This is a genomic window from Streptomyces sp. NPDC037301 (assembly GCF_055602785.1).
In genome coordinates this window covers 7,735-64,059 of the sequence record NZ_JBVJWD010000018.1, presented here as the reverse complement: position 1 = coordinate 64,059, position 56,325 = coordinate 7,735, and the positions used below count along the sequence as shown (strand labels likewise).

Sequence of the window (56,325 nt, the reverse complement as noted above, 5' to 3'; positions counted from 1 at the left end):
GGCTGCGCGATCGGCGCGGCCACTGCGGGGCGCATCGCCGACCGCATCGGCCGAATCCGCTGCATGCAGATCGCCTCCGTGCTCTTCACCATCAGCGCCGTCGGTTCCGCGCTCCCGTTCGCGCTCTGGGACCTGGCGATGTGGCGCATCATCGGCGGCTTCGCCATCGGTATGGCCTCCGTGATCGGCCCGGCGTACATCGCCGAGGTCTCGCCGCCCGCCTACCGCGGCCGGCTCGGCTCCTTCCAGCAGGCGGCGATCGTCATCGGCATCGCCATCTCCCAGCTGGTCAACTACGGCATTCTGCAGCTCGCCGACGGAGATCAGCGCGGCAAGATCGGCGGCATCGAGGCCTGGCAGTGGATGCTCGGCGTGATGGTCGTTCCCGCCCTCCTGTACGGACTCCTGTCGTTCGCGATCCCCGAGTCGCCGCGGTTCCTGATCTCGGTCGGCAAGAAGGACCGGGCCCGGCAGATCCTCGAGGAGGTCGAGGGCAAGAACGTCGACTTCGACGCCCGGGTGGCCGAGATCGAGACCGCCATGCACCGTGAGCACAAGTCCAGGTTCAAGGACCTGCTCGGCGGCCGCTTCGGATTCCTGCCGATCGTCTGGGTCGGTATCGGCCTGTCGGTCTTCCAGCAACTCGTCGGCATCAACGTGGCGTTCTACTACTCGGCGACGCTGTGGCAGTCCGTCGGCATCGACCCCTCGGACTCGTTCCTCTACTCGTTCACCACGTCGATCATCAACATCGTCGGTACCGTGATCGCGATGGTGCTGGTGGACAGGGTGGGCCGCAAGCCGCTCGCGCTGGTCGGCTCCACCGGTATGGCCATCGCCCTCGCCTTCGAGGCCTGGGCCTTCTCCGCCCACCTGGTCGACGGCAGACTGCCACACACCCAGGGCATCGTGGCGCTCGTCGCGGCCCATGTGTTCGTGCTCTTCTTCGCCCTGTCGTGGGGTGTCGTGGTCTGGGTCTTCCTCGGTGAGATGTTCCCGAACAAGATCCGCGCCGCCGCGCTCGGCGTCGCCGCGTCCGCGCAGTGGATCGCCAACTGGGCGATCACCGCGAGCTTCCCGAGCCTGTCCGACTGGAACCTGTCGGGCACATACATCATCTACGCATGCTTCGCCACGCTCTCGATCCCCTTCGTGCTCAAGTTCGTGAAGGAGACCAAGGGCAAGGCGTTGGAGGAGATGGGTTAATCCCCGCTGCCCCTCTCCTCGACCACGGAATGCCCCGGCCCGCACCTGCGCGCCGGGGCAGTTCCGGTGGCCCGGCTCAGCGCGCGACCGCCTCGCAGAACAGCCGCAGACTGCGCCACCCCTCCTCGACGGGCATCCCGCCGCACAGCGGATGCAGCACCAGGCTGTCCAGTTCCCCGGCCGCCCCGGCGCACTCGTCCGGCGTGATGACCCGGTAGACCCCCTCGTCCCGCAGCTCCGCAACCGTCGTCGCCGCCGAGCGCACGGCCGAGCGGATGTCCTTGGACTGCCAGGAGGTGTACGTACGAGCCTCGTGCAGGAAGTGCTCGCCGTACTCCGCCCAGGTCCGGTCCGGGTTCTCGGACACATGCAGCAGCGGCGTCTCGGCGGACGGCATCATGCAGAAGCCGTCCGTCCCGAATTCCGCGCGCTGCTCGTGGTAGTACGCCTCCAGTTCCGGCAGATGCGCGCTCGGGAAGAACGGCAGCCCGAACCGGGCCGCCCGTCGCGCCGCCGCCCGCGAGCTGCCGCCCACCAGCAGCAGCGGATGCGGCTGGGTGTACGGGCGTGGCGTGATCCGGACCGTACGGCCCCGGTACGGGAACGGTTCCCCGGTCCACGCCTGCAACAACGTCTCCAAGAGCTCGTCCTGGAGCCCGCCGCGCCTGCCCCATTCGACACCCGCCTGTTCGTACTCCTCGGGCCGGTAGCCGATCCCCGCCACCGTGACCAGCCTGCCCGCGCTCAGCAGGTCCAGGACCGCGATGTCCTCGGCCAGCCGCAGCGGGTCGTGCAGGGGGCCGATGATCGCCGAGACGGTGACCGCGATCCGGCGGGTGGCACCGAAGACCGAACCCGCTAAGACGAAGGGGGAGGGCAGCCAGGAGTTGGCGGCGCCGTGGTGCTCCTCGGTCTGTACGGTGTCGACGCCGTGCTCGTCGGCGTACGCGGCCATCTCCAGCGCGGCGCGGTACCGGGCCGAGAGCGACTCGGGGGTGGCATCGGGATCGACGAGATTGAACCGGACCACTGTGAAGGCCATGACACTTGTCCCCTGCGTCGGGCGGACTCGGCGAGGCGGGACATTAGCTGACGCGGCGTCAGAAGTGTAGAGGTGCGACGTCTCCGGGGCGTTCCCGACCGGCGGGACGTGGCAGGATCGCGTACAGCGCGGCGGACACGGCGATCGTGGCCGCCCAGCCCAGTCCGTGGCGCCCGATCCAGGTGGCGGCGAGCGGGCCGGAGAACCACTCCACGCCGGTGAAGAGCAGGCCCACCACCAGGCCCACGGTCCACGCGGTCACGGCGGTCACGGCGAAACCTCCGGTGTACCAGTAGGCGCTGGCCGGTGTGGTGTCCAGGAGCGCCGCGGGATCGTACGTACGCCCCCGCAGCTGATCCACACCGAAGACGCCGATCCATGCCGAGAACGTCACCGCGAGCAGCGTCAGAAAAGAGACGAAGGAATCCAGGAAACCCGCCGCCGTCATCATCAGCAACGAGCCCAGAAACAGACTGATGGCGGCATTCACCCCGACCGCCCACGCGCGGGGGATCATGAATCCCAGTGTCTGTGCGGTGAATCCGGCCGAATACATCGACATCGCATTGATCAGCGCCATGCCGACCACGGCGATCAGCAGATACGGCACCGAGAGCCAGTCCGGCAGCAGGGGGCCGATGAACGAGACCGGATCCTGGGTGACGGCCAGGCCCGGCGTGGCGACCGCCATCACGGAGCCCATCAGCACCATCGGCAGAAACACGATACCGGCGCCCCCCACGGTCGCCATGATCATCGCCCGGCCGGATGCGGTGCGCGGCAGATAGCGGGCGAAGTCGGGGCCGGTCGGAACCCAGCTGATCCCACCGGCCGCCAGTGTGCCGACTCCGGCGATCACCATCGCCGTGGGGCCGGCGGGCCTGTCCAGGACATCCCGCCATTCGGTCCGGCCGATGAGGTGGATCAGTACGAGGATGCTGAAGCCCCCGAAGAGATACGCCGACCAGGTGCAGCACACCCGCAGGGCGCGTACGCCCAGCCCCGACACCAGGAAGCTGCTCCCCACGAAGGCGAGCAGGGTCGCCATGATCAGGGTGTTGCTGCTCTCGATGGAGAAGAGCAGATTCAGTACGGCCAGCAGGGCGTAGGCGCCGGTTACCGCGTTCACCGTTTCCCAGCCCCAGCGGGCGACCCAGATCAGCGCACCGGGCAGCAGATTGCCGCGCTGGCCGAAGACGGCTCGGGAGAGTGCCATGCCGGGCGCCCCGCCTTGCTTGCCCGCGATCGAGACCAGGCCGACCAGGCCGAAACTGACGACCGGCGCCGCGATCGCGACGGCCAGCACCTGCCAGAAGTTCAGCCCGTTGAAGACGACGAGCCCTGCACCCATGGTGAGCAGCAGCACGGTCAGGTTCGCGCCGGCCCAGGTGGGGAAGAGGGTCCGGACCCGGCCGGTGCGCTCGCTGTCGGGGACGGGTTCCAGGCCACGGGTCTCCACGGGCGGGATCGTACCCTTACCGCCAAAAGGTGCATAGCACCCAAAGGGATTCGGGGGTGATCCTTCAGGGCGGCCCCCCGTGGCGGACGTGACTGATACTGGGTGGGTTATGGAATTCGTCATCCTTGCTGTAGTCATCGCCCTGGTCGCGGTCGGCGTGATCAGCGGGCTCGTGGTCAGCAGCCGCAAGAAGAAGCAGCTGCCCCCGGCACCGTCGAGCACGCCGACCATCACTCCTCCCGCCGAGCCCCATGTCGGCGAGGAAGCCGAGACGCCGCGCGAGGAACCGCGCCGCACCATCGAGGAGATCGGTCCCCCTTCGGCCGAGGCTCCCGCCGAGGAAGCCCCCGAGGCCGTCGAGCCGGAGGCGCCCGCCGCCCCCGCCCTTGAGGTGCCCGAGCCCACTGCGGGCCGTCTGGTACGGCTGCGTGCCCGGCTCGCCCGCTCGCAGAACTCCCTCGGCAAGGGGCTGCTCACGCTCCTGTCCCGTGACAACCTCGATGAGGACACCTGGGAGGAGATCGAGGACACCCTCCTCACCGCCGATGTCGGCGTCGCACCCACGCAGGAGCTGGTGGAGCGGCTCCGTGAACGCGTCCGCGTTCTCGGCACCCGTACCCCCGAAGGGCTGCGCTCGCTGCTGCGCGAGGAGCTCCTCACGCTGCTCGGCACCGACTTCGACCGTGCGGTCAAGACGGAGAGCGGTGTCGACACCCCCGGTGTCGTGATGGTCGTCGGCGTCAACGGAACCGGCAAGACCACCACCACCGGCAAGCTGGCCCGGGTGCTCGTCGCCGACGGCCGCAGCGTCGTGCTCGGCGCCGCCGACACCTTCCGGGCCGCCGCCGCCGACCAGCTCCAGACCTGGGGCGAGCGCGTCGGCGCCCGCACCGTGCGAGGACCCGAGGGCGGCGACCCGGCGTCGATCGCCTTCGACGCGGTGAAGGAAGGGATCGCCGAGGGCGCCGATGTCGTCCTCATCGACACCGCGGGACGGCTGCACACCAAGACCGGACTCATGGACGAGCTCGGCAAGGTCAAGCGCGTCGTCGAGAAGCACGGACCGCTCGACGAGATCCTGCTCGTCCTCGACGCCACGACCGGACAGAACGGTCTGGTGCAGGCCCGGGTGTTCGCCGAGGTCGTCGACATCACCGGCATCGCGCTGACCAAGCTGGACGGCACCGCCAAGGGCGGCATCGTCATCGCCGTCCAGCGTGAACTGGGCGTGCCGGTGAAGCTGGTCGGTCTCGGCGAGGGGCCGGACGACCTGGCTCCGTTCGAGCCGGAGGCGTTCGTGGACGCCCTGATCGGAGACTGACGCCTCGCGCGCCGACAACAGAGCCCGACCGCATGATGCAACTGCGGTCGGGCTCTTCGTCTTGTCGGGCTCTGCGCCTGGAACTGTCGGGCTCTGCGTCTGAGAGCGACCACCGATTGAGCAACCCCGGCGGCGGGACCCCGCCTCCGCGAAAGCGGCGGCGGTTCAGCCGCAAAGGGGCGCGCGATGGCAGCTGTACGCCAGCGTGCCCAGCAGCAGTCGCGCCTGCGGCGGCGCGGCCGCCGTGTCCAGCACCGGCGGGCGCAGCCACCGGACCGGGCCCAGACCGCCCTCGTCGGACGGCGGGGCGGTGATGTGGCAGCCGGGCCCCAGCGCCCGCAGGTCCAGACCCGCGTCGTCCCAGCCCATCCGGTACAGCAGCTGCGGGAGCTCGGTGGCGGCACCCGGGGCCACGAAGAACTGCGCGCGCCCGGCCGGTGTCACCGCGACCGGGCCGAGTGGCAGCCCCATCCGCTCCATGCGGACCAGGGCCCGGCGCCCGGCCGCTTCGGCGACGTCGAGGATGTCGAAGGTGCGGCCCACCGGAAGCAGCATCGAGGCGCCCGGCACCTGGGCCCAGGCGTCCGCCGCCGCGTCGAGCGTGGCACCTGCGGGGACCTCGCGGGCGAAGTCCAGTGGATGGGCGCCGGGGGAGGGGCACTCCGCCTCCCCGCACGAGCAGCGGCCGGCCGCTGTCCGCGCTCCCGGCGCGACGGCCCAGCCCCACAGCCCTGTGTACTCGGCCACTGCCGTGCACTCGGCCGCACGGCCGCGGCGCCGTGAGCCGGTGCGCATCTCGCGGATGCCGCCGATCGTGAAGCCCATGCCCCCTCCAACGTGTCCGACTCGCCAGTGGTTACGACGCGGAGTCCAATCGTGACGCTCCGTCGTCACTGTCGATCCGTGGCGCGCCGGTGCGCTCGGAGTCCTGCGACATGTTCCATGCGCCCCGTCGTGCGTCACTGCGCCCACTGTTGATCGCCGTGTGTCAAGTGAATCGCGCCCGACGGTGGTGGCGTTCATTCGAAGGGGTGGCGAATGGTGGCGTTTCCGTAATCGCCCTCGCAGAGGCAGTGATCGTAGGATTACCGTCGGTACGCGAACCGTGGAAGTATGTGCGCCCATGGGTATGCCGGAGGCAATCCGATTTCCTGTTCGACCGTGCGCAACCTCCGTATGGGCAGCACCGGTTCAGGGCAATCAGATAGTGGTTCGCGCGACAGTATTCAGCGGATGGGGGCGTTCCAGTGAGTGGCAGCGGCGCAGGCGATACGAATGCCGGTAAGCGCCCCAACGGGCAATTGGGCTCATGGTTCGTGCGCAGCGGCTGGTCGAAGGGCGAACTGGCGCGGCAGGTGAACCGCCGGGCGCGCCAGATGGGCGCTCACCACATCAGCACCGACACCTCCCGGGTGCGGCGCTGGCTCGATGGTGAACAGCCGCGCGAGCCGATCCCGCGCATCCTCTCCGAGCTCTTCTCGGAGCGCTTCGGTTCCGTCGTCGCCATCGAGGACCTCGGACTGCGCGCGGCGCATCAGTCACCATCCGTGTCCGGCGTCGACCTGCCCTGGGCGGGCCCGCAGACCGTCGCCCTGCTCAGCGAGTTCTCCCGCAGCGATCTCATGCTCGCCCGCCGCGGATTCCTCGGCTCCTCGCTCGCGCTCGCCGCAGGACCCGCCCTGATCGAGCCCATGCAGCGCTGGCTGGTGCCCGTCGCCGCCACCGGACCCGCACAGCCGGAGTCGGCCGCCGCGGCCCGCCGACCCTCCCGGCTCTCCAGCCCCGAGCTCGACCTGCTGGAGTCGACCACCGCGATGTTCCGTCAGTGGGACGCGCAGTGTGGCGGCGGACTGCGCCGCAAGGCCGTCGTCGGCCAACTCCACGAGGTCACCGACCTGCTGCAGGAACCGCAGCCGGCGGCCACCGCCAAGCGGCTCTTCCGCTGCGCGGCCGAACTGGCGGAGCTGGCCGGCTGGATGAGCTACGACGTCGGCCTCCAGCCCACCGCCCAGAAGTACTTCGTCCTCGCGCTCCACGCCTCGAAAGAGGCCGGTGACAAACCGCTCGGTTCGTATGTTCTGTCCAGCATGAGCCGCCAGATGATCCACCTCGGACGGCCCGACGACGCCCTCGAACTGATCCATCTCGCGCAGTACGGCAGCCGGGACTGCGCCACTCCGCGCACCCAGGCCATGCTGTATGCGATGGAGGCTCGTGCCTACGCCAACATGGGCCAGCCCAGCAAGTGCAAACGAGCCGTCCGGATGGCCGAGGACACTTTCCTCGACGTCGGGATCGACGGCGAGCCCGAGCCCGACTGGATCCGCTTCTTCTCCGAGGCCGAGCTCAACGGCGAGAACTCCCACTCGTACCGCGACCTCGCCTATGTCGCGGGCCGCAGCCCCACGTACGCCACGCTCGCCGAACCCCTCATGAAGAAGGCCGTCCAGCTCTTCGGCGAGGACGACGAGCACCAGCGGTCGTACGCACTCAACCTGGTCGGCCTCGCCACCGTCCACCTCCTCCAGCGCGAGCCCGAGCAGTCCACGGTGCTGGCCGAGAAGGCGCTGCGCGTCGCCAAGAAGATCCGCTCCGAGCGCGTCAACACCCGGCTCCGCAAGACCGTCGACACCGCTGCCAGGGACTTCGGAGACATTCCCGAAGTCGCCAGGCTCACCGATCTCCTCACCGAGCAGCTGCCCGAGACCGCAGAAGCGGTCTGAGCCGCACCCCAGGCCCCGGCCACGGCGACCACCCCACACAGACCGACTTCGGCTCCCCCAATTGCCAGGTCAGCGGGTGGTCGGCGTGGCCGGTTCGCGTTGCCGTTCCCGTACGGGAGAGTCGTAACCGCACCGTATGCGGCCGCGGCCGCAGAGTAGGCCCCGCCCCGGATGCGCCACGGCCGGTTCATGGCGACGTAACACACCGGACCTCTTCGTCACTATCGCGAAACACCGTGCGGCATCGACGGAAACCGTGCTGGGCGAATCTCATGGCGCATAACCGGCCCGCACCTTTTCCCCAGTGGTCCCGCACGTGGTCCCGCTCTTATCGCCCGCACGCGGCCGCCCCGACGACGAGGAGACGCCGATGCCCCCAGGCATCACGACGCTAGCCGCAGACGCCCCGACGCTGTCTGCCGCCAACACAGGGTTCATGCTCATCTGCTCCGCCCTGGTGATGCTCATGACCCCGGGCCTGGCCTTCTTCTACGGAGGCATGGTCCGCGTCAAAAGCACCCTCAACATGCTGATGATGAGCTTCATCAGCCTCGGGATCGTCACGATCCTGTGGGTGCTCTACGGATTCAGCCTCGCCTTCGGCTCCGACATCGGCTCCGTCATCGGCTGGAGCTCGGACTACGTCGGCCTCAGCGGGATCGGTATCACCCAGCTCTGGGACGGTTACACGATCCCCGTCTACGTCTTCGCCGTCTTCCAGCTGATGTTCGCCGTCATCACTCCCGCACTGATCAGCGGCGCCCTCGCCGACCGGGTCAGGTTCACCTCCTGGGCCCTGTTCATCACGTTCTGGGTCACCGTCGTCTACTTCCCCGTCGCACACTGGGTCTGGGGCGCGGGCGGCTGGCTCTTCGAGCTCGGCGTCATCGACTTCGCCGGTGGCACGGCCGTCCACATCAACGCAGGTGCCGCGGCGCTCGGCGTGATCCTCGTCATCGGCAAGCGCGTCGGCTTCAAGAAGGACCCGATGCGGCCGCACAGCCTGCCGCTCGTCATGCTCGGTGCCGGACTGCTCTGGTTCGGCTGGTTCGGCTTCAACGCCGGCTCATGGCTCGGCAACGACGACGGCGTCGGCGCGGTCATGTTCGTCAACACCCAGGTCGCCACCGCTGCCGCGATGCTCGCCTGGCTCGGTTACGAGAAGCTCCGCCACGGCTCCTTCACCACCCTCGGTGCGGCCTCCGGCGCGGTAGCGGGCCTCGTCGCCATCACACCTTCCGGCGGCGCGGTCAGCCCGCTCGGCGCCATCGCGGTCGGCGCCATCGCCGGTGTCCTGTGCGCCATGGCCGTCGGCCTGAAGTACAAGTTCGGCTACGACGACTCCCTGGACGTCGTCGGCGTCCACCTCGTCGGCGGTGTCGCCGGTTCCCTCCTCGTCGGCTTCTTCGCCACCGGTGGTGTCCAGTCCGACGCCAAGGGCCTCTTCTACGGCGGCGGACTCGACCAGCTCGGCAAGCAGGCCGTCGGTGTCTTCGCCGTCCTCGCGTACTCTCTGGTCGTCTCCGCGGTCCTCGCCTTCCTCCTGGACAGGACGATCGGGATGCGGGTCGACGAGGACGACGAGATTTCCGGCATCGACCAGGTCGAACACGCCGAGACCGCGTACGACTTCAGCGGTGCGGGCGGCGGCGCGGCCCCGCGCACCACGGCCTCCGCAACGGCACCGGGCACGACGGCAGCACCGCAGACCAAGAAGGTGGACGCATGAAACTCATCACCGCAGTCGTGAAGCCACATCGGCTCGACGAGATCAAGGAGGCCCTCCAGGCCTTCGGCATCCAGGGCCTCACGGTCACGGAGGCCAGCGGATACGGGCGTCAGCGCGGCCACACCGAGGTCTACCGGGGCGCCGAGTACACCGTCGACCTCGTCCCCAAGATCCGTATCGAGGTCCTTGTCGAGGACGAGGACTCCGAACAGCTCATCGACGTTGTCGTGAAGGCCGCCCGAACCGGCAAGATCGGTGACGGCAAGGTCTGGAGTGTGCCGGTCGACACCGCGATCCGCGTACGAACGGGCGAACGCGGCCCGGACGCACTCTGACCCACGGTCCCGAAACGAAAGGCAGCCGGGTGACGAGCACCGAAGTGACCACCGAATCCGATGACTCGGAACCCAGCGGCTACGCGGCGGCCCGGCTGCGCCTCCTCCAGGAGAAGGCGCAGTCCGGGCCGCCGCGCCGTGCGGCCCTCGCATCGCTCACCGACGACTGGCTCACCGCGCTGTTCACCGCCGCGGCGGAACAGACCGGCGTCCGCGGCGCCGCCCTCGTCGCCGTCGGTGGCTACGGCCGCGGCGAACTCTCCCCGCGCAGCGACCTCGACCTCCTGCTCCTGCACGACGGCAACGCCGATGCCGGGGCCATCGCTTCCCTCGCCGACCGCATCTGGTACCCCGTCTGGGACCTCGGCCTCGCCCTCGACCACTCCGTACGCACCCCCGCCGAAGCCCGGAAAACAGCCGGCGAGGACCTCAAGGTCCAACTCGGACTGCTCGACGCCCGGCCCGTCGCCGGAGACCTCGGCCTCGTCGTCGGCCTGCGCACCGCGATCCTCGCCGACTGGCGCAACCAGGCTCCCAAACGCCTCCCCGCCCTCGACGAGCTCTGCCGCGAACGCGCCGAACGCCAGGGCGAGCTCCAGTTCCTCCTCGAACCCGACCTCAAGGAGGCCCGCGGCGGACTGCGCGACGCCACCGCCCTGCGCGCCGTCGCCGCCTCCTGGGTCGCCGACGCCCCCCGCGAAGGCCTCGCCGAAGCCCGCCGCGTCCTCCTCGACGCCCGCGACGCGCTCCACCTCACCACCGGCCGTGCCACCGACCGCCTCGCCCTTCAGGAACAGGACCAGGTCGCCACCCACCTCGGTCTCCTCGACGCGGACGCCCTGCTCCGCCAGGTGTACGAGGCCGCCCGCACCGTCTCCTACGCAACCGACGTCACCTGGCGCGAGGTCAACCGCGTCCTGCGCGCCCGCTCGGCGCGCCCCCGGCTCCGCGCGATTCTCGGTGGCGGCAAGACCGCCGCCACCGAACGCACCCCGCTCGCCGAGGGCGTCGTCGAGGCCGACGGCGAAGTCGTCCTCGCCCGCTCCGCCCGCCCCGAACGTGACCCCGTGCTCGTACTGCGCGCCGCCGCAGCGGCCGCCCAGTCCGAACTCCCGCTCTCCCGCCATGTCGTACGCCACCTCGCCACGGCCGCACGCCCGCTGCCGGTGCCCTGGCCCGCCGAGGCCCGTGAGGAACTCGTCACCCTCCTCGGCGCGGGCGAGGCCACCGTCCCCGTCTGGGAGGCACTCGAAGCCGAAGGACTGATCACCCGGCTGCTCCCCGACTGGGAACGCGTCCACTGCCGCCCCCAGCGCAACCCCGTCCACACCTGGACCGTCGACCGCCACCTCGTCGAAGCGGCCGTCCGTGCCTCCTCCCTCACCCGCCGCGTCGGCCGCCCCGACCTCCTCCTCGTCGCCGCACTCCTGCACGACATCGGCAAGGGCTGGCCCGGCGACCACTCCGTCGCCGGGGAGGTCATCGCCCGCGACATGGCGGCCCGGATCGGCTTCGACCAGCACGACGTGGGCGTCATCGCCACCCTCGTACGCCACCATCTGCTGCTCATCGAGACCGCCACCCGCCGCGACCTCGACGACCCGGCGACCGTGCGCTCCGTCGCCACCGCCGTCTCCACCACCTCCACCCTGGAGCTCCTGCACGCCCTCACCGAGGCCGACGCACTCGCCACCGGGCCCGCCGCCTGGTCCACCTGGCGCGCCTCCCTCGTCGCCGACCTCGTCAAACGCGTCGCCGCCGTGCTCGCCGGCCAGTCCCCGGAGGAACCGGAACCCGCCGCACCCAGTGCCGAACAGGAACGCCTCGCCATCGAGGCCCTGCGCACCGGCGAACCCGTCCTAGCCCTGCACGCCCAGGCCGAGACCCCGAACGAGGACGACGAACCGGAACCCGTCGGCGTCGAACTCCTCATCGCCCTGCCCGACCGCCCCGGCGTGCTGCCCGCGGCGGCGGGCGTCCTCGCCCTGCACCGCCTCACCGTGCGAGCAGCCGATCTGCGGGCCGTGGAACTCCCCGCCGAGCTCGGCGAGGGCGAATTTGCCGAACTGCTGCTGCTCAGCTGGCGGGTCGCGGCCGAGTACGGCTCCCTGCCGCAGGCCACCCGCCTCCGCGCCGACCTCGTACGCGCCCTGGACGGCTCCCTGGACATCCGGGCCCGCCTCGCCGAACGCGAGGCCGCCTACCCGAGGCGGCGCGGGGTGAAGGCCCCCCCGCCGAGGGTGACGGTCGCGGCGGCCGGCTCACAGCTGGCGACGGTGATCGAGGTACGGGCGCAGGACGCCCCGGGACTGCTGCACCGGATCGGCCGGGCGCTGGAGCAGTGCGAGGTACGGGTGCGCAGCGCGCATGTTTCGACGCTGGGGGCGAACGCGGTGGACGCGTTCTACGTCACGGATACGGACGGTGAGCCGTTGCCCGAGGTACGGGCCGCGGAGGTGGCCCGGGAGGTCGAGAAGGCGCTGGGCTGAGGCCCGCTGCCGCGCCCACAGGCCCTCGTCCGCCCATGAGAATCGGGCGAGGGCTTTGTGTTTCCCGGGGTCCGGATACCCTTGGGGACGACTGACCTGCCCCGCCCCCGACCCTGAGGACCGACGAGCGCCGTGTTCGATACTCTCTCCGACCGCCTTAGCGCGACTTTCAAGAACCTCCGGGGCAAGGGCCGCTTGTCCGAGGCGGACATCGACGCCACGGCCCGCGAGATCCGTATCGCCCTGCTCGAAGCGGATGTCGCGCTGGCCGTCGTCCGCGCTTTCATCGGCAACGTCAAGGAGCGGGCGCGCGGCGTCGAGGTCTCCCAGGCGCTGAATCCCGCCCAGCAGGTCGTCAAGATCGTCAACGAGGAGCTCGTCGGCATCCTCGGCGGCGAGACCCGGCGGCTGCGGTTCGCCAAGAATCCGCCCACCGTGATCATGCTCGCCGGTCTCCAGGGTGCCGGTAAGACCACCCTCGCCGGAAAGCTCGGCCTCTGGCTCAAGGGCCAGGGCCACTCCCCGCTGCTCGTCGCCTGTGACCTCCAGCGCCCCAACGCCGTGAACCAGCTCAGCGTCGTCGCCGACCGCGCCGGTGTCGCGGTGTACGCGCCGCAGCCGGGCAACGGCGTCGGTGACCCGGTCCAGGTCGCCAAGGACTCGATCGAGCACGCCCGCTCCAAGCAGTACGACGTCGTGATCGTCGACACCGCCGGCCGCCTCGGCATCGACCAGGAGCTGATGCAGCAGGCCGCGGACATCCGCGACGCCGTCAGCCCCGACGAGATCCTCTTCGTCGTCGACGCGATGATCGGCCAGGACGCGGTCAACACCGCCGAGGCCTTCCGCGACGGCGTCGGCTTCGACGGCGTGGTGCTCTCCAAGCTCGACGGCGACGCCCGCGGTGGTGCGGCCCTGTCGATCGCCCACGTCACGGGCAAGCAGATCATGTTCGCGTCGAACGGTGAGAAGCTCGAAGACTTCGACGCCTTCCACCCCGACCGTATGGCGTCCCGCATTCTCGACATGGGTGACCTGCTCACCCTGATCGAGCAGGCGGAGAAGACCTTCAGCCAGGAAGAGGCCGCCAAAATGGCCTCCAAGCTGGCGTCCAGCAAGGGCAAGGACTTCACGCTCGACGACTTCCTGGCCCAGATGGAGCAGGTCCGGAAGATGGGCTCCATCTCCAAGCTGCTCGGGATGCTGCCCGGCATGGGGCAGATCAAGGACCAGATCAACAACATCGACGAGCGCGACGTGGACCGTACCGCCGCGATCATCAAGTCGATGACCCCGAAGGAGCGCGCCGAGCCGACGATCATCAACGGCTCGCGCCGGGCCCGTATCGCCAAGGGCTCCGGTGTCGAGGTCAGCGCCGTGAAGAACCTGGTGGAGCGGTTCTTCGATGCGCGCAAGATGATGTCGAAGATGGCGCAGGGCGGCGGGATGCCGGGGATGCCCGGGATGCCGGGCATGGGTGGCGGTCCCGGCCGGCAGAAGAAGCAGGTCAAGCAGGCCAAGGGCAAGCGCAAGAGCGGCAACCCGATGAAGCGCAAGGCCGAGGAGCAGGCCGCGGCGGCCCGTCGCGAGCAGGCGGCGGCGCAGGGCGGTGCGTTTGGTCTGCCGGCGCAGGAGGACAAGAACTTCGAGCTGCCGGACGAGTTCAAGAAGTTCATGGGCTGATCGCCCGACGACATGCGCAAGGGGCGCCCACCGACGGTGGGCGCCCCTTGCGCATGTTCCTACGCGGCGTGCCGTCCCGGCCGCAGCGGGGTCCAGGGACAGTGATGCGGCGGCGGTGGCGCCCACATCCGCGAGGCTGTCCGCGTCCGGCAGCAGTTCCACGCCGTCCGTGCCGGGCCGGTGGATCAGCACCGGCACGTACTCGCGGGTGTGGTAGGCGCGCCCGATCGTGGGGTCGTTCCCGTGGTCAGCGTTGACGATCAGCCGGTCGCCGGGGCTTTTGAGCAGCGCCACGAGCCCGGCGAGCCCGGAGTCCACCTGCTCCAGGAGGTGTCCGTAGCGCTCGACGCCCCGCCAGGTCGGTCTCCTGGACGTTGGCGACGACGACGCGTCGCCGGGGGCGCGTACCGCTTCGAGGGTGTGGGAGAGCACGTCGGCCGTCTTCACGGCCGGGTGCCGCCTCGCAGGCCAGGATGTCGGCGGCCTTCCCCACCAGGGTGACCGGGATGCCGGCGCGGGCGGCCGGACCGGGGAGCCGGCGGGTGTGGTCGAGCTCGGCGCCCAGGTGCTGAACTTCCAGGCCGCCGTTGCGGTAGAAGCCGGTGGCGGGGGTTTCGAGTCCGACGGTTCCTGCATCGCCGGGGCGCACGAACTGCCTCAGCGGGCCGTCCGCGTGGCCGCCGACCGCGATGACCCGGGCGACGGGCGTGACCGCACGGACGGTACGGGCGACGGCGAGGACTCCGCCGGGGCCGTCGAAGGACAGGTCCTCCAGGCAGCCGGAGGCGTTCCAGTTGATCCCGGGGTCGGCCTCCAGGTTGTCGTGGACGAGGACCGTGCCGCCGACGGCGAGGAGCGGCTTGCCGTCCAGCGGTTCGACGTGGTGGCCGGCCGGTTCGAGGGCGGCGGCCGCCTCGGCCAGATGGTCGGCGAGCCGGGCCACGGTGACCCGGCTGAAGTCGGCGCCCGTCATCGTCTGGTGGCCCGCGAAGGTATCGGCGCCGGGATGGCCGGGCGCGGCGTGGCCCGCGGCGACGGGCAGATGGGTACGGCGGGCGAGGTCCTGGTGCGGGTGGACCAGGCGAGACCCAGCGCGCCGAGCGCCGGCAGACGCAGCGGCCGTCCGGCGTCGTCAAGGGTGTGGGCGATCTCGCTGACGTACACGTACGCGGGCTTCTCGGGCTGCTGCGGGTCGAGGGCGTGCAGCGGGGTGGTGCCGGTGAGAGCGTGGCCGGGTTCGCCGTGGGTGGCGCCGAGTTCGGCGAGCAGCGGGAGGGACGCCATCGAGGTGGCGCCGGGGGCGCTCAGCCTCAGGTGTTCGTGTCCCCGGGCGGCCAGGACTTCGCGGGCCTTGAGGGCGGGCGCGAAGTCGGGGGTGGCGCGGGGGATGCCGGTCGTCGGGTCGCACAGGACGCAGGGGGCGTCCCGCAAGATCTACGTCACCCGACCCGGCGGTCAGTACGAGGGCACGCGCTCGCCCCGCAGTACTTCGCTCTGCAGCCGGGTCGCCAGGGACAGATCGAGTGAGTCCCGGACCGCGGCGAGGGCCTTCGCCCCGTCGGTCCGGCCGATGACGGCGGCACGGGAGTTGCGCAGCGACAGCTCCCGGGTGACCTCGTCGCCGAGCGGGAGCACGTCGACGCCGAGCCCGAGCCGGTCCTGCACCTCGTCCAGGTTCCAGACGGTGGCGTCGACCTCGTTGCGGGCGAAGAGATCGCGCAGCTGCATGTACGAGACCTCCAGCCACTCGATGTCCTTCCGGCCGGCGAAGACCCGCTCCACGAGCGTCCGCAGATCCTCGGATGCGTGGTCGACGGCCACCCGCAGCCCGGGGGAGTCCAGGTCGACGCCGTGCCGCAGCAGCATGCCGTGCGCGCCGACGTAGGTGGCGGGGCCCAGGTCGGCGACCAGCTCCACCGGGTGCTCGGCGATCAGCTGGTCGGCCGCGAAGCGGGACAGGACGACGAGGTCGACCTTGCCCTCCAGCAGCGCGGCCGTACGGGCTCCGGCGCCCCGCATGAACGTGATCGCGAACGGGGTGCCCGCCTCCTCGAAGGCGCTGCGCAACCCGGTCGCCAGGCCTTCGTACCTGCGTGAGTACGGGAGCGGCATCGCGGCGAGCAGCGTGCCGAGTCCGGACAGCCGCCAGAGGATGGAGCGGTCCGAGCGGACGAGGAACGTGCCGAGATGGCCGCGGGCGGTCGTCTCGATCGCCCCGGAATCCTCCAGCAGTTGCAGGGCCGCCTGAACGGTCCCGTTTCCGCAGCCCAGCTCCTCGGCGAAGTCGCGTACGCGGGGCAGGCGGGTGTCCGGCTCATGGTTGAGCAGCAGGACGGCGAGCTGCCGGGCGGCGAGGCCGTTCCGAGTGAGGAAACGGTCATCGAAATCGTTCACGAATAAAACAGTAAACAGGATTCTGGATATTGACAGGGAGTTCGCGAGCGGTTCATCCGTCGGGCGGCGCTTTCCCCCTGTGGGCCCACTGAACGGCTCCACAGGGGGCTTTGGATCGGTTTCTCATCTAATGTCACATTCACTGGCTGTCGGCAGAGGAGCGCGCGTGACCACCCCCGTACCTCCCCGCGATCGAACCGATCAGCCGTGGCGCTCCGAGGGCGCACCGCCGCCCCCGCCGCCGGGCCGCAAGATGCCGGGAGGCTGGGGCGGGCTGCTGCTGACCGCGCTCGCCGTCTATCTGATCGCCAATCTGGTGCTGTCCTTCTTCAACGGGGCACAGGAGCGGACGATCGCGTACACGGAGTTCAGCAAACAGGTCACCTCGGGCAATGTCTCCAAGATCTACTCCAAGGGCGATGCCATCCAGGGACAGCTCAAGAAGGAGGCGAAGGTCCCCGGGAGCGACAAGAAATACACCAAGTTCGTCACTCAGCGGCCTGCCTTCGCGGACGACAACCTCTGGGCCGAACTGGTCAAGGAGGACGTCACGGTCACCGCCGAGCCGGTCGTCCAGCAGCGCAGCTTCCTCGCCAATCTGCTGATCTCGCTGGCCCCGATGCTGCTGCTCGTCCTGCTCTGGGTGTTCATCGCCCGGCGGATGTCCAGGGGCATGGGCGGTGGGATGGGCGGCTTCGGGCGCAAGGCGCCGCCCAAGCCCGTCGAGTTGGAGGGCGGCAAGCGCACCACCTTCCAGGACGTGGCCGGGATCGACGAGGTCGAGGGCGAGCTCAACGACGTCGTGGACTTCCTGAAGAACCCGCAGGCGTACCGGAAGATGGGTGCCCGGATGCCCGGGGGAGTGCTCCTCGCCGGACCGCCCGGCACCGGCAAGACACTGCTCGCACGGGCCGTCGCGGGTGAGGCCGGGGTGCCGTTCTTCTCGGTATCGGCCTCCGAATTCATCGAGATGATCGTCGGCGTCGGCGCGAGCCGGGTGCGGGAACTCTTCGCGGAGGCACGCAAGGTCGCCCCCGCCATCGTCTTCATCGACGAGATCGACACCATCGGCCGGGCCCGCGGCGGCGGTTCCGGCATGGGCGGTCACGACGAGCGCGAGCAGACGCTCAACCAGATCCTCACCGAGATGGACGGTTTCTCCGGTTCGGAGGGCGTCGTCGTCCTCGCCGCCACCAACCGTGCCGACGTCCTCGACCCCGCCCTCACCCGGCCCGGCCGCTTCGACCGGATCGTTCAGGTGAGCCCGCCGGACAGAGGCGGCCGAGAGGCGATCCTGGAGATCCACACCCGGCAGATCCCGCTTGCCGAGGATGTGAACCTGGCCCAGGTCGCCGGTACGACCCCCGGTATGACGGGCGCCGATCTCGCCAACCTGGCCAATGAGGCCGCGCTGCTCGCGGTCAAGCGCCGGCAGTCCGAGGTCAGCCAGTCCGATCTCTCGGACGCCCTGGAGAAGGTCCAGCTGGGGGCGGAGCGCTCACTGGTCATGTCGGACGAGGAACGCCGCAGGACCGCGTACCACGAGAGCGGGCACGCCCTGCTCGGCATGCTCCAGCCGGGCGCCGACCCGGTCCGCAAGGTCACCATCGTGCCGCGCGGCCGGGCCCTGGGCGTCACCATCTCGACGCCGGACGCCGACAAGTACGCCTACACCGAGGAGTATCTGCGTGGCCGCATCATCGGTGCGCTCGGCGGCATGGCCGCCGAGCAGGTGGTCTTCGGCATGGTCACCACAGGTGCGGAGAGCGACCTGGAACAGGTCACCAACCTGGCCCGCGGCATGGTCGGCCGCTGGGGCATGAGCCACAAGGTGGGCAGGCTGACGGCGATCCCGAGCGATGCCCAGCAGGCGTACGGACTCTCCGCAGCCCCGGCGACGCTCGACGCGGTGGACGGCGAGATGCGGCGCATCGTCGACGAGTGCTACGAGGTGGCGTGCCGGCTCCTGGGCGAGAACCGGGACAGGCTGGACTCGCTGGCCGCGGCGCTGCTGGAGAGCGAGACGCTGGACGAGGCCGCGGCCTACCGTGCGGCCGGCATCACCCGTCTGGGCAAGTAGCGGCCGGTGCACACGAGGTTCACGGAATGGCTCAGGTGGTGCACACGAGATAGCGGAAGACGTTCGGCATCCAGATCGTGCCGTCCCGGCGCCGGTGCGGGTGCAGCGCCTCCGCGACCTCTTTGGCCACCTGGTCCCGGTCCGTCGCCCGCACCGCCGTATCGAAGAGCCGCGTCGACAGCAGCCCCCGCACCGCACTGTCCATGTCCGCGTACCCGAACGGGCACGCGACCCGGCCGGAGCCGTCCGGATTCAGACCCGCCCGGCACGCCACTTCTTCCAGATCGTCCCGGCTCCACGGCCGCCAGCCGCCCGTGCGCGGAGCCCGCGACCCGTCGGAGAGTCGGCCCGCCACCCGCAGCACCGGCGCCGTCGCGCACCGCTCCGGCGGACCCCACCCGGTCAGTACGACCGTGCTGCCTCGGGCGGCCAGCGGTACGGCGGACCGCAGCGCGTCCACGAGCCCTTCCCCGTCGCCGGACGAGCAGCCGATCGGGGTGAACGCGGTGAGCAGGTTGTACGGCGTTCCGTCGGCGGGGGCGGCCGCGGACGGATCGCCGTCCAGGAGCCGCGGATGCCCGGCCGGCGCAACGGCGTCGCTCCCCGGACCGGGCAGCAGCCGGGCCCGGGCGAGTGCCAGTCGTTCGGGGTCGGTGTCGACGCCGGTGACGAGCGCCCCGCGCGCGGCCGCGATCAGCAGCGCGAGACCGGAGCCGCAGCCGAGGGAGAGCAGCCGGGTGCCGCTTCCCACTTCGAGCCGCTCGTACACCGCTTCGTACAGCGGTGCGAGCATCCGCTCCTGAATCTCGGCCCAGTCCCGGGCACGGTTACCGGAGTCCACCGGGGTGGCCGTGCGCGCGTAGCTGTGGTGCCGGACGAGCGTTGGTGTCATGGAAGCGCCCCAATCCGCCGAGAGGTCGGTCATGTCCGATCGGTCGTGCCCCGAGTGGATGTCCCCCTGTGCGTGTGCGCCCGCTCCCCCCCCCCGTATGTCAGAGAACTGCGCATCCGCGCCCGCGTCCAGGGGCCTGATGGCAATGCTTGTGTACTCCGGTGGTGCGCCCGTGGGGACGGCCCGTGGAAGCAGGGCCCGTCGCCCTGTGTGGTGGGCGGTATCGCCGTACGATGCGCGCCATGGCAAAGGCACCCGTTCTCACGCCCCAGGCCGAGGACTTTCCCCGCTGGTACCAGGATCTGATCAACAAGGCCGAACTCGCGGACAACGGTCCGGTGCGCGGCACCATGGTCATCCGGCCGTACGGATACGGCCTGTGGGAGCGGATGCAGCAGGAGATGGATGCCCGTATCAAACAGGCGGGCGCCCGGAACGCCTACTTCCCGCTCTTCATCCCCCAGTCTTACCTGACACGCGAAGCCGAGCACGTCGAGGGCTTCGAGCCGGAGCTCGCGGTCGTGACCCACGCCGGTGGAAAAGACCTCGAAGAGCCCGTGGTGGTGCGGCCGACGTCCGAAACGATCATCAACGAGTACTTCTCGAAATGGGTGCAGAGCTACCGGGATCTGCCACTGCTGATCAACCAGTGGGCGAATGTCGTGCGCTGGGAGATGCGCCCGCGGGTCTTTCTCCGTACGACGGAATTCCTCTGGCAGGAGGGCCACACCGCCCACGCCACCTACGAGGAGGCCCGGGAGTACGCGGCGTACATCCACCGGGACGTCTACGCGGACTTCATGGTCAACGTGCTGGGCATCGATGTGGTCCTCGGCCGCAAGACCCCCGCCGAGCGGTTCGCCGGGGCCATCAACACGCTGACGCTCGAAGGGATGATGCGGGACGGCAAGGCCCTGCAGATGGGTACGAGCCATGAGCTCGGCACCAACTTCGCCAAGGCCTTCCACACGAGCTACCTGTCCAGGGAAGGCAGGCAGGAACTGGTCTGGCAGACCTCGTGGGGCTCGTCGACCCGCATGGTCGGCGGGCTGATCATGGCGCACGGCGACGATCACGGCCTCCGGGTGCCGCCGCGGCTCGCGCCCGTCCAGGCGGTCGTCCTCGCGATCAAGGGGGACGAAGCGGTGCTGACCGCGGTCCGGTCCGTCGGGGAGCGGCTGCGCGCCGCGGGGATCAGGACCGAGGTCGACGACCGCACCGACACCCCGTTCGGCCGCCGCGCGGTCGACTGGGAGCTGAAGGGCGTGCCGGTACGGATCGAGATCGGCCCGCGAGATCTGGAGAACGGCACCGCGATGCTGGCCCGGCGCATTCCCGGCGGGAAGGAGCCGGTCGCGATCGAGGCCCTGGCCGCGCTGCTTCCGGCGGTCCTCGAGGAGGACCAGGCGACGCTGCTGAGGGAGTCCCGGAGCCGACGCGAGTCGTCCACCAGCGAGGTCGCGTCCGTCGACGAGGCCGTGGAGGCGGCGGCCGCGGGCGGCTGGGCGCGTATCGACTGGTCGGCCCTCGGTGCGGCGGGGGAGGCCCGGCTCGCGGAGCACGGGGTGTCCGTACGGTGCCTGGTCGCCGAGGACGGGTCGGTGCCGGACGCGGACGATGCCCCCGGTACTGTCGCCCTGGTGGCCCGCGCCTACTGACGCGGAGCCGCTCGGCACCCCGGCATACGGTTTCCGCCTACGCGTCCGGGCGTACAGGTCACTACGTACCACCTTGGTGTGAGCTGTGAGATTTCTCCGCAGATCTGCGCACCCGCCCTCGTCAGGACGCATCAACGGCAACTGACTGGTACGTGCAAATTATTTGGGATGGCCCGGAATCGGAACACCTGGGCACCCGCGCTCGTTGTCACGACGTGAGCACGACACCACCTGTACTTGCCGCAGAGCTGGCGCAGGCGTGGGCCGACATTCAGCGGTACCACCCCGAGCTGCCCGATCTAGCCGCGCCCGAGTCCCTGATCGGAGAGTCCTCGTCCGCCTGTGGCGCCGAGCTCTCCTTCGAACGACTGCTGCACGAGGCAGTCCATGGCATCGCCGCCGCGAGAGGTGTCCGCGACACCTCGCGAGCCGGCCGGTACCACAACCGCCGATTCCTCGCGATCGCCGAGGAGCTGGGCCTCGACCATGCCGAGGAGCCCCACCCCAGCAGTGGCTTCTCGCTGGTCACGCTCAACCCCGAGGCCAAGCGCAGGTACCGCCCGACGATCGAGCGGCTCCAGCGCGCCCTCAAGGCGCATACGGTCGCCACCGCCGCCGACACCAAGCGTTCCTTCCGTGGCCCGGCCGCCCGGCACGGCTCCTCCGGCGGAGGTGTCCGCGTCAAGGCCGTCTGCGACTGCGGACGCAATGTGCGAGTCGTCCCGTCGGTCCTGGCGCAGGCGCCGATCGTCTGCGGTGGCTGCGGAAAGCCGTTCCGTATCCCGGAAGCCGCGGTCGCGGTGGGGTGACCCGATGTGGTGTGGCACAATAGCTAGCTGTACTCGACAGTCGCATAGGACCCCTCTCTCCTCCGGCTGACGCGTCCATCGGGCACCCGAGTACCGCAACCCCACGTGGCATCTTCGTTGTGCCCAACCACGTCATAGACCAGGAGACACCACTTCCGTGGCAGTCAAGATCAAGCTGAAGCGTCTGGGCAAGATCCGTTCGCCTCACTACCGCATCGTCGTCGCCGACTCCCGTACCCGCCGTGACGGCCGGGCCATCGAGGAGATCGGCCTGTACCACCCGGTGCAGAACCCCTCGCGCATCGAGGTCAACTCGGAGCGTGCGCAGTACTGGCTGTCCGTCGGCGCCCAGCCGACCGAGCCGGTTCTCGCGATCCTGAAGCTCACCGGCGACTGGCAGGCCCACAAGGGTCTCCCGGCCCCCGCGCCGCTGCTGCAGCCGGAGCCCAAGGCCGACAAGCGCGCCCTGTTCGAGGCCCTGGCCAAGGACACCGGCGAGGAGTCCAAGGGCGAGGCCATCACGCAGAAGGCGAAGAAGGCCGACAAGAAGGCGGACGAGGCTGCTGACGCGGCTGCGCCCGCCGAGTCGACCGAGGCCTGATCATGCTCGAGGAGGCTCTCGAGCACCTCGTGAAGGGCATCGTCGACAACCCCGACGATGTGCAGGTCGCCTCGCGCAACCTGCGCCGTGGTCGCGTACTCGAGGTCCGGGTCCACCCCGACGACCTCGGTAAGGTGATCGGCCGCAACGGCCGCACCGCTCGCGCACTGCGTACCGTCGTGGGCGCCATCGGCGGCCGTGGCATCCGTGTCGACCTCGTCGATGTGGATCAGGTTCGCTGACAGAGTTGAACACCGGCACGGGCCGGGGAGGGCCATGCGCCCGCCCCGGCCCGTCGTCGTATGACAGGAGAGACACAAGGTGCAGTTGGTAGTCGCGCGGATCGGCCGTGCCCACGGCATCAAGGGCGAGGTCACCGTCGAGGTGCGTACGGACGAACCGGAGCTGCGGCTCGCGCCCGGGGCCGTACTCGCCACCGAACCGGCCGCCGCCGGACCGCTGACGATCGAGACCGGCCGGGTGCACAGCGGACGGCTGCTGCTCCGCTTCGAGGGCGTACGCGACCGTACGGCTGCCGAGGCCCTGCGTAACACGCTCCTGATCGCCGAGGTCGACCCGGCGGAACTCCCCGAGGACCCTGAGGAGTTCTACGATCATCAGCTCATGGACCTCGACGTGGTCCTCGCCGACGGCACCTCGATCGGCCGGATCACCGAGATCACGCATCTGCCGTCCCAGGATCTCTTCATCGTCGAGCGGCCGGACGGCAGCGAGGTGATGATCCCGTTCGTCGAGGAGATCGTCACCGAGATCGATCTGGAGGAGCAGCGCGCGGTGATCACCCCGCCGCCCGGTCTGATCGATGAGAGCCAGGCCGTGATCGCCTCATCGCGCGACGAAGAGGGCGACGAGGACGAGGCGCCCGAGTCCGGGAAGGACGCCTGATGCGCCTCGACGTCGTCACGATCTTCCCGGAGTACCTGGAACCGCTGAACGTCTCCCTCGTCGGCAAGGCCCGCGCGCGCGGCCGCCTCGATGTGCACGTGCACGACCTGCGGGACTGGACGTACGACCGGCACAACACGGTCGACGACACCCCGTACGGCGGCGGCCCCGGCATGGTCATGAAGACCGAGCCGTGGGGCGAGGCGCTGGACGACGCCCTGACGGGCGGGTACGAGGCCGGGGCGCACTCCCCGGTCCTCGTGGTGCCCACACCCAGCGGCCGTCCGTTCACCCAGGAGCTCGCCGTCGAGCTCTCCGAGCGGCCTTGGCTGATCTTCACGCCGGCCCGCTACGAGGGCATCGACCGGCGGGTGATGGACGAGTACGCGACCCGCATGCCGGTCGTCGAGGTGTCCATCGGGGACTATGTGCTGGCCGGCGGGGAAGCCGCGGTGCTGGTGATCACGGAGGCGGTGGCCCGACTGCTGCCCGGCGTGCTCGGCAACGCCGAATCGCACCGGGACGACTCCTTCGCCCCCGGCGAGATGGCCAATCTGCTGGAGGGGCCCGTCTACACCAAGCCGCCCGAGTGGCGCGGCAGGGGCATCCCGGACGTCCTGCTCAGCGGTCACCACGGGAAGATCGCACGCTGGCGGCGGGACGAGGCGTTCCGTCGTACCGCGCTCAACCGGCCCGATCTCATCGAGCGCTGCGAGGCGAGCGGCTTCGACAAGAAGGACCGCGAGATCCTCTCCATCCTCGGCTGGTCCCCGGAGCCCGGTGGCCGATTTTGGCGCAGGCCCGAGGCCGTGGAAGAATAGGCCGCTGCTGTACGTCCGGCGCGCGCCCCTGCCACAGGGGGAACGACGCCCGCCCGACGCGATCAGCACCCTCATCTCCTTACTATCTCCCGTCGATGACCTGTGGCATCGGCGAAGAAAGCAGACAACATGGCCTCCCTGCTCGATGGCGTCAACGCCGCATCGCTGCGTACCGACGTCCCGGCGTTCCGCCCCGGTGACACCGTCAACGTCCACGTCCGAGTGATCGAGGGCAACCGCTCCCGTATCCAGCAGTTCAAGGGCGTAGTCATCCGCCGCCAGGGTTCGGGCGTCAGCGAGACCTTCACGGTCCGCAAGGTCTCCTTCAGCGTCGGCGTCGAGCGCACCTTCCCGGTGCACAGCCCGATCTTCGAGAAGATCGAGCTCGTCACCCGCGGTGACGTCCGTCGCGCCAAGCTGTACTACCTCCGTGAGCTGCGCGGCAAGGCCGCGAAGATCAAGGAGAAGCGCGACAACTGAGCTAACTCCCAGGTCCACAGGACGGCCGGATAAGCTCTGGCCCCGATGGACACGGAAGCCAAGCCCTCGGAGCGCGACCGCTCCTCCGCACCCGCAGCAGGGTCGGAGGAGGGGTCGCGCTCCTCGCGTATCCCGGACCGGTTGACCGCCTCGATCTCGTGGCGGCGGACCGCCGCACTCGGAGCCGTCTGCTCGGTCTTCGTGCTGCTCCTCAGCGCCTTCGTGGTGCAGCCCTTCCTGATTCCCAGCGGCTCGATGGAGCCGACACTGCGAGTGGGGGACCGGGTGCTGGTCAATAAATTGGCGTACCGTTTCGGCTCCGTACCGCAGCGCGGCGATGTGGTGGTATTCGACGGCACCGGATCGTTCGTGCAGGAAGCTCCCCAGGAGAATCCCGTCACCGGGTTGCTGCACGGTGTGGCAGCGTCCTTGGGGCTGGCAGAGCCTGCCGAGACCGACTACGTGAAGCGGGTGGTGGGCGTGGGAGGCGACCGGGTGGTCTGCTGCGACAGGCGCGGAAGGGTCGAGGTGAACGGCCGGCCGGTCGATGAGGGCTACCTGTATCCGGGAGATGCGCCGTCGGGGGTGCGCTTCGACATCGTCGTGCCCGACGGCACGCTGTGGATGATGGGCGACCACCGCAGCAATTCCCGCGACTCACGTGACCACCTGGGAGAACCGGGCGGTGGCATGGTCCCGGTCGACATGGTGATCGGCAGGGTGGACTGGATCGGCTGGCCGTTGGGCCGGCTTGGCTCGCTGCCGGACAGTGCCGCCTTCGCCGGCGTACGGCCGACGGGCGGGGGCCATGGGTAACCGCGGGCGGCGGCAGGACGGGTCCGACCCCGAGATACCGCTGCCGACCGGCAGCCGGCCGACGGTCGCGCGCTCACTGCCGACCAGGGCGGAACGGCGCAAGCTGGCCCGCAAGGTCAAGCGGAGGCGGCGCAGGTCGGCCGTGCGGGAGATCCCCCTTCTCATCACCGTGGCGCTGGTGATCGCGCTCGTGCTCAAGACCTTCCTGGTGCAGGCCTTCGTGATCCCGTCGGGGTCGATGGAGCAGACCATCCGGATCGGCGACCGGGTGCTCGTGGACAAGCTGACGCCCTGGTTCGGATCCAGGCCTCAGCGCGGCGATGTCGTCGTCTTCAAGGACCCGGGCGACTGGCTGAAGCAGGAGAACGCCGGAAAGAAGGACTCGCCCGTCGTCGTCAAGCAGGTGAAGGAGGCACTGACCTTCATCGGGCTGCTGCCGTCCGACGACGAACAGGATCTGATCAAGCGGGTGGTCGCGGTCGGCGGCGACACGGTGAAGTGCTGCGACAAGGGCGGCCGGATCACCGTCAACGGCGTACCGCTGGACGAGCCCTATCTGTATCCCGGTAATCCGCCCTCCCTCATCAAATTCGAGGTAAAGGTTCCGGCCGGGCGGATCTTTGTGATGGGCGACCATCGGTCCAATTCGGCCGATTCGCGCTATCACCTGGACGAGCCGGAACACGGCACGGTTTCCGAGGACGAGGTCGTGGGACGGGCTGTGGTGATCGCCTGGCCCTTCGGGCACTGGCGAAAACTGGAGGAACCGGCGACATTCGACTCGGTCCCTGACGCGCGCGCCGGGACGGCTGCTGCGCCGAGCCCGTCGAATAGTGTGTTGTCCAAGGATCCCAATGGAATGATCCCTCTCCCGACCCCTGCGGAACTCCCGCTCGTTATGGGAGTGGTGGGCCTGCACCGGCTAGGGCGCAGGCGGTGGCACGGAGTAAGGAGTGGATGTGGGGGATTTGGCGGTCGGCGCACGATCCGGACACGACGAACCCGAGGACCGGCCGGACAATCCGGAGAACGTCGAGTCCGCCGGAGCGGCGGACAACACGGAGGGTGACGGCGACTCTCCGAACGGCGGTAGTACGTCCCAGAAGAAGCCACGCTCCTTCTGGAAGGAGCTGCCCCTGCTCATCGGCATCGCGCTGGTTCTCGCGCTGCTGATCAAGACGTTTCTGGTGCAGGCGTTCTCGATCCCCTCGGACTCGATGCAGGACACGCTCCAGCGGGGCGACCGGGTGCTGGTCGACAAGCTGACCCCTTGGTTCGGCGCGGAGCCCAAGCGTGGCGAGGTCGTGGTCTTCCACGACCCGGGCGGCTGGCTGGAGGACACCCAGACGCCCAATCCGAATGTGGTGCAGAAGTTCCTCAGCTTCATCGGACTGATGCCGTCCGTCGAGGAGAAGGACCTGATCAAGCGGGTCATCGCGGTCGGCGGCGACACGGTGGAGTGCAAGAAGAACGGCCCGGTCGTCGTCAATGGCAAGGCACTGGACGACCAGTCGTTCATCTTCCCGGGAAACACCCCCTGCAATGACGAGCCGTTCGGCCCGATCAAGGTGCCCGAGGGCCGGATCTGGGTGATGGGCGACCACCGTCAGAACTCCCTCGACTCCCGCTACCACCAGGAGCTGCCGGGCGGCGGCACGGTCTCCAACGACGAGGTCGTCGGCCGGGCCATCGTCGTGGCGTGGCCGATCAACCGCTGGGCGACCCTGCCTGTCCCGAAGACCTTCGACCAGCCGGGGATCAACACGGCGATGGGCCTGGCTCCCGGAGCACTCGGTGTAGCCGGAGCGCTGCCGCTCGTGTTGTGGCGCCGCAGGAGGCTGACCAGCGAGCGTACCGCCGGGTAGGGTGCCGACTCGGATCAGCGATTGTCGATCTCCGAGGTGGGGGACGCTGGGATGAGTGGAACAGGACGTACGGATGACGGCCACGGCCGGCTCGGCAGCATACTGTCGGGGCTGGCCGTGGCCGTCGGCTGTGTGCTCTTCCTCGGCGGCTTCGCCTGGGGAGCCGTGGTGTACAAGCCGTACACCGTGCCGACCGAGTCGATGACACCGACGGTGCACGCCGGCGACCGGGTGCTCGCACAGCGGATCGACGGCAGCGAGGTGCACCGGGGCGACGTGGTGGTCTTCACCGATCCGGTGTGGGGTGACATGCCGATGGTGAAGCGGGTCGTCGGGATCGGCGGCGACAAGATCGCCTGCTGCGACAAGGGCCGGCTCACCGTCAACGGCAAACCCATTGAGGAACCGTATCTGCAGATCAAGGGCCTCGCTTCGGCGAACGACTTCACCGCCGATGTTCCCAAGGGGCAGATCTTCCTGCTCGGGGACGAGCGCAACGCCTCGCTGGACTCCCGGGTCCACCTGGACGACCCGGGGCAGGGCTCCGTGCCGCGCAGCGCGGTGCAGGCCCGGGTGGACGCCATCGCCTGGCCGCTGAGCGGCATGGTCGAACGACCGCAGACCTTCGCCTCCTTCCCCGGTGGGGTGTCGTCGCCCGGACCGCTGCGGCTGCAGCTCGGGGCCGTGGTGGCAGGTGTGGTGCTCATCCTCGTCGGTGCCGCATACGGGCCGATCGCGGCACGGTCTGCGCGGTCGGCACGGAACAGGCGCGAAAGGGTACTTGCCGGTGCGGGTTGAGGAGCGGAAGGTCGCCAGGGTGGTGCTCCTGGACCCTGACGACCGCATTCTCCTGATACACGGGTTCGAGCCGGAGGACCCCGAGAGCACCTGGTGGTTCACCCCCGGCGGCGGTCTGGAGGGCGACGAGACCCGGGAACAGGCCGCGCTGCGGGAGCTCGCGGAGGAGACCGGGATCACCGATGTCGAGCTGGGCCCGCTGCTCTGGCAGCGGATGTGCTCGTTCCCGTTCGACGGGCGCCGCTGGAACCAGGACGAGTGGTACTTCCTGGCCCGTACGACGCAGACCGCCACCGATACCAGTGGGCTGACCGGGCTGGAGCAGCGCAGCGTCGCGGGTCTGAGGTGGTGGACCTCCGCCGAACTGTCGGTGGCGCGTGAGACGGTGTACCCGACCAGACTCGCCGAGCTGCTGCGCACGCTGCTCGACGAGGGTCCTCCGCGTACGCCACTGGTTCTGGCCCCCGAAATCGCCTAAGCGCCCAGGGGCGCCGGAGCCTGGCGCACAATGGGGGCACGCACGGCTGAAGGGGAACATGCCAATGAGCGCCGAGGACCTCGAAAAGTACGAGACCGAGATGGAGCTGAAGCTCTACCGGGAGTACCGAGATGTCGTCGGTCTGTTCAAATATGTGATCGAGACCGAACGGCGCTTCTACCTCACCAACGACTACGAGATGCAGGTGCACTCGGTTCAGGGTGAGGTGTTTTTCGAAGTATCCATGGCGGACGCCTGGGTCTGGGACATGTACCGGCCCGCACGGTTCGTCAAGCAGGTACGGGTGCTGACGTTCAAGGACGTCAACATCGAGGAGCTCAACAAGAGCGATCTCGAACTTCCGGGTGGCTGAGCCCGTTTTACGTGCTTTTCAAGGGGATGGATTCCCACTTCCGGGCGGCTGAGTTATCCACAATCCCGGAGTTGTCCACCAAGATCCACCAGCTGGGACCGGACGCGTCAGAGTCGGTGCCGGAGGTGGTGCCGATATGAACGCACGGGGGGCACTCGGGCGGTACGGCGAGGATCTGGCGGCGCGGCTGCTGACCGACGCCGGTATGTCCGTACTGGAACGGAACTGGCGCTGTCGTGCCGGTGAGATCGACATCGTCGCGATGGACGGCGATGCACTCGTGGTCTGCGAGGTGAAGACCCGCAGGGCAGGTGCCTTCGAGCATCCGATGGCAGCCGTCACACCGGTCAAGGCTGAGCGGCTGCGACGGCTGGCCGGGATCTGGCTCCACCGGCACGGCGGTCCGCCGCCCGGTGGGGTCCGGATCGACCTGGTCGGCGTCGTGCTGCCCAGGCGCGGAGCACCCGTCGCCCAGCATGCGCGGGGGGTGGCCTGATGGGGTTCGCTCGGGCGTGTTCGGTGGCGCTCGTCGGCGTCGAGGGTGTGGTGGTGGAGGTCCAGGCGGACCTGGAGGCGGGGGTGGCCGCATTCACCCTGGTGGGGCTGCCGGACAAGAGCCTGGTGGAGAGCCGGGACCGGGTCAGGGCCGCGGTTGTGAATTCAGGGGCCGAGTGGCCGCAGAAGAAACTCACGGTGGGCCTGTCACCGGCCTCCGTGCCCAAAGGCGGCTCCGGTTTCGATCTGGCGGTTGCCTGTGCGGTGCTGGGCGCGGCCGAGCGGATCGATCCGGCCTCCATCGCCGATGTGGTGATGATCGGTGAGCTCGGTCTGGACGGCCGGGTGCGGCCGGTGCGCGGCGTGCTGCCTGCCGTGCTCGCCGCGGCGGAGGCCGGGTACCGCCAGGTCGTCGTGCCCGAGCAGACCGCGGGGGAGGCGGCGCTGGTGCCCGGGGTCTCGGTCCTCGGGGTACGGAGCCTGCGGCAGCTGATCGCGGTGCTCTGCGACGAGCCGGTGCCGGACGAGCGGCAGACTCACGACGAGGGGCGCCCCGACACCATGCTGGCCGGGCTGATGGTGCCCGGCGCGGGTATCGGTACCGGGCTCGCCCGGGTGCCCGGGCAGGGTGATGGCAACCCGCCGGATCTGGCGGATGTGGCGGGACAGGAGCGGCCCCGCAAGGCGCTGGAGGTTGCCGCGGCGGGCGGTCACCACCTGCTGCTCTCCGGACCGCCGGGCGCCGGCAAGACCATGCTGGCCGAAAGGCTGCCGGCGATTCTGCCGACGCTGACCAGGAAGGAGTCCCTGGAAGTCACCGCGGTGCACTCGGTGGCAGGCATTCTGCCGCCGGGGGAACCACTGGTCACCCGTGCGCCGTACTGCGCACCGCACCACTCCGCGACCATGCAGTCGCTGGTGGGCGGGGGAAACGGGCTGCCGCGGCCCGGTGCGGTCTCTCTGGCCCACAGGGGGATTCTCTTTCTGAAGTTTTCCGGCCGTTGAGGGCCCGCTAGGGCTGTGACCTGCTGTTGAACCTAGCGGACATGTTCGTGATGTTCGGTGAAGAAACCCGATTGTGCACCAGATCGGGTGATGCAGCAGCGATGCTGCCGCCGGTGTCGGTAGCCTTGTGGCCATGAACTTAGGGGTGATGCTGGAGCCGAGGCGGAGGTTCTCTCTGTGCCGGTTCTCTGCTGCTGATTCCCTTTCCGTGCGTCAGGCGAGGCGGATGATGAGGGTCCTGCCTCGATCAGACGCCGAAGCGGTGCGTCGCGGTCGGAACGAGCTTGTCCATGGCGCGATCGGGGCTTTGGACAGGCACCCGCTTGCAGCTTTGGAGCCCCGCGAGCGTGCTGAGCTTGTGCGCTCCGTGGCCCAGCAGCTTCCTGATGGGCCTGCCGCCGCTCGGTTCCGCGAACTCGCGGAACAGATCCAAGCGCTCGGTGACCGGCATGTTGAAGCCAGTTGTGTGCTGGCTGGCATGGTGCTGGAGGTCGTGTGGGGGCTGTGGGGGGCGGCGGAACACATCAACGACCTCGACGCGGAACAGCGAGAACGGAACCGCCGGCACCCCCGCCGGATGCGGATGCTGAATGCCGCCGAGGTTCCCCTCTGGGTGCTAAGCACGGTCCAGGGGGTGTCCATGACGGAACTGAATGCGTTGACGCCTGAGGCCCTCTTGGCGCTTGCGGGCCTTGAGGCCGCAGACGGCCCCGCCCATGACGGTGGCCAGCTGCTCGAGCAGGCTCGTGCCGCGCTTCGCGTTCTGCGAGTGCTGGCATTGCTGGGCGTCGAGCCCTCTCACCTGAGCGAGTTGGTAGCGCTCCTGATCATCCGCGTCGATGACCGCGAGCACATGCCGTCGTTGTCCGTCCAGGAAGTCCCGGTTCCTGTCCATCCATGCCATCCGCCAGGCGAACTCATCCTCGCAGAGCCCAGGGTCCCCCGAGCGCCGGGAGGCGCGGTCCTCCGTCGCCCCATCAACAGGGATCGCCATCAACTTCATGAATGCGGAGAGCGCGGACGGCGCTTGACCGCGTAGTTGAAGGAGGTCCTGCTTGTTCGAAGAGGACCGAATATGGACTCAGTAACTCTCGCCGCGTGGGCCACTGCGTTGGCCGCTGTGGGCTCACTGGCGCTTGAGGTAAAGAACGCCTGGCCGAAGAAGGACGAAGACTCCAGTGGCGGCACTGAGGCACCGGATGAGGAACCGATCGCTTCGGAAGAGGACCAGGGGTAGCACCGAGTAAGCGGAAGCTGACGCTCTGGGTCGCCTGCCGGGAGGCGGACGACCCAGAGTTACTCACGAGGTAGGTGCGTCAGCGTGCTCCAGCGGGCGGATGGCGTCGGCCACTTGGACTTCGAGGTCAGCGATGCGTTTGTCCGCGAAACGAACGTTGTCGCGGGCGGCGGACAGTTTCCCGGCCAAGGACTTGCCCTCGGCCGTCAGCTCACGGATCCTCCTCTTCAGTTTCCCGTTGTCGGTGATGATCCGGGCAATGTCCTCTTCGGACCATTCGCTCCGCAGGTCCCGGACCTGCCCGATGAGCTCGGCAATCTGCTCACGCTGAGCGAGAATCTCCGCGTGAGCGCTCTTGAGGGCGGCCTCGGTGTTCAGGGCCCGCTCGCGCCAGGACGCTTCAAGCTCGTCCTGGACGGCCTGGCGGTCCTGGACACGCCTTCCGGCGGCCCGGTTCGCCGCCTCCTCGACCAGAGCGCGGGCATCGGTGTGCTCATAGAGGAACGTGCGCGAGACGTCTGCGGTCCGAGCGACCGCGGCCATCGTGATGGGCGCCCGGGTCTTGATCATCTGGTCCAGAACGTCCTTGATCCGGGCCAGGCCGGCTGCCGTCTTCTGCCGCCGGACCTCCAAGGCTCGGGAGGTCCGGGCGGCGGGAACGGTCGGGGCGGTCACTCGGTCATCTCCGGGAAGTCGCTGGTGTCGTCATCGTGCGCGTCGGCGAGGTCGCTGGCCCTGAAGGCGAGGCTCCAGAGTCGATGGAAGTAGTCCTGAGGGCGTCGCAGGTCCAGCGAAAGCGCCTCTTCGAGCAGGCCGAGGGCGGCCAGCGCCTTCTCCAAGCCGTCGATCGCGCGGGCGGTGGGCTCGAAGACTTGATGCAGGTAGTCGGCGGTCGCGTCGTCGGGTGCGCGTTCAGCGAGAGTCCGCCATTGCTCGGCCTTCCGGTGCCAGTAGAGAAGATCGGCGCCAGACATGACGAACTTGTCGCAGTTGTGGCAGTCCATGTTCCAGGGACAGGCGTCCCCACGGACCACGGGCTGAAAGGTGCAGAACCCGCCTTCGGCCGGTGTGCTGCGGCGGGCCAGGTCTATGGCCATCGCTTCGGCTTCGGCCTTGGTCAGGCCCTCGGTCGGGGAGACGAGGAGCTGGCCGGGGTTGGCCGAACCCGGGCCACCGACCCAGACTCGCTCCAGGACCTGGTCGAGTTCCGAGGAGGCGACCTTCGCGTAGTGCTCGGCCATCCGCTGGGAGACCTGGCCGAGGTACTTCTTGATGTGGTGCAGGCCGGCGCCGTGCTTGAGGAGATTGGTGGCCAGGGTGTGACGTGCCTGATGGGGGACCCAGGCGCCGATCTCGAGGTCTTCGAGCCAGCCGCTGAAGCCGGTGTGGAAGAAGGTGTACGAAATCGGGACCGTGCCCTTCGGGTTGCGGCTGCGAGAAGGGAACAGGGCCAGCAGGGCCCGTTCCTTCGGGGTGGGCGTCCGGCCGTGGCGATCCTCGAACCGCTCAAGGGTGATTTGCTGGCGCTTCCGCAGCCGCAGGTAGAGCGTCTCGGGGATGCGGATCGCCTCGTCTAGGTTGCCGACCTTGGTCTGGTCGTGCCAGAGGAACGGGACCCGGCGGTGAATGGTGATGCAGTCCACCCGTAGCTTCAGCACCTCATTCGCGCGGCGCCCGGTGAATACAAGGGCCTCCCAGGCGTCGCGGAGCCCATGGTTGTTCGGGTCGTAGTGGTCGGCCAGCATCTCCAGGTTCGTCTGGTCGGCCAGGGCCCGGGCGACCGGGTCAGGGAACGGACGCCGAGCTTTGACGGTAGGGGTGCCGCCGGTTGGCAGCGCGACGATGAACTTCCTCGACAGTCCGATTTCCTCGGCCCGCCCGGTGTCCAGGGCGAACCGCAAGATCACTCGAGCGTGGTTGAAGATGAAGCGGCCGGTGTTCTCGGTGACCGTGCTCGGTTTCCCCTTGTGGCTGCGGACGCCCAGGGCGGGCAGGTTCTCGCGGATCCGTCTGTTGTGGTCGGCGACGAATCGCTCCATGTGCTCCGCGTCCAGCAGCCGCGGGTCGTGTCCGCCCTCGGGGGCCGTGATCTCCAAGAAGGCGCCCAGTTCGACGCAGGCCCGACGGTCGTTGTCGAGCGGGCCGGTGCTGCGCGGGCCCTTCGGGGATCGCAACCGGTCGGCCAGGTGTTCCCAGAGCAGGTCGCGCAGCCATCGCTGCGGGACCTCGGTGAGGTCCCAATTGCTGTGCCGCTGAGGGAACTTGACGCCGAAGTGCTCGGTCTCGACGTAGCCGGCTTCCTTGGTCTCCTCCATAGTGAAGTAGACGATCCGCAGCTCGGTCAGGGCCTCGTGCAGGATGAAGCGCTTGCGGGAGTCGAGCTGACTGCGTTCCTCGGCGAGCTCGGTCAGCGAGCCGACGCGGCGTTCACGGACGAGGTTCACCAGCTGCTGGATCCACCAGGTGGGCCAGTAGGAGTGGGCGCCCCGCTGAGTGTGGGCGAACAACGCCCACTGAAACTCGGCTCTCACCAGCGGCGGCAGCCCCTGGAGATTGATCGTGCCGGCCCGCGAGACGGGGTGTGTGGTCTTGCACCAGCGCAAGAACGCGGCCTTGTCCCCGTAGAGGATCGGCACGGGTCGGCCGACCATCTCGTAGCGGTTGAACCACTTCGGTGGCCGCATGGCGTGGCCGGGGCTGCCCTCCGCCTCGTAACGGATTTCGTGAACCCGGCAGAGCCCGAGCGGACTGCTGGACAGGGACTGGCAGGAGGCGACGATGCAGTCGCCGTAGCCGTGGAACGGCTCGGTCTGCGTCGCGAGCCAGTTCTCGAACGCCAGAGCGGGCTCCGTGGCAGAGGCTTTCTTCCAGCGGCCGTTGTGGGCCAGACACAGCTCGAGCCCGTGGTGGCGGGCCGGACGGACCAGGCAGATCCGACAGACCGGCGGCTCGCCCATGCGGTCGTAGAACTTCGCGGGCTTCGCCTCGCGCAGGAACTCGCGGCGCGTCAACTGCGGGTTCGCCTGGCGGCCGCGTTCCCACTCCATCTTGTGGGGGTGGCAGAGATCGCGGGCATTGGTGCGGGAGTGGTGGCAGTCCTCCACCCGGCAGAGCCATCCGAAGACCGGGTGGTCAGCGGGGACGTGGATCAGCGCTTCGCGGAAGATCGACTCGACGTGCGGGCCGCCGAGCAGGGCCGTCAGCACCTCCAGGCGGTCGCGTGTCTCCCGGCGTCGGGCTGGGTCGACGATGGTGTGCAGCGGCAGCAGGGTGTCACTCACTGCATCTCACCCCATGCCGTCAGCAGGGCCGAGTTGAAGGTGGGGTCGTTGACATCGACGTGCGCGTAGATCTCATCGACCGTCTGGGTCGAGGCCCAGCCACCGGCGTCCCGGACGATGACGAGGTTGCCGTCCGCGGCATCCAGCACGTCGTTCGCCCAGGTGTGGCGGAACATGTGCGGACGGATCAGCCCCAGACCGGCGCGGAAGCCGGCCCTCTTGAGCATCTTGCGGGCGCCCTCGGGCGCCCAGGGCAGTCCCTTCGCCGGCCCGTGCTGCTGGACCAGCAGCAAGCCGTGAGCGGCGCCGCGCGGGTACTCGCTCATCATGTACTCGAAGTAGGCATGGATCATCGCCGGGCTGACCCGCTTGATCAGCCCGCCCCGGATCACTCCGTTTTCGAACTCCCAAGGCCACTTCGTCTTCGCGCGGGCGTCGGTGACCAGGCCGTCGCGATGACAGACGTGCGCGTGCGGAGTGCGACATTCGCCGCAGGAAGCGTTCTCGCGCAGGTGAAGGTCGGCGAGGTGGAGACCGCAGAACTCACCGATGCGCAGACCGCCGTCGCTCAGCCACTCCACGGTCATGCGGTCGCGGGCCGAGTTCACCTCCTCCAGCAGGACCTCGCGGGCCCCGTCCGGCAGCATCCTCTTGTGCCGGCGCCGCAGCTCTTTCGGCGCGAGCGGGTTCGCGTCCATGCTTCGCTTGATGTGGCCCAGCAGGGCGCGGTCCCGGTCCCGCTGTGTGGGCAGCCGCTCCAGATCCAGAGCCTCGGCGAGTGCCGCGTTGATGCCCACCTCGGCCTGCTTGAGGTAGAAGCCCTTCAGGCAGGACGCGGCACCCCGCAGAGCGTCGTTCTGATATGGGCGCTTGCCCACCCGCCACGGCGATCCGTACGGCATCGAGACCTTCGCCCCGACAGCCTTCATGTACCGCTGGAGGTCCCGGAAACCCACGGTCTCGGACGTCAGCCCCTCGTACTCCAGCCACCGCAGGTGGTCGACGAGCAGATACGCGTACGTCCGGTCCGAGCCCCTGCCCGCGAACGGACTGAGGTACCGCTCCGCTGCCGGATGCAGGCCCCTCATCGAGTCGAAGATGGTGTACGAACGGCTGCCGTCCTTGTGCCGAACCTTCTGAACCCGGAGCTGGCCCATCGCCAGTCTCTGTGCCACGTGACCTCCATGCCGACTGTGCTGACATCGCGAACATCACGACGCCGGTCGGCAAACGAGATCGGGATGTCCCAGGTCACCGCCCTCCACGGACATCACGAACAGCACTTCTACAGGCCGGAAAACTGGACGAGGCGCCGGAATTCTCCGTGCGGGCGCTGGATGCGCTGCGCCAGCCGCTGGAGTCGGGGCATGTGGTGGTGGCACGCAGCGCCGGGGTGGTGCGGCTGCCCGCCAGATTCCTGATGGTGCTGGCCGCCAACCCCTGCCCGTGCGGCCGGCACACCCTCAGCGGTGCCGGTTGCGAGTGCGCGCCCTCGATGGTCCGGCGCTATCAGGCGAGACTCTCCGGGCCGTTGCTGGACCGGGTGGATCTGAGGGTGGTTGTCGACCCGGTCAGGCGCGAGGACCTGATGGGGCAGGGCGGCAGGGGTGAGTCGACGGCCACCGTCGCGGCCCGGGTCCGGGAGGCCAGGGCGCGGGCGGCGGACCGGTTGGCCGGCACCGTGTGGACCACCAACAGCGAGGTGCCCGGCCATGAGTTGCGGACCCGGCTGGTCGTGGCACCGGGCGCGCTGATGGAGGCCGAACGGGACATGGAACGGGGCGCGCTCACCGCACGGGGCCTGGACCGGGTGCTCAGGGTGGCGTGGACGGTCGCCGATCTGCGCGGTGCCGACCGCCCGGACGCCTCCGACATCGCGATGGCGCTGGAATTGCGGACCGGGATCCCACGGGGCGCCTTGACGAAGGCCGGAGCGTCATGAATCCGCGGCCGGGCCCTGGGCAGGGGCAGGAACCGGGGTGCCTTGCGGCGCGGGACCCGGAGCGGGGCGCGGGGCCTGGGGTGGCGGTGAGCGATCGGGAACGGCTGGCGCGGGCTGCGCTGACCCGCATCCTGGAGCCGGGGGATGAGCGCGGCGGCCGCTGGCTGCGCGAGTGCGGTGCCATCGAACTGTTACGGCGGATCACCACCAGGGACGGGGCCGCGGAGCGGCTGAGCGGAATGACTCAAAAACGTCTGGAGGGATACCGCTTACGGGCCGAGAGCGCCGAGCCCGAGCGGGACTTGGCGGCGGTCGCCGCGCTCGGCGGGCGGTTCGTCTGCCCCGGCGACCGGGAATGGCCCAGCCAGCTCGACGACCTGGCAGACGCCAGGCCGACCGGCCTCTGGGTGCGGGGGCCGCGCGATCTGCGGCTCTGGGCGCTGCGCTCGGTCGCCGTGGTCGGCAGCCGTGCCTGCACACCGTACGGATCCCATATGGCGGCGAGCCTCGGCGCGGGGCTCGCGGAGCTGGGGTGGGTGGTCGTGTCGGGAGCGGCGTTCGGGGTGGACGGGGCAGCCCATCGTGGCGCGCTCGCCGTTGACGGGGCGACGATGGCGGTCCTGGCCTGCGGGGTGGACGTCGCCTATCCCCGGGGACATGCCGAGCTGATCGGACGCATGGCGGAACAGGGGCTCGTCATCGGCGAATTACCACCGTCCGATCATCCGACCAGCCGCAGATTCATTCTTCGGAACCGGGTCATCGCCGCGTTGACGCGCGGAACGGTCGTGGTCGAGGCTGAATACCGCAGCGGTTCGCTGGTCACCGCACGCAGCGCGCAGCGGCTCGGCCGCTTCACCATGGGCGTGCCGGGCCCTGCCACCAGCGGGTTGTCAGCAGGAGTCCATGAACTCCTCCGGGGGGAGGGCATCCTGGTGACGGATGCCTCGGAAGTCGCCGAACTGGTGGGGGACATCGGCGAACTCGCTCCGGCCAGACGCGGCCCCGTACACCCCAGGGACCTGCTGGACGCGGTCTCCGCCAGGGTTCTCGACGCGCTGCCGTCCCGCGGCGCCGTCGGCGGGCGCGACGTGGCCCGCGGTGCGGGAACCGGCATCGATGAAGCGCTCGGCAGACTGTACGAACTGCACTCACTGGGGTTCGTCGAACGTGATGGCGATGGATGGCGGTTGACGCTGAGACCGACACGCAATGGCGACGCGCGGCGAGGCGGTACTTGACCTGGAGCATTCGGGTGAAAAGGTGATGCCGATGACCTCGGCGGATCCTTCAGCGACGCCTCCGGGGCCGGCGCACATGGCGACGGCCCCGGACCCCAGTCATGTTCGATCGGCCGGAATCGCACAGCGCCGATCCGCTGTCCTGCGCGGACCGCGACGCCTCAGTCACGCTACGCTCACATGAATTCCGACTCAGACATAAGTCCCCCAGCACTTCACAGCAGAACGGCTCAAGGCACCACATGCCCCAGCACACCTCCGGGTCTGACCGTGCGGCAGTACCACCGGCTGCGCGTGGCACTGTGCGCCCCCCCGCCCCCTCCTCGCTCGACGAGTTGTGGCGTTCATACAAGTCCACGGGCGACGAGCGGCTGCGGGAGCAGTTGATCCTGCACTACTCGCCGTTGGTGAAGTACGTCGCGGGCCGGGTGAGTGTGGGCCTGCCTTCCAATGTCGAGCAGGCGGACTTCGTCTCCTCAGGGGTGTTCGGACTGATCGACGCGATCGAGAAGTTCGACATCGAGCGCGCGATCAAGTTCGAGACGTACGCGATCACCCGCATCCGTGGCGCGATGATCGACGAACTCCGTGCGCTGGACTGGATCCCACGCTCGGTGCGCCAGAAGGCGCGAGCCGTGGAACGCGCCTATGCCACGCTGGAGGCGCAGCTGCGACGCACGCCTTCCGAGCCGGAGGTCGCTGCGGAGATGGGCATCGCGCTGGAGGAACTGCACGCGGTTTTCAGCCAGTTGTCGCTGGCGAACGTGGTCGCGCTGGAGGAACTGCTGCATGTCGGCGGCGAGGGCGGTGACCGGCTGAGCCTGATGGACACGCTGGAGGACACCGCCGCCGACAATCCGGTGGAGGTCGCCGAGGACCGTGAGCTCAGACGGCTGCTCGCCCGGGCGATCAATACGCTTCCGGAGCGCGAGAAGACGGTCGTCACGCTCTACTACTACGAGGGCCTCACCCTCGCCGAGATCGGCAATGTGCTCGGGGTGACCGAGAGCCGTGTGAGCCAGATCCACACCAAGTCGGTGCTGCAACTGCGCGCGAAACTGGCCGACGCCGGACGCTGATGCCACCCGTGGCCGCTGACGGCCGTGGTTGCTTCGGCCACTGATCGGGGCCGCACCCGCCCTCCCGAACACCGGCCGCCGTAGAGTGGATGCGTGCCCAGGATTCGAGCGGCCTCGGTGGCCGAGCACCGGACCATGCAGCGCGGCGCCCTCCTGGACGCCGCCCGCTCCCTGCTGTCCGAGGGGGGTACGGAGGCATTGACCTTCCCCGCCCTCGCCGAACGCACGGGCCTCGCCCGGTCTTCCGTCTACGAGTACTTCCGCTCCCGTGCGGCCGTCGTCGAAGAGCTCTGTGCCGTCGACTTCCCCGTCTGGGCGGCCGAGGTCGAGAATGCGATGGAGCAGGCCACCACGCCCGTGGGAAAGATCGAGGCCTACGTACGACGGCAGCTCGACCTCGTCGGAGACCGCCGCCACCGGGCGGTCGTCGCGATCTCGGCGAGCGAGCTGGACGCGGGTGCACGCGAGAAGATCCGGGCCGCGCACGGCGGGCTCATCGCCATGATCGTCGAGGCGCTCGGCGATCTCGGCCACGAGCAGCCGAGACTGGCGGCGATGCTGCTGCAGGGCTCGGTGGACGCCGCGGTGCGGCGTATCGAACTCGGCGTGGCGGAGGAGCCGGCCGTGATCGCGGACACCGCCGTCGCCATGGTCCTGCGAGGCGTACAGGGCGTACAGGACTGACGGCGGTGCCGCGCCGCGGCACCGCCGAACAGAACGCCGGGGGCGGCGAGTCCGTCCCCGGCCCCCTCGGCCGAGGGACGGGGCTCCGGCACGCCGAACACCGGCAGCAGCCGGGACGGACCCCGTCGCAGCAGCTCCGGCGGCAGCAGCGACAGCGGATCCAGATATGCGTCAGCGCGCCGCAGTCCCCAGTGCAGACAGCCCGATGAGCAGTGGAAGGGCCCGGCCTCCACGACCGCCACTACTTGTCCTGCCGTCACCTTCTCGTCCTTCGCGACCAGCGCGCGCACCGGCTCGTATGTGGTCCGCAGCGGCGGAGCGCCGGTCCCGGCCACCTCGATCGCCATCACCCCACGCCCCGCCACACGCCCTGCGAACGAGACCCGGCCCGAGGCCGCGGCGAGCACCGCCGTGCCCGGCTCTGCGGCGAGATCCACCCCGCGGTGGCCTCGTCCGTAGGCACTCGGCGGCGGCTCCCATCCCCGTACGACCGCAGGCCGCCCGGCAAGCGGCCACAACCGGGCACCGTCCGGCCGGGGCGCCGGTGAGGGAGCGGGCGCGGGTGCGGGAACAGACGCGGGCGTCGGCTCTTCGGCTGCCGTGACCGGCGCGCCGTGCAGCGCTGAGAGAAGGACCAACACCGCCACGAGCGCGGCGTCGCAGAAGCGGAATCTGTGCCTGAAAAGGGAAACGGTCGGATCCGGTGTGCATCGCATGGCAGAACCGTCCCGCACCGTTCGGAATCGCGGGGATCATGAACCGGATCTGTGGACTACCGACCGGTTGTGGACAGCGCCGTCACCCGGCACCCGACCTGTCCCGTACACTTCCTATGGCGATCCGGGTCACCGGGTCGACTTCGCACGCCCCGCCACCTCCCTCTTTGCGGACGGTGGCCGCGCTCCTCGGTCCCTTGTGGCACGGCGCGTCGGGGCGTCAGGCGCGACAGCAATCCTGCGGTCGCGACAACCGAGCACCTCAAGGAGTACGGCCATGGCCGTCGTCACGATGCGGGAGCTGCTGGAAAGCGGCGTCCACTTCGGTCACCAGACCCGTCGCTGGAACCCGAAGATGAAGCGCTTCATCTTCACCGAGCGCAACGGCATCTACATCATCGACCTGCTCCAGTCGCTGTCGTACATCGACCGCGCCTACGAGTTCGTCAAGGAGACCGTCGCCCACGGCGGCTCCATCATGTTCGTCGGTACCAAGAAGCAGGCCCAGGAGGCCATCGCCGAGCAGGCGACGCGCGTCGGCATGCCGTACGTCAACCAGCGTTGGCTCGGTGGCATGCTCACCAACTTCTCCACCGTCTACAAGCGCCTTCAGCGTCTGAAGGAGCTCGAGCTCATCGACTTCGAGGACGTGGCCGCCTCCGGCCTCACCAAGAAGGAGCTCCTGGTTCTCTCCCGCGAGAAGGCCAAGCTGGAGAAGACCCTCGGTGGTATCCGCGAGATGCAGAAGGTGCCGAGCGCCGTCTGGATCGTCGACACCAAGAAGGAGCACATCGCCGTCGGTGAGGCGCGCAAGCTCCACATCCCGGTCGTCGCGATCCTCGACACCAACTGCGACCCCGACGAGGTCGACTACAAGATCCCGGGCAACGACGACGCGATCCGCTCCGTCACCCTGCTCACCCGCGTGATCGCCGACGCCGTCGCCGAGGGCCTCATCGCCCGTTCCGGTGCCGCCACCGGTGACTCGAAGCCGGGCGAGAAGGCAGCCGGCGAGCCGCTCGCCGAGTGGGAGCGCGACCTGCTCGAGGGCGACAAGAAGGCCGACGCCGAGGTGCAGACCTCCGCCGAGACCGAGAAGGTCGCGGACGCCGCCGAGACGCCGGCCGAGGCCGCTGCCGAGGCCCCCGCTGCCGAGGCTCCGGCCGCGGACGCCGAGCAGGCCTGACACCTCCGTCACGGCTGAATGACGGCGGGGGCCGGTGCCACGAGCACTGCCCCCGCCGTCCACCCGTAGATCTTTCAGACTTCGAGAGAGAAACACAGACTCATGGCGAACTACACCGCCGCTGACGTCAAGAAGCTCCGCGAGCTGACCGGCGCCGGCATGATGGACTGCAAGAAGGCGCTCGACGAGGCCGAGGGCAACGTCGACAAGGCCGTCGAGGCGCTCCGTATCAAGGGTCAGAAGGGCGTCGCCAAGCGCGAGGGCCGTTCTGCCGAGAACGGCGCCGTCGTCTCCCTCATCTCCGAGGACAAGACCTCCGGCGTTCTGCTCGAGCTGAAGTGCGAGACGGACTTCGTCGCCAAGGGCGAGAAGTTCCAGACCGTGGCCAACACGCTCGCCGCCCACGTCGCCGCGACCTCCCCGGCCGACCTGGCCGCGTTGCTCGCCTCCGAGATCGAGGCCGGCAAGAGCGTTCAGGCATACGTCGACGAGGCCAACGCCAACCTCGGCGAGAAGATCGTCCTGGACCGCTTCGCGCAGTTCACCGGCGGTTACGTGGCTGCGTACATGCACCGCACGATGCCCGACCTCCCGCCGCAGGTCGGCGTCCTGGTCGAGCTCGACAAGGAGAACGCAGAGGTCGCCAAGGACGTCGCGCAGCACATCGCCGCCTTCGCCCCGAAGTACCTCAACCGCGACGAGGTCCCGGCCGAGACGGTCGAGAACGAGCGTCGTGTCGCCGAGGCCACCTCTCGCGAGGAGGGCAAGCCCGAGGCCGCCCTTCCGAAGATCGTCGAGGGTCGCGTCAACGGCTTCTTCAAGGACGTCGTCGTCCTGGAGCAGGCGTTCGCCAAGGACAACAAGAAGTCCGTCCAGAAGGTTCTGGACGAGGCCGGGGTCACCCTGAAGCGCTTCTCGCGCATCAAGGTCGGCATCTGAGTCCGTCCGCGAACAACGGTGGACCCCGATAGGGTCTGGTGCAGTCGTCGGCCGCACACATGCCGTACGACCGCAGATCTTGACGAGGAGGCCATTGCCGCGAGGGACACCAGACCCACCGGCAATGGCCTTCTTCGTATGTGCACGAGGAGAATCTCCATGAACAAGGGCGCGGACGCCGCAACAGGTGACCACAAGCGCGACGACGGCAAGGTACCCGGACGCTTCATGCTGAAGCTGTCCGGAGAGGCGTTCGCCGGCGGCGGGGGTCTCGGTGTCGACCCCGACGTCGTACACGCCATCGCCCGGGAAATCGCGGCAGTCGTCCGCGACGGCGCGCAAATCGCGGTCGTCATCGGCGGCGGCAACTTCTTCCGTGGTGCCGAGCTCCAGCAGCGCGGCATGGACCGGGCCCGCTCCGACTACATGGGCATGCTCGGCACGGTCATGAACTGCCTGGCGCTCCAGGACTTCCTGGAGAAGGAGGGCATCGACTCCCGCGTCCAGACCGCCATCACCATGGGGCAGGTCGCGGAGCCGTACATCCCGCTGCGCGCCGTGCGCCACCTGGAGAAGGGCCGTGTCGTCATCTTCGGCGCCGGCATGGGGATGCCGTACTTCTCCACCGACACCACTGCCGCCCAGCGCGCCCTGGAGATCGATGCCCAGGGTCTGCTGATGGGCAAGAACGGGGTGGACGGGGTCTACGACTCCGACCCGAAGACCAACCCCGACGCGGTGAAGTTCGACGCCCTTGAGTACAGCGAGGTGCTCGCCCGCGATCTCAAGATCGCCGACGCCACCGCCATCACGCTCTGCCGCGACAACCAGCTGCCGATCCTCGTCTTCGAGCTGACCGCCACGGGCAATATCGCCCGCGCGGTCAAGGGTGAGAAGATCGGCACGCTCGTGAGTGACCAGGGCACCCGGGCCTGAGAACCGGGGGACCTTCCCGGGAAGGCGAGGGAAGGTCCGGGGCCTGCGGGGAACACCCCGGGACAGGTCCCGAAGGATGGACAACGGCCTGCCGGTCGGACACCGTGCAGGTGAGGACGCGACGCAGGACCCGCCGGGCCCGAGCACGCCGGGCCCACTCAAGACACGCAGGAGCACGTGGTGATCGAAGAAACCCTCCTTGAGGCCGAGGAGAAGATGGAGAAGGCCGTCGTCGTCGCGAAAGAGGACTTCGCCGCGATCCGTACCGGCCGTGCGCACCCGGCGATGTTCAACAAGATCGTCGCCGACTACTACGGCGCGCTGACCCCGATCAACCAGCTCGCCTCGTTCTCGGTGCCCGAGCCGCGCATGGCCGTCGTGACGCCGTTCGACAAGAGCGCGCTGCGCAACATCGAGCAGGCCATCCGCGACTCGGACCTCGGCGTCAACCCGAGCAACGACGGCAATATCATCCGGGTGACCTTCCCGGACCTCACCGAGGAGCGTCGCCGCGACTACATCAAGGTCGCGAAGACGAAGGCCGAGGACTCCAAGATCTCCATCCGGGCCGTGCGCCGCAAGGCCAAGGAGACGCTCGACAAGCTGGTCAAGGACAAGGAGTCCGGCGAGGACGAGGTGCGTCGCGCCGAGAAGGAGCTTGACGACACCACCGCGAAGTACGTCGCACAGGTTGACGAGCTGCTCAAGCACAAGGAAGCCGAGCTGCTCGAAGTCTGATGAACGACTCTTCCTGGGGCGCCCCGCAGGGAGCCGGCCGCTGGGGTGCGCCCGAGATGCAGGCCGCCCCGGCGGGTCCTGCATACGATGTGCATGGCGCCCAGCAGACTCGGCCCATGCCCATAGTGCCGGACGTTCCCGACGCAGGTAGAGACGCTGACGATCGTGATGACCGGGACCAGGGGGCCGCACGCCTGAGCGGCGGCCCCCTGTTCCGTGACGAGAAGCCGCAGGAGCCCATGTCCACCGCGCCACCGCCCCCGCAGAAGAAACGTGCGGGCCGTGATCTGCGATCCGCAATAGGGGTCGGTGTGGGGCTCGGCGCCGTCATCGTCGCCTCGCTGTTCATCGTGAAGGCCGTCTTCGTCGGTGTGATCGCCGTCGCCGTCGTCGTGGGCCTGTGGGAGCTCACCTCCCGGCTGGCGGAGCGCAAGGGCATCAAGGCGCCGCTCATCCCGCTGGCGGTCGGTGGCGCGGCGATGGTGGTGGCCGGATACGCACGGGGGGCCGAGGGCGCCTGGGTGGCGATGGCGCTGACCGCGCTCGCGGTGCTCGTCTGGCGGATGACCGAGCCACCCGAGGGCTACCTCAAGGACGTCACGGCCGGCGTGTTCGCCGCGTTCTACGTACCGTTCCTGGCCACCTTCGTCGCCATGCTGCTGACCGCGGACGACGGCCCTCAGCGGGTGCTCACCTTCCTGCTGCTGACCGTGGTCAGCGACACGGGTGCGTACGCCGTCGGCTGGCGCTTCGGCAAGCACAAGCTCGCGCCGCGCATCAGCCCCGGAAAGACCCGCGAGGGCCTGTTCGGGGCCGTTGCCTTCGCGATGGTCGCCGGTGCGCTGTGCATGCAGTTCCTGATCGACGGCGGTTCCTGGTGGCAGGGGCTGCTGCTGGGGCTCGCGGTCGCGGCCAGTGCCACGCTCGGTGACCTGGGCGAGTCGATGATCAAGCGGGACCTCGGGATCAAGGACATGGGCACGCTGCTGCCGGGCCACGGCGGCATCATGGACCGGCTGGACTCGCTGCTGCCGACCGCCCCGGTGGTCTGGTTGCTGCTGGTGCTGTTCGTGGGTTCCGGCTGATCCCCGAGCTTTACCGTCCTGACCTGGGCTTTTGTGAGTGAGGGTCCGTTGTCCACAGGGCGGCGGGCCCTCACTGTTCTGTCTGCGACACTGGATGAACCATGCCTAAGCCCGGAGAACTGGCGGCGATCCGGCATCGAACGGCCCCTGACCAGCACGTTTAGTGCTTGACAGGGGCCGTTCGCGTGCTACTGGGCCGTCTCTGGGCCGTCAGCCCCGTCGGGGGCGGGCAGGAACAGCCCGTCAATGGCGTTCCGGGTGCGCTCCTGACTCGACGGCATGAGGTGCGCGTACACCCGCAGCGTGAGTGCGGGGTCGGTGTGCCCAAGGTATTGGCTGACTGCCTTGATGCTCTCGCCAGCGTCCAGCAGCACCGAGGCGTAGAAGTGTCGAAGCGCGTGCATGCCGTGTTCGCGGGCGGACTCGTACTTCCCGTCTCGGGCGCTCGGGATGAGGCCAGCTAGCGCCAAGGCGGGCTTCCACTCCTGGATGTTGAAGTTGCTCCGCCAGACGACTCCAGATGCGGTGTTCGTGAACAGGAGACGAGCCGTCACCTTCGGGCCGTCAGGCTTCCGCCACGGAAGGGTGACCTGAACCGGCTTGCAGGTGTCCATGTGCGCTCGCAAGGCTTCGGCCACTGAGGACGGGAGCGGGACGTCTCGCGCCTTGTTGCACTTCGGCGGGGCGAATACCGCCTTGCCTTGGATGAGCTTCACCTGCCGAACGACCCGCAGGATGCCAGCCTCGAAATCGACCGCGTCCTCAGCGAGTCCCACGATTTCCCCCTGTCGGAGCCCGCAGCCAGCACCGGTGTCCACCATGGTCCGGTAGCGCTCAGGAAGAGCTCGGCGGACGGCCTGAACTTGCGAGGGCAGCCACGGGGTGACCCGTCGCCGTTCGACTGATGGCGGGCGCACGGACTTCGCGGAGCACGGGTTGCGGGGGAGGAGGCCGTCGTCCACGGCCGCACTCAGTACAGCTCGAACGTCGCCGTAGATGTTGCGCGCGTACGCGCCGCTCACGCCCGGGTTGGCCTCAAGGGCGCTCACCAGGTCGCGGATGTGTTCCGGCCGGAAGGAGTCGAGCGGGCGCGACCCGAGGATGGGGAAGGCGTGCAAGCGTAGACGCTGCTCGGTCACGATCTGGCTCGACAGGTCCGCGCTGTGCGCCTTGAGCCACTTCTCGGCGTAGCCCTTGAATGTGACCCGTGCTGCGCGCGGATCGATGTACTGGCCCCGCGACATGTCGGAAGCGACGTTGGTCAGCCAGTTCTCAGCGAGCCGCTTCTGCCGGTCCGGGAAGGACTTGGACTTCTCGGTGCCGTCGGGGCCGATGTAACGGGCGCGGTAGCGGAGTCCGATGCCGTATCGGTCGCTCTTGACGCGGCAGGGCTTCCCGTCGGGCCCGGGTTCGGTTTTGTACCAGCGGTCTTGGATGTGGCCGGCCAAGGTGGTGCTCCTGTCGGGGATGCAGCAGGGGCGCGACCGGTGGTGGTCGCGCCCCTGCTGGTGGTGGGGGTCAGGCTGCTTCGTGTTCGGTGAGGGTGGTAATCCAGGCGTGTACGGCGGTGGGGTCGTATCGGAGGTGTTTGCCGATGCGGAAGCCGGGCGGTCCGGTGCGCTTCTTGCGCCAGGCGTAGACGGTTTCGAGCGGGACGGAGAGGAGGGCGGCGATGTCCTCCGGGGTGAGGTACCGGTCGGGGAGCCCTCTGCGGAGGGTGGCGCGGGGGTTTGGGGCAGTCGTCATGGCCACTGCTTCTCCTCGTTGGGGAGCGTGTCTGTCCGAGGTGTGGATTTCTGCGTCACAGCGTCACCAGCGTCATGCGGGGCTGTGACCTGGCGTTTTGTGTGACGCAGGGGTGTGGGGGTGCGTCATCGCTGCGTCATGGTCTGCGTCACGGCGTGACGCAGGTGACGCAGGATGACGCAGAGCCCGCGGTCTGCGTCACGCCCGTAGCCGCAGCTCAGGGGCCGTTTTCCGGCCTGCGTGACGCAGGTGACGCAGAGCTTCCCTACTTAGGAAAAAGAAGGGGGGTGTCTGTTGTAGTGCGGTGCGCCTTACAGCGTGAAGAAGGGGCCGCTGCGCGGCGCGACCTTCAGGCGGCGTTCCGCCGAACAGCAAGAAGAGCACCCGGCGCGGCGTGCTCTTCTTGCTTGTCCGGGCGACCGGGCGGTGCGGGTCAGAACGCCGCCTTCTGCTCGTGCGGCGTCGGGTAGGTCCGGCGGGTCATTTCGAGGTAGCGGCCTTCGCGGGTCCGGCCGCTGTCGATGAGGACGCCGCGGGCTGCCAGGGTGGGCTGGAGGCGCTTGAGCCGGTCGGAGAGGACCTTGCCCGTGGTCGGCCAGCCCTTGGGCAGGGGGCGCAGTTCGTCGCCGTTGTAGAGGCGGCTGAGGCAGTGCAGCCACTCGGTGGACGTCATCCGCTGCTCGCCGCCGGGGGCCATGGTGTCGGCGTGCTGAAGGACGGTCTGCGCGAGGAGGTCACCCTCGATCACGTCGTCGTTCAGGTCGTCCAGGCTCGCCCGGTACGCGGTGAGCGCCCCGAGGCCGGTGGCGGTGTCGAGTTGCGCGCACAGGTGGGCGAAGTCGGCCATCCGCAGATCGGTGGGGGTCTCCGCCTCGGCAGCACGGACCTTGACGGTGAGGTCGAGGAGGGAGCCGAGGATGACGGGCAGAACGTCCGCGTATTCCGCCCACAGTTCCGCTTCGGTGCGCCGGACGGTCGGCCGCTCCAGCCGTAGGGGCAGGAGCCGTTCCGCGAAGTCGGGCCGGATGATTCCCACGTCGATGCCGGTCAGGAGGAGGGGGCGGCGGTAGCCGACGCGGAAGACGTCTCCGTCGGTGAACAGGGCGCGCTTTACGCTCTCGGCTCCGGTGACGATGCAGCACATGGCGTCGGACAGCTCCGGCGTCATGTGGGAGAGGTTGTCCAGGGCGGTGACCCACCCGGCGGCCACGGCCGCGATCAGGTTCTCCTCATCCTTCGGCGCCCGGCGCAGGTCGCCGCTCATGCCCTCGATGATCCGCACCAGCATCCGCCCCCCGGTCGACTTCCCCGCGCCCTGCGGGCCGGTGAGGAAGGGCGCGGGGACGGGGACGGACGGTCCGAGGCATCCGATGAGCCAGGCGATGGCCAGGCACTCAGTCTCGGCGTTCGCGAAGTTGCACAGCCGCATCAACAGGTCGATGCCCTTGCCGTCGGTGTCCTTGGCCGGCAGGGGGAGTTCCCCGGTGAGCTGGGTGCGCCGCCAGCACACCTCCCGCGGGTCCGGAACAGCGATCTCCCACCCGGTGGGGTGGATACGAACCGACTGTCCGTCATCGCGGCCCAGGTCCAGCCACGTCGCTCCGTCGAACCCGGGGGCGACGCGGATGTTCACGGCCTGGGTGTCCTCGGTCAGCGCGAGGGCTTCGATCAGGTCCAGCGCCTCTTTCAGCGCGGTCCCGTTGAACACGCCGATCCCGTCCTTGAACATGCCGACCATCAGTTCCTGGCGATGGCTGCCCGTCGTGCCCTGCGAGCGGATCGGACGGGCCACGGGGTGCCCGTTCTTCTGCGCGTACACGGTTCCGTCGGCGGTACGGAAGTACCGGAAGTGGGACTGCGCGTAGTCGGTAATGACCTCACGGGCGGGGTTTTTCTCGTCGTCAGCCATGGTCACAGTCCCAACCGGGTGAGGGCGTTGGTCCACGCGTCGGTGCAGTGCCGGGGCGATTCGCCCTTGGCCTGAGCGGCGGTGAACAGCCGCGCCATGTGGGCGTCGGTCAAGCAGCCGCACCGACCGTGCGCGGACAGCACAGCGAGGAAGGTGCGGTAGACGGTCGCGTGCACTGCGCTGCTCGCCTCGGTGATGCGCTGCTCGGCCATGGCGATGCCACGGTCCAGATAGGAGGGCGTGCGATGGCGGCACTCCCCTTCCCCGACCGGTGCGGGCGCCGTGAAGGCGAGCCGTGCGGGCCAGGCCGTGGAGGGCTCCTTCACGGTCAGCGCGCGCACGGCTTCGGGCAGGTGGGTCATGGTGCCGGTTCCGGGGCCGAGCCACCGGGCGTAGGCCATCGTGGACTTGAGGTCGACACCCTCACGGACACCGTTCACCGAGCGCATGGCGCCCCGGTAGATCCAGTGCTCCCCACGGGTGGTGGGCACGGTCCGGGTGGCGGGCAGCGACTCGCGGGCCCAGGCGACCGCATCGGTGTTGTCGAGGTCGACGACCGTCAGACCGGCTCCGCCGGGGTGGTAGGCGACAGCCTGTGCCCGCTGCCACGCCTCGGCCCATGAGGGGGACTGGAGTATGGCGGGGTCGGTGGTGGCGGCAGCCCAGCCATGGCACGGCCGTGCGCACTGGCAGGGGCCCGCGGCCTTCATGTTCGGGCGGTCGCCGCACGCGTTCCCGGTGCAGGCAGGGCAGTTCCCGAACGGGAGCTTGCCCGCCCGCAGGGGCAGGACGGGCACGGCTGCCGCCGCGAGCCCCAAAGCGGTTTCCAGGTGCGTGGTCATACAGCAGCGCTCGGCCGGTGGTCGGCTGCTCGCCGGATGGGGATGGTGTGGGTCATGCTGGGTGTCTCCAGTTCTGTGTTGAGTGCTGGCAGACGAGGGCGGCCCCAGGCTTTGGCGAGACGGGGGCCGCCCTCGGTGTAGCTAGGGCAGGGGGCGGGGGTGGAGGCGGCGGGCTGCGGCGTGCAGCTTGGCTTCCAGGACTGCGGGCGGTGCGGGCGTCATGGCATGGAGGGCGACGGCGGCGGCGATGATGACGTCGCAGAGTTCATCGGCCACGTCGCGGCGGGTGTGGGTGGTGCCCTTGCGGGGGTTCTGGCCGGTCATGCCGATGTACGCGGCGGCGGCTTCTCCGGCCTCTTCGGTGACCTTGAGCAGGCGCATGGCGATCTCGTGCGGGTCTGTGCCGTTGGTGGTGTCGAGGGTCTGGGCGATGCGGCGGGTGATGGGCCACAGGGCGGCGCTCATGGGTTCCTCTCGGGTGCGAATCGGGGCTGTGGAGGGGTGTGGGCGGGTGGTGGGTGCCCCCCCTTTACCGGCCTTACCTTGCAGGTCAGGGGCCCTTACCTGCCCCGCTACCGGGGTAAAGGGCCCCCGCTACCCGGAGCGCTTGCCGGACCATGCCGGACGGGGCTCCGGAGGGGTGGGCGGTAGGGGGGTGGTAGAGGGGGACCCCTCTACCCCTGGGCGCTGAGGAGGATTTCGGCGGGCACGGCGCCCTCGATGTCGCGGCGCTGGTATCCGGCGCCGTTGGTGCCGTTGATCTTGACTTGCTTGCTGGTGCGCTTGACGCCGGCCGCTTCGAGTTCGGAGGCGAGGCGTTCGGCGTTGAAGTCGCCGTAGGTGTCCTCGTCGATGTTCACGAGACCGGCGAGCAGGTCGGTGGTGAACATGCGCGGGCTGTGGCGCATGACTTCCAGGACGTCGGACAGGACCGGTGCGAGCTTGACGCCGGACGCGTCGGCGGCGGCGGTGACGTCACCGGCCGCGTTCCCGGTGAGCTGCCCGGCGGCCTCGCGCAGGGCGCGGCCCTTCTGGCACAGGATGGCGAAGCCGGGACCGTCCAGGTAGTCGGCCCGCACGGTGACGTAGGAGGCGGGGCCGGTCACGAGGACACCGACGCCCTTGTGCTCCTCGGACAGCACCGACGCGTCGGCGCCCTGGGCGGCCTTGCCCTTGCCCAGCACCATGTCTGAGGAGGGGCGGTCGACGACCTGCGTGGAGTACCGCAGGGTGATGATCTCGCGGAGCTTGGTGGGGACGGACTCGGCATCCGGGCGCTGGGAAGCGAAGTTGGACACGAACCCTGCCGCGGGGCCGCGCCGGGCGATGCGGCACAGGTCGTTGATGACCTGCTCGCGGTCCTCGCGTTCCATCGCGGTGAAGTACTCCTGTAGTTCGTCGATGGTCACGAAGATGACCGGCAGGTTGTACCGCTTCACGATCTCCGGCGTGAGCTTGCCCTCGGGGCAGATGCTGGTGGGCAGTTCACGCAGCAGCGCGAACCGGCGCTCCATCTCCACCAGCAGTTCCTGAAGCATGGCCTTGAGGGCTTCCACGGCGTCGTCCTCGGCGCCCATGACGAGACGGTGGGCGACGGCCCGCATCGGCATCCAGTCCGCGCCGCCCTTGCCGTCCGCGACGTAGTGCCGCACGAACGCGTCCAGCAGCCCGGCGGCGGTCATCAGGCGCTGCGTGAACGTCTTTCCCCGGCGGGGCAGGCCGCCGAAGAACATCGACTGCCACATGACGGGCACCTCGATGTGGTTGCCGCGGGCGTCCTGCCCGAACGGGATCGGCTCCCACACACTGAACGTCTCCAGCGAGGCGAGCGGCGACGGGTTCGGGGTGCCCAAGTAGGGGTCATCGTCCGCAACCCACATCGACACGCGGCCCGCGTTGCCGCCCTTGGCCGCACGGACGCGGGACATGATGACCTGGATCTCATCCACCCCGAGTTCCTGCGCGATGACTTCACGCTTGGCCAGGACATCGGAGGCGGTCTTGCCGCCACCACGGGGAAGGTCGAAGATCACGGCCCAGCCACGGCCGTCACGGACCGGGCCCATCGAGCAAGACACCCGAGGGGCGTTCTTCTCGTCGTCACCGGCACGGCCGCTTTTCAGGAGGCCGGCGGCACGAAGAGCGTCGTTGAGCTGCTGCGCGGACATGTCCACCCGCAGCGGCGGAACACCCTGGTCGAGGAACTGGGTTTCCTTGCCCCTGCCGAGGTAGGCGAGCGGGGTCACGACGGCCCCGGCGATGCCGGTCTGAAGCATCGGGTCGGCCAGGGCGATGCCGATCGTGGCGGCGGCCACACCGACGGCGGCGGCACCGAACCGCCAACGGCGGGTGCGGGTCCGCTCCGCATGGGCCATCTGCAACCGGGTCGCCAGCTCGACATCTTCGGGCTTGGCCTTGCTCTGCGCGCGCAGGGCTTTGACGGCGGCGCTGTGGTCCTGCGCGGACAGCGTCGGCCACAGCCCGACCGTGGCCCGGAAGAAACCACGGGCCGCCAGCAGCACCGTCTTGACCAGGTACTTGGGGGTCCGGATGCCGTGATAGCGGGAGTGCCACCAGGTCAGCCGGGCCAGGGCGGTGGCGTTGGCCTTGATGGACGCGGCCGACCGGGCCCACGCGGGCAGGACCGGGGCGTCGGGCACGGTCAGCCAGTCGGACAGCGGGTTGTCCGCCCGGTCGACGGCCTCAATGTGCGGCACGGCCGTGGCGGTGTCGTCGGCGGGGGCGGGCTTGACCAGGGACACGGGGGTGGGGCGGTGGTTGTCGAGATGGTGCAGGGTGCCCATGTTGGCGCCCTCGGTGGCGAGTTCGGTCATGACGCGGTGTGCTCCTGTCTCAATCCGGTGAAACGGCTGGTCGGGGTGGTTCAGCGTTCGGCGCGCAGTACGGCGCGCTCGGCCCTACGCACGGCGTCCTCGGCCTGCTTGCGGGCCTGGCGGGCGGCGGTCCGGTCGGTGCGGGCGGCGGTCCGCTCGGCGGCCTTGGCGTTGGCGAGGGTCTGGCGGGCGTCGGCCTGCACCTGGTGCAGGGCCCGCAGCTCCTGCGCGCCGCGCTCGGCGGCGCGCTGGTCGATCCGCTCGATCGCCTTCTCGACCTTCGGGTCGACGCAGTCCGCGAGGGCCTGGCGGAAGCCCTTGCGGAACAGGCGGGCACGCTCGCGCTTCTCGGCGGGGGTGTAGCTCTCCACGATGTCCTCCTCGGGCGGGCCGGACTGTCCGGTCCTCAGCCCGTCCGGTGCGAGACCGGGCGGGCAGAGGTCCGTCAGGCGGGCCGCAGCTCCGAGGCGTGGCACAGGACGGGGCCGATCAGCGGACTGATCCGGTTCACCGTCCACCGGCCCTCGGTCAGCGGGCCGGGCGGTACTGCGTCGACGATGCGGCCGGTCCTGCCGGCCGCGCGCGGGTCGTCCTGACACGAGACGATCCGCACCTTGTCGCCTGCCTTGAACATGACGGGCTCCTTTCGGGTCAGCGACGACGGGACTTGGACAGGGACTTGGCGGCGGCCTTGCCGTCGTTGCCGCCGACCGACTTCACGACGGTCACGACGCCCCAGGCCATGACGGCCGCGAGGAACGCGAGCATCGCGAGGTTGGCGGCGATCGCGGTGAGGACGCCGACGAGGAGAGGGCCGAAGTAGACACCGGCCGCGACAGCCCCGGCACCGACACCGGAGCCGAGCGCGACCCGCTGAACGGTCCGGTCGGGCGGCGCCTGGTGGATGTGCTGAACGATCTGCTGCGGCGGCGTCTGCGGGGCGGGCAAATGGGCCGCATCTGCGTAGGTGTAGGTGCCGTCCGGGAGCTGGACGACAGTGACCGCCCGGACGGGCTCGGGGAGGTTGTTCACGGCTGCTTCCTTTCGGCCCGGATGCGCTTGTTCCAGGCGTCCTGACGGGCGATGAACTCGGAGTGGATCGGGGAGCCTTCGGTGCACGGCTGGTCGTTCTGGCAGACGGTGCAGGCTCCGAGGTGCGTCGTGGACGCCTCGAACGCCTGCATGTAGGCGATGAACAGTTCGTCGCGGGACACGGATCTCCTCGGATCGGGGCAGGGGCGGACTGCCGACGGCCAGAAGGGGCGTCGGCTTGTGGGTGGTGTGGTGAAGTGCCCCGGGCCGGATTCGATCCGGCGCCCTCACGGCGTGACTGCCGGGGCTGTGTGGGTCAGTAGTCGGGGCCGGTGATGTCGAAGACGAGGTCGTTGGACGAGATCGTGAGGACGGTGCCGCAGTCGTCGCACCTGTAGGCGCGGCCTTCGTGGCTGGTGGGTGTGCCGGTCATGTCGTCGTCGCAGCAGACGGGGAGGTCGAGGCCGGCGTCGTCCCCGATGGACAGTTCGTATCCGTAGCTGGTGGTAGGCACAGCGTCCCTCCTGGGCGTTGTGGTCAAGGTGGTGTCGGTGCAGGTCACGCACATGCCGAGCGAGCGCGGGATGCAGTACCCGGCGTCGCGGCGGCAGTTGGGGCAGGTGCGGCGGGCGGCCATGGCCTTGGCCAGTGCCGCCGCGCGTGCGGGGGTCATGGGGCGTACCGGCTTGGCCCGGTCGATCCGGTACAGGTAGGCGACCAGCGGGCCCCGGCGGCGGCGTGGCCGTTCGAGTTGGGCGGCGACGTCCTGGCCGCCGGGGCGGAGCCCGAGGGCGCGGAGTTGGCGGCGGGTGGCGTAGCCGTCCGGTGCGAGGCGCCATCGGTAGACGGGGAGCGCGGCCATCAGGCCGCCGCCTCAGCCAAGACGTTCTCCTCCTTCTGGTGAGAACCGGTAACGGCGTTGTCTGCCGCGCGTTCCGCCCGCAGGGTCTCGCGCAGGACACGGGCCTTGGCGGGAGACGTGCGGACCGCCTTGCGGATGCCCTCGGCCGTCAGCTCCTCCATCGACCAGTCGGCGGTAGCCGATCGGGCCTCAGCAAGGAGTTCGTCAGCGGTCCGGACCGGTCGACTCGATCGGGCAACGTCCGGCACGCGACCCGTCGCCCGACGCGGCCTCACCGACTCAGCGGCCACCGCCCCAACCGACGCGGGCTCGATCTCCTTCTCCAGATCGACCACGACCGCAGCGGGCAGCGTCGCCGGGGTCTCGGCCGCCGGGAGTGGTGCCGGGGTCGACTCTTCCAGGTCAGCAGTAGACCGATTTGTTGATGTATCGACCGATTCCACGGTGGGGGCGGGATCGGTCGGTCGGTGGTGCAGGACCTTGGCGACCAGATCGGAGCCGAAGTAGATCGCCCCGACCGGCAGCGATGTGGCGAGCAGGACCAGGGCCCAGTTCGCGGGGTTCCAGTCGGCCAGTCGGCCCCAGTCGATCGATCCGCCGTGCAGTTCGGGGACGAGTCCGTGGACGTAGTTCAGGACCAGTGACGCGATCGTGTACGCGGCCAGCACCCGCAGCGCGAACCGCTTGTCCGCTCGATCGGTCAGCACCAGAGTGGCGACCAGGGCGAGCGCCATGAGGCCGTCGACGACGAACGGGTAGAGCAGCGCGGCCGTGCTGTCCGCGCCGATCGCGCGGGCCACGTCCCGCAGCGCGTTCCACGAGACGCGGAACGCCATCGCGACGACGACCACCAGGGCGAACACGAGCAGCCCTTTACCGAACCGGTTCATGCCGTGCCACCTCCCGCAACGGCCGGGGTGTTCGGCCGGACGGGGATGGAGGCGAAGAGGTGGGATGCGGCCGGGGTGGGACGCGTCTCGCGCCACTCCCACTCGGCCCCGTCCACCACCGCGTACCCCAGAGCGGCGAGCACTTCCGCGCGCTCTTCCGGGGTCGGCATCGGGGCGACGCGGCCGAACTCGTGCTCGGGCCATTCCAGCGACGGGGCGTCGATGAGGACGTACAGCTCCCAGGTGCCGTACACCCCTGTGGCCATGCGTGCCTGGGGCAGCTTCACGCCGCCTCCCCGGCGGCCGTGTTCGCCAGGGCGCGGCGGGCGGCCAGAACGCGCCGGCGGGCCCGACGGATGCGCCGCTCATCCAGCTCCGAGGCCGGGCGGTCCAGCGTCATGATCTGCGCGTCCAGCAGCTCGACTTCCGCCCGGATGAGCGGCATCTCCAGCTCTATCGCGTCCAGCTCAGCAGCCGACGGCCCGCCATCGAGCGAGGCCGCCGTAACAAGGTTCTGAAGTGCAGCGATGTGCTTCATGGGTCGTTTTCTCCTTAGACGGTGGGACGGCCCGAAAGCGGGGCCGGTGGTTTTCCCCCGGGGAAACGCGCCAGTCTGGTTGGGGGCCAACCCGGGGGGGGGGGGATGCCCCCTGAAAGAGTTCACCCGGCCCCCTCCCGAGAGGGGTGG

General features: G+C 69.3%; 53 protein-coding genes and 6 pseudogenes (1 of these 59 only partly in view). 32 read left to right on the top strand and 27 right to left on the bottom strand.

Features of this window, described 5'->3' with window-relative positions; all coding sequences use genetic code 11:
* A protein-coding gene (locus ACZ7IB_RS26830; protein WP_470916400.1) for a sugar porter family MFS transporter crosses the window boundary here: on the top strand, positions 1 to 1,206 show its 3' portion. 213 nt of this gene lie to the left of the window's left edge; only the last 1,206 of its 1,419 coding nucleotides appear in the window; its start codon lies off the left edge, out of view; the stop codon is at positions 1,204 to 1,206.
* Between the two features lie 76 nt (positions 1,207 to 1,282).
* Here ACZ7IB_RS26830 and ACZ7IB_RS26825 read toward each other — a convergent pair whose 3' ends face one another.
* Positions 1,283 to 2,248, bottom strand: a complete 966-nt coding sequence (locus tag ACZ7IB_RS26825) for an LLM class flavin-dependent oxidoreductase (RefSeq protein WP_470916399.1) — start codon at positions 2,246 to 2,248, stop codon at positions 1,283 to 1,285.
* A gap of 58 nt (positions 2,249 to 2,306) precedes the next feature.
* Positions 2,307 to 3,707 (bottom strand): purine-cytosine permease family protein, encoded by a 1,401-nt coding sequence (locus ACZ7IB_RS26820; protein ID WP_470916397.1) that lies wholly within the window; start codon positions 3,705 to 3,707, stop codon positions 2,307 to 2,309.
* Positions 3,708 to 3,816: 109 nt separating this feature from the next.
* Between ACZ7IB_RS26820 and ftsY the strand changes: the two genes are divergently transcribed.
* The gene (gene ftsY, locus ACZ7IB_RS26815; protein ID WP_470916396.1) at positions 3,817 to 5,028 is read left to right on the top strand and encodes a signal recognition particle-docking protein FtsY; all 1,212 of its coding nucleotides are present in this window, start codon (positions 3,817 to 3,819) and stop codon (positions 5,026 to 5,028) included.
* 165 nt (positions 5,029 to 5,193) lie between these two features.
* Here ftsY and ACZ7IB_RS26810 read toward each other — a convergent pair whose 3' ends face one another.
* Positions 5,194 to 5,853, bottom strand: coding sequence for a bifunctional DNA primase/polymerase (locus ACZ7IB_RS26810; protein WP_470916394.1), 660 nt, complete (start codon positions 5,851 to 5,853; stop codon positions 5,194 to 5,196).
* 422 nt (positions 5,854 to 6,275) lie between these two features.
* Here ACZ7IB_RS26810 and nsdA point away from each other — a divergent pair, with 422 nt between their 5' ends.
* The 5 genes from nsdA (at position 6,276) to ffh (ending at position 13,987) form a co-directional block, all read left to right on the top strand.
* The gene (gene nsdA, locus ACZ7IB_RS26805) at positions 6,276 to 7,751 is read left to right on the top strand and encodes a transcriptional repressor NsdA (protein WP_383966351.1); all 1,476 of its coding nucleotides are present in this window, start codon (positions 6,276 to 6,278) and stop codon (positions 7,749 to 7,751) included.
* Between the two features lie 370 nt (positions 7,752 to 8,121).
* A complete protein-coding gene (locus tag ACZ7IB_RS26800; RefSeq protein WP_470916392.1) occupies positions 8,122 to 9,480 on the top strand; it encodes an ammonium transporter in 1,359 nt (452 codons plus the stop codon).
* Positions 9,477 to 9,815 (top strand): P-II family nitrogen regulator, encoded by a 339-nt coding sequence (locus ACZ7IB_RS26795; protein WP_093899110.1) that lies wholly within the window; start codon positions 9,477 to 9,479, stop codon positions 9,813 to 9,815. Before ACZ7IB_RS26800 ends, ACZ7IB_RS26795 begins: the two co-directional genes overlap by 4 nt.
* Before the next feature lie 29 nt (positions 9,816 to 9,844).
* A complete protein-coding gene (locus tag ACZ7IB_RS26790) occupies positions 9,845 to 12,304 on the top strand; it encodes a [protein-PII] uridylyltransferase (protein WP_470916390.1) in 2,460 nt (819 codons plus the stop codon).
* A gap of 132 nt (positions 12,305 to 12,436) precedes the next feature.
* Complete coding sequence (gene ffh, locus ACZ7IB_RS26785; RefSeq protein WP_470916388.1) at positions 12,437 to 13,987, top strand: signal recognition particle protein; 1,551 nt, start codon at positions 12,437 to 12,439, stop codon at positions 13,985 to 13,987.
* Positions 13,988 to 14,026: 39 nt separating this feature from the next.
* Here the strand turns inward: ffh and ACZ7IB_RS26780 are convergent.
* From ACZ7IB_RS26780 to yhfZ, 3 genes and pseudogenes are all read right to left on the bottom strand, one after another.
* A pseudogene (locus ACZ7IB_RS26780) lies at positions 14,027 to 15,115 on the bottom strand (phosphopentomutase); the annotation flags it as partial.
* A pseudogene (locus tag ACZ7IB_RS26775) lies at positions 15,104 to 15,406 on the bottom strand (YhfX family PLP-dependent enzyme); the annotation flags it as partial. The pseudogenes ACZ7IB_RS26775 and ACZ7IB_RS26780, both read right to left, overlap by 12 nt.
* A gap of 36 nt (positions 15,407 to 15,442) precedes the next feature.
* Positions 15,443 to 16,381, bottom strand: a complete 939-nt coding sequence (yhfZ, locus tag ACZ7IB_RS26770) for a GntR family transcriptional regulator YhfZ (protein WP_470916386.1) — start codon at positions 16,379 to 16,381, stop codon at positions 15,443 to 15,445.
* Between the two features lie 166 nt (positions 16,382 to 16,547).
* Between yhfZ and ftsH the strand changes: the two genes are divergently transcribed.
* Complete coding sequence (gene ftsH, locus ACZ7IB_RS26765; protein WP_470916384.1) at positions 16,548 to 18,461, top strand: ATP-dependent zinc metalloprotease FtsH; 1,914 nt, start codon at positions 16,548 to 16,550, stop codon at positions 18,459 to 18,461.
* 31 nt (positions 18,462 to 18,492) lie between these two features.
* Here the strand turns inward: ftsH and ACZ7IB_RS26760 are convergent, their stop codons facing one another.
* On the bottom strand, positions 18,493 to 19,353 hold the full coding sequence (locus tag ACZ7IB_RS26760; protein WP_470916463.1) for a methyltransferase domain-containing protein: 861 nt from the start codon (positions 19,351 to 19,353) through the stop codon (positions 18,493 to 18,495).
* 242 nt (positions 19,354 to 19,595) lie between these two features.
* Here ACZ7IB_RS26760 and proS point away from each other — a divergent pair, with 242 nt between their 5' ends.
* The 15 genes and pseudogenes from proS to ACZ7IB_RS26685 form a co-directional block, all read left to right on the top strand.
* Positions 19,596 to 21,011: a proline--tRNA ligase gene (gene proS / locus ACZ7IB_RS26755; protein ID WP_470916382.1), complete on the top strand. Its 1,416-nt coding sequence runs from the start codon at positions 19,596 to 19,598 to the stop codon at positions 21,009 to 21,011.
* Between the two features lie 215 nt (positions 21,012 to 21,226).
* A complete protein-coding gene (locus tag ACZ7IB_RS26750) occupies positions 21,227 to 21,820 on the top strand; it encodes a hypothetical protein (protein WP_030928573.1) in 594 nt (197 codons plus the stop codon).
* A gap of 157 nt (positions 21,821 to 21,977) precedes the next feature.
* A complete protein-coding gene (gene rpsP, locus ACZ7IB_RS26745; RefSeq protein WP_030928571.1) occupies positions 21,978 to 22,421 on the top strand; it encodes a 30S ribosomal protein S16 in 444 nt (147 codons plus the stop codon).
* Between the two features lie 2 nt (positions 22,422 to 22,423).
* The gene (locus ACZ7IB_RS26740) at positions 22,424 to 22,663 is read left to right on the top strand and encodes an RNA-binding protein (protein ID WP_005311361.1); all 240 of its coding nucleotides are present in this window, start codon (positions 22,424 to 22,426) and stop codon (positions 22,661 to 22,663) included.
* Between the two features lie 79 nt (positions 22,664 to 22,742).
* Complete coding sequence (gene rimM / locus ACZ7IB_RS26735) at positions 22,743 to 23,327, top strand: ribosome maturation factor RimM (RefSeq protein ID WP_470916379.1); 585 nt, start codon at positions 22,743 to 22,745, stop codon at positions 23,325 to 23,327.
* Positions 23,327 to 24,148 carry a tRNA (guanosine(37)-N1)-methyltransferase TrmD gene (gene trmD / locus ACZ7IB_RS26730; protein WP_470916377.1) on the top strand — a complete coding sequence of 274 codons (822 nt, stop codon included), beginning with the start codon at positions 23,327 to 23,329 and terminating at the stop codon, positions 24,146 to 24,148. The genes rimM and trmD overlap by 1 nt, the downstream gene beginning before the upstream one ends.
* A 129-nt stretch (positions 24,149 to 24,277) precedes the next feature.
* Positions 24,278 to 24,628, top strand: coding sequence for a 50S ribosomal protein L19 (gene rplS, locus ACZ7IB_RS26725; RefSeq protein ID WP_093899094.1), 351 nt, complete (start codon positions 24,278 to 24,280; stop codon positions 24,626 to 24,628).
* Positions 24,629 to 24,673: 45 nt separating this feature from the next.
* Complete coding sequence (gene lepB, locus ACZ7IB_RS26720; RefSeq protein ID WP_470916375.1) at positions 24,674 to 25,444, top strand: signal peptidase I; 771 nt, start codon at positions 24,674 to 24,676, stop codon at positions 25,442 to 25,444.
* Positions 25,437 to 26,513: a signal peptidase I gene (lepB, locus tag ACZ7IB_RS26715; protein ID WP_470916373.1), complete on the top strand. Its 1,077-nt coding sequence runs from the start codon at positions 25,437 to 25,439 to the stop codon at positions 26,511 to 26,513. The genes lepB (ACZ7IB_RS26720) and lepB (ACZ7IB_RS26715) overlap by 8 nt, the downstream gene beginning before the upstream one ends.
* Entirely contained in the window at positions 26,413 to 27,309 is an 897-nt protein-coding gene (gene lepB, locus ACZ7IB_RS26710) for a signal peptidase I (protein WP_470916462.1), read from the top strand. The genes lepB (ACZ7IB_RS26715) and lepB (ACZ7IB_RS26710) overlap by 101 nt, the downstream gene beginning before the upstream one ends.
* A gap of 51 nt (positions 27,310 to 27,360) precedes the next feature.
* Positions 27,361 to 28,107 (top strand): signal peptidase I, encoded by a 747-nt coding sequence (lepB, locus tag ACZ7IB_RS26705; protein WP_470916372.1) that lies wholly within the window; start codon positions 27,361 to 27,363, stop codon positions 28,105 to 28,107.
* Positions 28,097 to 28,585 carry an NUDIX hydrolase gene (locus ACZ7IB_RS26700; protein ID WP_114246917.1) on the top strand — a complete coding sequence of 163 codons (489 nt, stop codon included), beginning with the start codon at positions 28,097 to 28,099 and terminating at the stop codon, positions 28,583 to 28,585. The genes lepB (ACZ7IB_RS26705) and ACZ7IB_RS26700 overlap by 11 nt, the downstream gene beginning before the upstream one ends.
* A gap of 64 nt (positions 28,586 to 28,649) precedes the next feature.
* Positions 28,650 to 28,958, top strand: a complete 309-nt coding sequence (locus ACZ7IB_RS26695; RefSeq protein ID WP_003965949.1) for a DUF2469 domain-containing protein — start codon at positions 28,650 to 28,652, stop codon at positions 28,956 to 28,958.
* 136 nt (positions 28,959 to 29,094) lie between these two features.
* The gene (locus ACZ7IB_RS26690) at positions 29,095 to 29,454 is read left to right on the top strand and encodes a YraN family protein (RefSeq protein ID WP_093899088.1); all 360 of its coding nucleotides are present in this window, start codon (positions 29,095 to 29,097) and stop codon (positions 29,452 to 29,454) included.
* Positions 29,454 to 30,455, top strand: a pseudogene (locus tag ACZ7IB_RS26685) (YifB family Mg chelatase-like AAA ATPase); the annotation flags it as partial. The gene ACZ7IB_RS26690 and the pseudogene ACZ7IB_RS26685, both read left to right, overlap by 1 nt.
* 250 nt (positions 30,456 to 30,705) lie before the next feature.
* On the opposite strand, the gene ACZ7IB_RS26680 reads toward ACZ7IB_RS26685, so the two are convergent.
* The 5 genes from ACZ7IB_RS26680 to ACZ7IB_RS26660 form a co-directional block, all read right to left on the bottom strand.
* Positions 30,706 to 31,026, bottom strand: coding sequence for a hypothetical protein (locus tag ACZ7IB_RS26680; protein ID WP_470916370.1), 321 nt, complete (start codon positions 31,024 to 31,026; stop codon positions 30,706 to 30,708).
* Between the two features lie 48 nt (positions 31,027 to 31,074).
* The gene (locus ACZ7IB_RS26675; protein ID WP_470916368.1) at positions 31,075 to 31,353 is read right to left on the bottom strand and encodes a hypothetical protein; all 279 of its coding nucleotides are present in this window, start codon (positions 31,351 to 31,353) and stop codon (positions 31,075 to 31,077) included.
* 405 nt (positions 31,354 to 31,758) lie between these two features.
* Positions 31,759 to 32,370, bottom strand: a complete 612-nt coding sequence (locus ACZ7IB_RS26670; RefSeq protein ID WP_470916366.1) for a DUF6262 family protein — start codon at positions 32,368 to 32,370, stop codon at positions 31,759 to 31,761.
* Complete coding sequence (locus ACZ7IB_RS26665; protein ID WP_470916364.1) at positions 32,367 to 34,976, bottom strand: tyrosine-type recombinase/integrase; 2,610 nt, start codon at positions 34,974 to 34,976, stop codon at positions 32,367 to 32,369. Before ACZ7IB_RS26665 ends, ACZ7IB_RS26670 begins: the two co-directional genes overlap by 4 nt.
* A complete protein-coding gene (locus ACZ7IB_RS26660) occupies positions 34,973 to 36,151 on the bottom strand; it encodes a tyrosine-type recombinase/integrase (RefSeq protein WP_470916362.1) in 1,179 nt (392 codons plus the stop codon). The genes ACZ7IB_RS26665 and ACZ7IB_RS26660 overlap by 4 nt, the downstream gene beginning before the upstream one ends.
* Before the next feature lie 122 nt (positions 36,152 to 36,273).
* On the opposite strand from ACZ7IB_RS26660, the pseudogene ACZ7IB_RS26655 reads away from it, so the two are divergent.
* The 4 genes and pseudogenes from ACZ7IB_RS26655 to ACZ7IB_RS26640 form a co-directional block, all read left to right on the top strand.
* Positions 36,274 to 36,918 (top strand): annotated as a pseudogene (locus ACZ7IB_RS26655) (ATP-binding protein); the annotation flags it as partial.
* The gene (gene dprA, locus ACZ7IB_RS26650; RefSeq protein WP_470916360.1) at positions 36,915 to 38,159 is read left to right on the top strand and encodes a DNA-processing protein DprA; all 1,245 of its coding nucleotides are present in this window, start codon (positions 36,915 to 36,917) and stop codon (positions 38,157 to 38,159) included. The pseudogene ACZ7IB_RS26655 and the gene dprA, both read left to right, overlap by 4 nt.
* A gap of 242 nt (positions 38,160 to 38,401) precedes the next feature.
* On the top strand, positions 38,402 to 39,238 hold the full coding sequence (gene whiG, locus ACZ7IB_RS26645) for an RNA polymerase sigma factor WhiG (protein WP_093899085.1): 837 nt from the start codon (positions 38,402 to 38,404) through the stop codon (positions 39,236 to 39,238).
* Positions 39,239 to 39,355: 117 nt separating this feature from the next.
* A complete protein-coding gene (locus ACZ7IB_RS26640; RefSeq protein ID WP_093899084.1) occupies positions 39,356 to 39,922 on the top strand; it encodes a TetR/AcrR family transcriptional regulator in 567 nt (188 codons plus the stop codon).
* A gap of 215 nt (positions 39,923 to 40,137) precedes the next feature.
* Here ACZ7IB_RS26640 and ACZ7IB_RS26635 read toward each other — a convergent pair.
* Positions 40,138 to 40,638, bottom strand: a pseudogene (locus ACZ7IB_RS26635) (peptidoglycan DD-metalloendopeptidase family protein); the annotation flags it as partial.
* A 277-nt stretch (positions 40,639 to 40,915) separates the two neighbouring features.
* Here ACZ7IB_RS26635 and rpsB point away from each other — a divergent pair.
* The 5 genes from rpsB to ACZ7IB_RS26610 all read left to right on the top strand — a co-directional run bounded on the left by rpsB (position 40,916) and on the right by ACZ7IB_RS26610 (position 45,522).
* Positions 40,916 to 41,824 carry a 30S ribosomal protein S2 gene (rpsB, locus tag ACZ7IB_RS26630; protein WP_406384300.1) on the top strand — a complete coding sequence of 303 codons (909 nt, stop codon included), beginning with the start codon at positions 40,916 to 40,918 and terminating at the stop codon, positions 41,822 to 41,824.
* Between the two features lie 102 nt (positions 41,825 to 41,926).
* Positions 41,927 to 42,763 (top strand): translation elongation factor Ts, encoded by an 837-nt coding sequence (tsf, locus tag ACZ7IB_RS26625; protein WP_470916357.1) that lies wholly within the window; start codon positions 41,927 to 41,929, stop codon positions 42,761 to 42,763.
* A 159-nt stretch (positions 42,764 to 42,922) separates the two neighbouring features.
* Entirely contained in the window at positions 42,923 to 43,699 is a 777-nt protein-coding gene (gene pyrH / locus ACZ7IB_RS26620) for a UMP kinase (protein WP_266357511.1), read from the top strand.
* A 180-nt stretch (positions 43,700 to 43,879) separates the two neighbouring features.
* On the top strand, positions 43,880 to 44,437 hold the full coding sequence (frr, locus tag ACZ7IB_RS26615; RefSeq protein ID WP_093899080.1) for a ribosome recycling factor: 558 nt from the start codon (positions 43,880 to 43,882) through the stop codon (positions 44,435 to 44,437).
* Entirely contained in the window at positions 44,437 to 45,522 is a 1,086-nt protein-coding gene (locus ACZ7IB_RS26610) for a phosphatidate cytidylyltransferase (RefSeq protein ID WP_470916355.1), read from the top strand. Before frr ends, ACZ7IB_RS26610 begins: the two co-directional genes overlap by 1 nt.
* Before the next feature lie 188 nt (positions 45,523 to 45,710).
* Here ACZ7IB_RS26610 and ACZ7IB_RS26605 read toward each other — a convergent pair whose 3' ends face one another.
* The 14 genes and pseudogenes from ACZ7IB_RS26605 to ACZ7IB_RS26540 all read right to left on the bottom strand — a co-directional run bounded on the left by ACZ7IB_RS26605 (position 45,711) and on the right by ACZ7IB_RS26540 (position 56,175).
* Positions 45,711 to 46,970 (bottom strand): tyrosine-type recombinase/integrase, encoded by a 1,260-nt coding sequence (locus ACZ7IB_RS26605; RefSeq protein ID WP_470916353.1) that lies wholly within the window; start codon positions 46,968 to 46,970, stop codon positions 45,711 to 45,713.
* A gap of 70 nt (positions 46,971 to 47,040) precedes the next feature.
* Positions 47,041 to 47,268, bottom strand: coding sequence for a helix-turn-helix transcriptional regulator (locus tag ACZ7IB_RS26600; protein ID WP_470916351.1), 228 nt, complete (start codon positions 47,266 to 47,268; stop codon positions 47,041 to 47,043).
* Positions 47,269 to 47,701: 433 nt separating this feature from the next.
* Complete coding sequence (locus tag ACZ7IB_RS26595) at positions 47,702 to 49,177, bottom strand: ATP-binding protein (RefSeq protein WP_470916349.1); 1,476 nt, start codon at positions 49,175 to 49,177, stop codon at positions 47,702 to 47,704.
* 2 nt (positions 49,178 to 49,179) lie between these two features.
* Positions 49,180 to 50,019 carry a bifunctional DNA primase/polymerase gene (locus ACZ7IB_RS26590; RefSeq protein WP_470916347.1) on the bottom strand — a complete coding sequence of 280 codons (840 nt, stop codon included), beginning with the start codon at positions 50,017 to 50,019 and terminating at the stop codon, positions 49,180 to 49,182.
* A gap of 141 nt (positions 50,020 to 50,160) precedes the next feature.
* Positions 50,161 to 50,484 (bottom strand): nucleoside triphosphate pyrophosphohydrolase family protein, encoded by a 324-nt coding sequence (locus tag ACZ7IB_RS26585; protein ID WP_470916345.1) that lies wholly within the window; start codon positions 50,482 to 50,484, stop codon positions 50,161 to 50,163.
* Positions 50,485 to 50,693: 209 nt separating this feature from the next.
* Entirely contained in the window at positions 50,694 to 52,853 is a 2,160-nt protein-coding gene (locus ACZ7IB_RS26580) for an FtsK/SpoIIIE domain-containing protein (RefSeq protein ID WP_470916343.1), read from the bottom strand.
* A gap of 50 nt (positions 52,854 to 52,903) precedes the next feature.
* On the bottom strand, positions 52,904 to 53,224 hold the full coding sequence (locus ACZ7IB_RS26575) for a hypothetical protein (protein ID WP_470916341.1): 321 nt from the start codon (positions 53,222 to 53,224) through the stop codon (positions 52,904 to 52,906).
* Positions 53,225 to 53,298: 74 nt separating this feature from the next.
* A complete protein-coding gene (locus ACZ7IB_RS26570) occupies positions 53,299 to 53,487 on the bottom strand; it encodes a hypothetical protein (RefSeq protein ID WP_470916339.1) in 189 nt (62 codons plus the stop codon).
* Between the two features lie 17 nt (positions 53,488 to 53,504).
* The gene (locus ACZ7IB_RS26565) at positions 53,505 to 53,885 is read right to left on the bottom strand and encodes a DUF6251 family protein (RefSeq protein WP_470916337.1); all 381 of its coding nucleotides are present in this window, start codon (positions 53,883 to 53,885) and stop codon (positions 53,505 to 53,507) included.
* Positions 53,882 to 54,067, bottom strand: coding sequence for a hypothetical protein (locus ACZ7IB_RS26560; RefSeq protein ID WP_470916335.1), 186 nt, complete (start codon positions 54,065 to 54,067; stop codon positions 53,882 to 53,884). The genes ACZ7IB_RS26565 and ACZ7IB_RS26560 overlap by 4 nt, the downstream gene beginning before the upstream one ends.
* Positions 54,068 to 54,432: 365 nt before the next feature.
* Positions 54,433 to 54,747, bottom strand: a pseudogene (locus ACZ7IB_RS26555) (RRQRL motif-containing zinc-binding protein); the annotation flags it as partial.
* Complete coding sequence (locus ACZ7IB_RS26550; RefSeq protein ID WP_470916333.1) at positions 54,747 to 55,637, bottom strand: DUF2637 domain-containing protein; 891 nt, start codon at positions 55,635 to 55,637, stop codon at positions 54,747 to 54,749. The gene ACZ7IB_RS26550 and the pseudogene ACZ7IB_RS26555, both read right to left, overlap by 1 nt.
* The gene (locus ACZ7IB_RS26545) at positions 55,634 to 55,924 is read right to left on the bottom strand and encodes a DUF6303 family protein (protein WP_470916331.1); all 291 of its coding nucleotides are present in this window, start codon (positions 55,922 to 55,924) and stop codon (positions 55,634 to 55,636) included. Before ACZ7IB_RS26545 ends, ACZ7IB_RS26550 begins: the two co-directional genes overlap by 4 nt.
* Positions 55,921 to 56,175, bottom strand: coding sequence for a DUF6284 family protein (locus tag ACZ7IB_RS26540; protein ID WP_470916329.1), 255 nt, complete (start codon positions 56,173 to 56,175; stop codon positions 55,921 to 55,923). Before ACZ7IB_RS26540 ends, ACZ7IB_RS26545 begins: the two co-directional genes overlap by 4 nt.
* Positions 56,176 to 56,325: the final 150 nt, after the last annotated feature.

Bases quoted from the DNA above. Each gene is read 5' to 3' on its own strand.
- ACZ7IB_RS26825 (WP_470916399.1), bottom strand. From the start codon at position 2,248: ATGGCCTTCACAGTGGTCCGGTTCAATCTCGTCGATCCCGATGCCACC.
- ACZ7IB_RS26675 (WP_470916368.1), bottom strand. From the start codon at position 31,353: ATGGACAGGAACCGGGACTTCCTGGACGGACAACGACGGCATGTGCTC.
- rplS (WP_093899094.1), top strand. From the start codon at position 24,278: ATGGCCTCCCTGCTCGATGGCGTCAACGCCGCATCGCTGCGTACCGAC.
- ACZ7IB_RS26810 (WP_470916394.1), bottom strand. From the start codon at position 5,853: ATGGGCTTCACGATCGGCGGCATCCGCGAGATGCGCACCGGCTCACGG.
- ACZ7IB_RS26760 (WP_470916463.1), bottom strand. From the start codon at position 19,353: ATGACACCAACGCTCGTCCGGCACCACAGCTACGCGCGCACGGCCACC.
- dprA (WP_470916360.1), top strand. From the start codon at position 36,915: ATGAATCCGCGGCCGGGCCCTGGGCAGGGGCAGGAACCGGGGTGCCTT.
- ftsY (WP_470916396.1), top strand. From the start codon at position 3,817: ATGGAATTCGTCATCCTTGCTGTAGTCATCGCCCTGGTCGCGGTCGGC.
- ACZ7IB_RS26585 (WP_470916345.1), bottom strand. From the start codon at position 50,484: ATGAGCGCCGCCCTGTGGCCCATCACCCGCCGCATCGCCCAGACCCTC.
- rpsB (WP_406384300.1), top strand. From the start codon at position 40,916: ATGGCCGTCGTCACGATGCGGGAGCTGCTGGAAAGCGGCGTCCACTTC.
- ACZ7IB_RS26695 (WP_003965949.1), top strand. From the start codon at position 28,650: ATGAGCGCCGAGGACCTCGAAAAGTACGAGACCGAGATGGAGCTGAAG.
- tsf (WP_470916357.1), top strand. From the start codon at position 41,927: ATGGCGAACTACACCGCCGCTGACGTCAAGAAGCTCCGCGAGCTGACC.
- lepB (WP_470916375.1), top strand. From the start codon at position 24,674: ATGGACACGGAAGCCAAGCCCTCGGAGCGCGACCGCTCCTCCGCACCC.
- ACZ7IB_RS26570 (WP_470916339.1), bottom strand. From the start codon at position 53,487: ATGTTCAAGGCAGGCGACAAGGTGCGGATCGTCTCGTGTCAGGACGAC.
- ACZ7IB_RS26595 (WP_470916349.1), bottom strand. From the start codon at position 49,177: ATGGCTGACGACGAGAAAAACCCCGCCCGTGAGGTCATTACCGACTAC.
- pyrH (WP_266357511.1), top strand. From the start codon at position 42,923: ATGAACAAGGGCGCGGACGCCGCAACAGGTGACCACAAGCGCGACGAC.
- ACZ7IB_RS26550 (WP_470916333.1), bottom strand. From the start codon at position 55,637: ATGAACCGGTTCGGTAAAGGGCTGCTCGTGTTCGCCCTGGTGGTCGTC.
- ACZ7IB_RS26610 (WP_470916355.1), top strand. From the start codon at position 44,437: ATGAACGACTCTTCCTGGGGCGCCCCGCAGGGAGCCGGCCGCTGGGGT.
- ACZ7IB_RS26740 (WP_005311361.1), top strand. From the start codon at position 22,424: ATGCTCGAGGAGGCTCTCGAGCACCTCGTGAAGGGCATCGTCGACAAC.
- whiG (WP_093899085.1), top strand. From the start codon at position 38,402: ATGCCCCAGCACACCTCCGGGTCTGACCGTGCGGCAGTACCACCGGCT.
- lepB (WP_470916372.1), top strand. From the start codon at position 27,361: ATGAGTGGAACAGGACGTACGGATGACGGCCACGGCCGGCTCGGCAGC.
- ACZ7IB_RS26580 (WP_470916343.1), bottom strand. From the start codon at position 52,853: ATGACCGAACTCGCCACCGAGGGCGCCAACATGGGCACCCTGCACCAT.
- ACZ7IB_RS26590 (WP_470916347.1), bottom strand. From the start codon at position 50,019: ATGACCACGCACCTGGAAACCGCTTTGGGGCTCGCGGCGGCAGCCGTG.
- ACZ7IB_RS26690 (WP_093899088.1), top strand. From the start codon at position 29,095: ATGAACGCACGGGGGGCACTCGGGCGGTACGGCGAGGATCTGGCGGCG.
- ACZ7IB_RS26800 (WP_470916392.1), top strand. From the start codon at position 8,122: ATGCCCCCAGGCATCACGACGCTAGCCGCAGACGCCCCGACGCTGTCT.
- ACZ7IB_RS26540 (WP_470916329.1), bottom strand. From the start codon at position 56,175: ATGAAGCACATCGCTGCACTTCAGAACCTTGTTACGGCGGCCTCGCTC.
- lepB (WP_470916373.1), top strand. From the start codon at position 25,437: ATGGGTAACCGCGGGCGGCGGCAGGACGGGTCCGACCCCGAGATACCG.
- trmD (WP_470916377.1), top strand. From the start codon at position 23,327: ATGCGCCTCGACGTCGTCACGATCTTCCCGGAGTACCTGGAACCGCTG.
- ACZ7IB_RS26600 (WP_470916351.1), bottom strand. From the start codon at position 47,268: ATGACGACTGCCCCAAACCCCCGCGCCACCCTCCGCAGAGGGCTCCCC.
- ACZ7IB_RS26795 (WP_093899110.1), top strand. From the start codon at position 9,477: ATGAAACTCATCACCGCAGTCGTGAAGCCACATCGGCTCGACGAGATC.
- proS (WP_470916382.1), top strand. From the start codon at position 19,596: ATGGCAAAGGCACCCGTTCTCACGCCCCAGGCCGAGGACTTTCCCCGC.